This is a genomic window from Saliphagus infecundisoli, assembly GCF_020177375.1.
Lineage (GTDB): Archaea > Halobacteriota > Halobacteria > Halobacteriales > Natrialbaceae > Saliphagus > Saliphagus infecundisoli.
Genome location: NZ_JAIWHV010000002.1, coordinates 53864 through 110595 on the forward strand (window position 1 = coordinate 53864; position 56732 = coordinate 110595).

At 66.5% G+C, this 56732-nt stretch carries 52 protein-coding genes, 1 tRNA gene and 2 pseudogenes (2 of these 55 running past the window's edge); 19 read left to right on the plus strand and 36 right to left on the minus strand.

Annotated features, from left to right (window positions below; all coding sequences use genetic code 11):
• Window positions 1-299 (plus strand): annotated as a pseudogene (locus tag LCF40_RS05050) (RNA-guided endonuclease InsQ/TnpB family protein); its annotated part reaches 313 nt to the left of the window's first position; the annotation flags it as partial.
• A gap of 71 nt (window positions 300-370) precedes the next feature.
• On the opposite strand, the gene LCF40_RS05055 reads toward LCF40_RS05050, so the two are convergent.
• The 8 genes from LCF40_RS05055 to LCF40_RS05090 form a co-directional block, all read right to left on the minus strand.
• Window positions 371-880 carry a metal-dependent hydrolase gene (locus tag LCF40_RS05055; RefSeq protein WP_224827627.1) on the minus strand — a complete coding sequence of 170 codons (510 nt, stop codon included), beginning with the start codon at window positions 878-880 and terminating at the stop codon, window positions 371-373.
• The gene (locus LCF40_RS05060) at window positions 873-1379 is read right to left on the minus strand and encodes an OB-like fold-containing membrane protein (protein WP_114578905.1); all 507 of its coding nucleotides are present in this window, start codon (window positions 1377-1379) and stop codon (window positions 873-875) included. The genes LCF40_RS05055 and LCF40_RS05060 overlap by 8 nt, the downstream gene beginning before the upstream one ends.
• Window positions 1380-1452: 73 nt before the next feature.
• On the minus strand, window positions 1453-1839 hold the full coding sequence (locus LCF40_RS05065) for a DUF7522 family protein (protein ID WP_114578906.1): 387 nt from the start codon (window positions 1837-1839) through the stop codon (window positions 1453-1455).
• A 67-nt stretch (window positions 1840-1906) separates the two neighbouring features.
• Window positions 1907-2575 (minus strand): hypothetical protein, encoded by a 669-nt coding sequence (locus tag LCF40_RS05070; protein WP_224827628.1) that lies wholly within the window; start codon window positions 2573-2575, stop codon window positions 1907-1909.
• A 51-nt stretch (window positions 2576-2626) separates the two neighbouring features.
• Window positions 2627-3103, minus strand: a complete 477-nt coding sequence (rimI, locus tag LCF40_RS05075; protein ID WP_114578908.1) for a ribosomal protein S18-alanine N-acetyltransferase — start codon at window positions 3101-3103, stop codon at window positions 2627-2629.
• Window positions 3104-3173: 70 nt separating this feature from the next.
• Window positions 3174-3665 (minus strand): ferritin-like domain-containing protein, encoded by a 492-nt coding sequence (locus tag LCF40_RS05080; RefSeq protein WP_224827629.1) that lies wholly within the window; start codon window positions 3663-3665, stop codon window positions 3174-3176.
• Between the two features lie 87 nt (window positions 3666-3752).
• Window positions 3753-4025: a DUF6360 family protein gene (locus LCF40_RS05085; protein WP_224827630.1), complete on the minus strand. Its 273-nt coding sequence runs from the start codon at window positions 4023-4025 to the stop codon at window positions 3753-3755.
• 69 nt (window positions 4026-4094) lie between these two features.
• Window positions 4095-4715 carry a TetR/AcrR family transcriptional regulator gene (locus LCF40_RS05090; RefSeq protein WP_224827631.1) on the minus strand — a complete coding sequence of 207 codons (621 nt, stop codon included), beginning with the start codon at window positions 4713-4715 and terminating at the stop codon, window positions 4095-4097.
• A 444-nt stretch (window positions 4716-5159) separates the two neighbouring features.
• Between LCF40_RS05090 and LCF40_RS05095 the strand changes: the two genes are divergently transcribed.
• The 3 genes from LCF40_RS05095 to LCF40_RS05105 all read left to right on the plus strand — a co-directional run bounded on the left by LCF40_RS05095 (window position 5160) and on the right by LCF40_RS05105 (window position 6281).
• Complete coding sequence (locus tag LCF40_RS05095) at window positions 5160-5312, plus strand: hypothetical protein (RefSeq protein WP_198668002.1); 153 nt, start codon at window positions 5160-5162, stop codon at window positions 5310-5312.
• Between the two features lie 119 nt (window positions 5313-5431).
• Window positions 5432-6160, plus strand: coding sequence for a DUF7119 family protein (locus LCF40_RS05100; protein WP_224827632.1), 729 nt, complete (start codon window positions 5432-5434; stop codon window positions 6158-6160).
• Between the two features lie 47 nt (window positions 6161-6207).
• Window positions 6208-6281, plus strand: a tRNA-Lys gene (locus LCF40_RS05105).
• Between the two features lie 426 nt (window positions 6282-6707).
• Here the strand turns inward: LCF40_RS05105 and LCF40_RS05110 are convergent.
• The gene (locus tag LCF40_RS05110; protein WP_224827633.1) at window positions 6708-7703 is read right to left on the minus strand and encodes a hypothetical protein; all 996 of its coding nucleotides are present in this window, start codon (window positions 7701-7703) and stop codon (window positions 6708-6710) included.
• Between the two features lie 74 nt (window positions 7704-7777).
• Window positions 7778-8716, minus strand: a complete 939-nt coding sequence (locus LCF40_RS05115) for a carbohydrate kinase family protein (protein ID WP_224827634.1) — start codon at window positions 8714-8716, stop codon at window positions 7778-7780.
• 157 nt (window positions 8717-8873) lie between these two features.
• Between LCF40_RS05115 and LCF40_RS05120 the strand changes: the two genes are divergently transcribed.
• A complete protein-coding gene (locus LCF40_RS05120) occupies window positions 8874-9806 on the plus strand; it encodes a twin-arginine translocation signal domain-containing protein (protein ID WP_224827635.1) in 933 nt (310 codons plus the stop codon).
• Between the two features lie 69 nt (window positions 9807-9875).
• On the opposite strand, the gene fer is transcribed toward LCF40_RS05120, so the two are convergent.
• Entirely contained in the window at window positions 9876-10265 is a 390-nt protein-coding gene (gene fer, locus LCF40_RS05125; protein ID WP_114578006.1) for a ferredoxin Fer, read from the minus strand.
• Window positions 10266-10385: 120 nt separating this feature from the next.
• Window positions 10386-11567 carry an inorganic phosphate transporter gene (locus LCF40_RS05130; protein ID WP_198667930.1) on the minus strand — a complete coding sequence of 394 codons (1182 nt, stop codon included), beginning with the start codon at window positions 11565-11567 and terminating at the stop codon, window positions 10386-10388.
• Between the two features lie 130 nt (window positions 11568-11697).
• Here LCF40_RS05130 and larE point away from each other — a divergent pair, with 130 nt between their 5' ends.
• Complete coding sequence (larE, locus tag LCF40_RS05135; protein ID WP_224827636.1) at window positions 11698-12579, plus strand: ATP-dependent sacrificial sulfur transferase LarE; 882 nt, start codon at window positions 11698-11700, stop codon at window positions 12577-12579.
• Window positions 12580-12758: 179 nt separating this feature from the next.
• Complete coding sequence (locus tag LCF40_RS05140; RefSeq protein WP_224827637.1) at window positions 12759-13169, plus strand: hypothetical protein; 411 nt, start codon at window positions 12759-12761, stop codon at window positions 13167-13169.
• Here the strand turns inward: LCF40_RS05140 and LCF40_RS05145 are convergent.
• From LCF40_RS05145 to tatC, 4 genes are all read right to left on the minus strand, one after another.
• Window positions 13166-14929 carry a nitrite/sulfite reductase gene (locus LCF40_RS05145; RefSeq protein ID WP_224827638.1) on the minus strand — a complete coding sequence of 588 codons (1764 nt, stop codon included), beginning with the start codon at window positions 14927-14929 and terminating at the stop codon, window positions 13166-13168. The two genes, LCF40_RS05140 and LCF40_RS05145, sit on opposite strands and share 4 nt — an antisense overlap.
• Before the next feature lie 232 nt (window positions 14930-15161).
• Window positions 15162-15830: a molybdenum cofactor guanylyltransferase gene (gene mobA / locus LCF40_RS05150; protein WP_224827639.1), complete on the minus strand. Its 669-nt coding sequence runs from the start codon at window positions 15828-15830 to the stop codon at window positions 15162-15164.
• Window positions 15831-15832: 2 nt separating this feature from the next.
• The gene (gene nasA, locus LCF40_RS05155; protein WP_224827914.1) at window positions 15833-17863 is read right to left on the minus strand and encodes an assimilatory nitrate reductase NasA; all 2031 of its coding nucleotides are present in this window, start codon (window positions 17861-17863) and stop codon (window positions 15833-15835) included.
• Window positions 17864-18115: 252 nt separating this feature from the next.
• Window positions 18116-18991 (minus strand): twin-arginine translocase subunit TatC, encoded by an 876-nt coding sequence (gene tatC, locus LCF40_RS05160; protein WP_232833765.1) that lies wholly within the window; start codon window positions 18989-18991, stop codon window positions 18116-18118.
• A 907-nt stretch (window positions 18992-19898) separates the two neighbouring features.
• On the opposite strand from tatC, the gene LCF40_RS05165 reads away from it, so the two are divergent.
• Window positions 19899-22262, plus strand: a complete 2364-nt coding sequence (locus tag LCF40_RS05165; RefSeq protein WP_224827640.1) for a twin-arginine translocase subunit TatC — start codon at window positions 19899-19901, stop codon at window positions 22260-22262.
• Between the two features lie 59 nt (window positions 22263-22321).
• Window positions 22322-22498 carry a ribbon-helix-helix domain-containing protein gene (locus LCF40_RS05170; protein WP_114578001.1) on the plus strand — a complete coding sequence of 59 codons (177 nt, stop codon included), beginning with the start codon at window positions 22322-22324 and terminating at the stop codon, window positions 22496-22498.
• A gap of 15 nt (window positions 22499-22513) precedes the next feature.
• On the opposite strand, the gene LCF40_RS05175 is transcribed toward LCF40_RS05170, so the two are convergent.
• On the minus strand, window positions 22514-23281 hold the full coding sequence (locus LCF40_RS05175; protein ID WP_224827641.1) for a 23S rRNA (uridine(2552)-2'-O)-methyltransferase: 768 nt from the start codon (window positions 23279-23281) through the stop codon (window positions 22514-22516).
• A gap of 430 nt (window positions 23282-23711) precedes the next feature.
• Between LCF40_RS05175 and LCF40_RS05180 the strand changes: the two genes are divergently transcribed.
• The gene (locus LCF40_RS05180) at window positions 23712-24677 is read left to right on the plus strand and encodes an aldo/keto reductase (RefSeq protein WP_224827642.1); all 966 of its coding nucleotides are present in this window, start codon (window positions 23712-23714) and stop codon (window positions 24675-24677) included.
• A gap of 72 nt (window positions 24678-24749) precedes the next feature.
• Entirely contained in the window at window positions 24750-25424 is a 675-nt protein-coding gene (locus LCF40_RS05185; protein ID WP_224827643.1) for a ThuA domain-containing protein, read from the plus strand.
• A gap of 6 nt (window positions 25425-25430) precedes the next feature.
• Here LCF40_RS05185 and LCF40_RS05190 read toward each other — a convergent pair whose 3' ends face one another.
• The 5 genes from LCF40_RS05190 to LCF40_RS05210 form a co-directional block, all read right to left on the minus strand.
• Complete coding sequence (locus LCF40_RS05190) at window positions 25431-26477, minus strand: Gfo/Idh/MocA family protein (RefSeq protein WP_224827644.1); 1047 nt, start codon at window positions 26475-26477, stop codon at window positions 25431-25433.
• A gap of 55 nt (window positions 26478-26532) precedes the next feature.
• On the minus strand, window positions 26533-27393 hold the full coding sequence (locus LCF40_RS05195; protein WP_224827645.1) for a carbohydrate ABC transporter permease: 861 nt from the start codon (window positions 27391-27393) through the stop codon (window positions 26533-26535).
• A gap of 1 nt (window position 27394) precedes the next feature.
• A complete protein-coding gene (locus LCF40_RS05200; RefSeq protein ID WP_224827646.1) occupies window positions 27395-28342 on the minus strand; it encodes a carbohydrate ABC transporter permease in 948 nt (315 codons plus the stop codon).
• Between the two features lie 16 nt (window positions 28343-28358).
• The gene (locus LCF40_RS05205) at window positions 28359-29870 is read right to left on the minus strand and encodes an extracellular solute-binding protein (protein ID WP_224827647.1); all 1512 of its coding nucleotides are present in this window, start codon (window positions 29868-29870) and stop codon (window positions 28359-28361) included.
• 105 nt (window positions 29871-29975) lie between these two features.
• Window positions 29976-31103, minus strand: a complete 1128-nt coding sequence (locus tag LCF40_RS05210; protein WP_224827648.1) for an ABC transporter ATP-binding protein — start codon at window positions 31101-31103, stop codon at window positions 29976-29978.
• Window positions 31104-31945: 842 nt separating this feature from the next.
• Between LCF40_RS05210 and LCF40_RS05215 the strand changes: the two genes are divergently transcribed.
• Window positions 31946-33028: a TrmB family transcriptional regulator gene (locus LCF40_RS05215; protein ID WP_224827649.1), complete on the plus strand. Its 1083-nt coding sequence runs from the start codon at window positions 31946-31948 to the stop codon at window positions 33026-33028.
• Window positions 33029-33197: 169 nt separating this feature from the next.
• Window positions 33198-33941: a DNA polymerase sliding clamp gene (locus tag LCF40_RS05220; RefSeq protein ID WP_224827650.1), complete on the plus strand. Its 744-nt coding sequence runs from the start codon at window positions 33198-33200 to the stop codon at window positions 33939-33941.
• 1 nt (window position 33942) lies between these two features.
• Here LCF40_RS05220 and LCF40_RS05225 read toward each other — a convergent pair whose 3' ends face one another.
• From LCF40_RS05225 to LCF40_RS05260, 8 genes are all read right to left on the minus strand, one after another.
• A complete protein-coding gene (locus LCF40_RS05225) occupies window positions 33943-35190 on the minus strand; it encodes an RNA-guided endonuclease InsQ/TnpB family protein (RefSeq protein WP_224827651.1) in 1248 nt (415 codons plus the stop codon).
• Between the two features lie 338 nt (window positions 35191-35528).
• Window positions 35529-36176: a 3-isopropylmalate dehydratase small subunit gene (leuD, locus tag LCF40_RS05230; protein WP_114577999.1), complete on the minus strand. Its 648-nt coding sequence runs from the start codon at window positions 36174-36176 to the stop codon at window positions 35529-35531.
• Window positions 36173-37594 carry a 3-isopropylmalate dehydratase large subunit gene (gene leuC / locus LCF40_RS05235; RefSeq protein WP_114577998.1) on the minus strand — a complete coding sequence of 474 codons (1422 nt, stop codon included), beginning with the start codon at window positions 37592-37594 and terminating at the stop codon, window positions 36173-36175. The genes leuD and leuC overlap by 4 nt, the downstream gene beginning before the upstream one ends.
• Complete coding sequence (locus tag LCF40_RS05240) at window positions 37591-37854, minus strand: DUF7989 family protein (protein WP_224827652.1); 264 nt, start codon at window positions 37852-37854, stop codon at window positions 37591-37593. Before LCF40_RS05240 ends, leuC begins: the two co-directional genes overlap by 4 nt.
• A 5-nt stretch (window positions 37855-37859) precedes the next feature.
• A complete protein-coding gene (gene ilvC / locus LCF40_RS05245) occupies window positions 37860-38900 on the minus strand; it encodes a ketol-acid reductoisomerase (protein ID WP_114577996.1) in 1041 nt (346 codons plus the stop codon).
• Window positions 38893-39561, minus strand: a complete 669-nt coding sequence (gene ilvN / locus LCF40_RS05250) for an acetolactate synthase small subunit (protein ID WP_114577995.1) — start codon at window positions 39559-39561, stop codon at window positions 38893-38895. Before ilvN ends, ilvC begins: the two co-directional genes overlap by 8 nt.
• Window positions 39558-41342 carry a biosynthetic-type acetolactate synthase large subunit gene (ilvB, locus tag LCF40_RS05255; protein ID WP_224827653.1) on the minus strand — a complete coding sequence of 595 codons (1785 nt, stop codon included), beginning with the start codon at window positions 41340-41342 and terminating at the stop codon, window positions 39558-39560. The genes ilvN and ilvB overlap by 4 nt, the downstream gene beginning before the upstream one ends.
• A 341-nt stretch (window positions 41343-41683) precedes the next feature.
• Window positions 41684-42934 carry a LeuA family protein gene (locus LCF40_RS05260; protein WP_380683943.1) on the minus strand — a complete coding sequence of 417 codons (1251 nt, stop codon included), beginning with the start codon at window positions 42932-42934 and terminating at the stop codon, window positions 41684-41686.
• 273 nt (window positions 42935-43207) lie between these two features.
• On the opposite strand from LCF40_RS05260, the gene LCF40_RS05265 reads away from it, so the two are divergent.
• Window positions 43208-43510 (plus strand): DUF5779 family protein, encoded by a 303-nt coding sequence (locus LCF40_RS05265; RefSeq protein ID WP_114577993.1) that lies wholly within the window; start codon window positions 43208-43210, stop codon window positions 43508-43510.
• Window positions 43511-43528: 18 nt separating this feature from the next.
• On the opposite strand, the gene LCF40_RS05270 is transcribed toward LCF40_RS05265, so the two are convergent.
• Window positions 43529-44215 carry a VOC family protein gene (locus tag LCF40_RS05270; protein WP_224827655.1) on the minus strand — a complete coding sequence of 229 codons (687 nt, stop codon included), beginning with the start codon at window positions 44213-44215 and terminating at the stop codon, window positions 43529-43531.
• A gap of 90 nt (window positions 44216-44305) precedes the next feature.
• Between LCF40_RS05270 and hisB the strand changes: the two genes are divergently transcribed.
• The 3 genes from hisB to LCF40_RS05285 all read left to right on the plus strand — a co-directional run bounded on the left by hisB (window position 44306) and on the right by LCF40_RS05285 (window position 46107).
• Window positions 44306-44899, plus strand: coding sequence for an imidazoleglycerol-phosphate dehydratase HisB (gene hisB / locus LCF40_RS05275; RefSeq protein ID WP_224827656.1), 594 nt, complete (start codon window positions 44306-44308; stop codon window positions 44897-44899).
• A gap of 67 nt (window positions 44900-44966) precedes the next feature.
• The gene (gene trpY, locus LCF40_RS05280) at window positions 44967-45470 is read left to right on the plus strand and encodes a TrpY family transcription regulator (protein WP_224827657.1); all 504 of its coding nucleotides are present in this window, start codon (window positions 44967-44969) and stop codon (window positions 45468-45470) included.
• Window positions 45471-45486: 16 nt separating this feature from the next.
• Entirely contained in the window at window positions 45487-46107 is a 621-nt protein-coding gene (locus LCF40_RS05285; protein WP_224827658.1) for an IMPACT family protein, read from the plus strand.
• A gap of 6 nt (window positions 46108-46113) precedes the next feature.
• Here LCF40_RS05285 and LCF40_RS05290 read toward each other — a convergent pair whose 3' ends face one another.
• Genes LCF40_RS05290 through LCF40_RS05300 form a run of 3 tightly spaced genes read right to left on the minus strand, consistent with a single transcriptional unit; the run spans window position 46114 to window position 50586 of the window.
• A complete protein-coding gene (locus LCF40_RS05290; RefSeq protein WP_224827659.1) occupies window positions 46114-48813 on the minus strand; it encodes a TRAP transporter permease in 2700 nt (899 codons plus the stop codon).
• Window positions 48810-49361 carry a DUF1850 domain-containing protein gene (locus tag LCF40_RS05295; protein WP_224827660.1) on the minus strand — a complete coding sequence of 184 codons (552 nt, stop codon included), beginning with the start codon at window positions 49359-49361 and terminating at the stop codon, window positions 48810-48812. Before LCF40_RS05295 ends, LCF40_RS05290 begins: the two co-directional genes overlap by 4 nt.
• A 13-nt stretch (window positions 49362-49374) precedes the next feature.
• Window positions 49375-50586 (minus strand): TAXI family TRAP transporter solute-binding subunit, encoded by a 1212-nt coding sequence (locus LCF40_RS05300; protein WP_224827661.1) that lies wholly within the window; start codon window positions 50584-50586, stop codon window positions 49375-49377.
• Between the two features lie 127 nt (window positions 50587-50713).
• On the opposite strand from LCF40_RS05300, the gene LCF40_RS05305 reads away from it, so the two are divergent.
• On the plus strand, window positions 50714-52792 hold the full coding sequence (locus LCF40_RS05305) for a S9 family peptidase (protein WP_224827662.1): 2079 nt from the start codon (window positions 50714-50716) through the stop codon (window positions 52790-52792).
• A 232-nt stretch (window positions 52793-53024) separates the two neighbouring features.
• Window positions 53025-54325 (plus strand): annotated as a pseudogene (locus LCF40_RS05310) (RNA-guided endonuclease InsQ/TnpB family protein).
• A 76-nt stretch (window positions 54326-54401) separates the two neighbouring features.
• On the opposite strand, the gene LCF40_RS05315 reads toward LCF40_RS05310, so the two are convergent.
• Together LCF40_RS05315 and LCF40_RS05320 are read right to left on the minus strand one after the other, a co-directional pair.
• A complete protein-coding gene (locus LCF40_RS05315; RefSeq protein WP_224827663.1) occupies window positions 54402-55874 on the minus strand; it encodes a V-type ATP synthase subunit B in 1473 nt (490 codons plus the stop codon).
• Window position 55875: 1 nt separating this feature from the next.
• Window positions 55876-56732 carry the end of an ATP synthase subunit A gene (locus tag LCF40_RS05320; RefSeq protein WP_224827664.1) on the minus strand. It continues 907 nt past the right edge of the window, so 857 of the gene's 1764 nt are visible here — the last part of the coding sequence; the start codon falls outside the window, past its right edge — the gene reads right to left on this strand; its stop codon occupies window positions 55876-55878.

Here is a 56732-nt window from a genome sequence, read left to right on the forward strand (position 1 = left end):
GCGAAGGGACGCACTTTGTCGCTGTCGATCCACGGGGAACGACCAAAGAGCGTGCGGCCTGCGGCGTCGAAACCAAGAAACCGTTGTGGGTCCGCGAACATTCCTGTCCGTCATGCGGCTTTTCTGCCGACAGGGACTGGAAGGCGGCCTACAACATCTTGGTACGCGGTCTGAAGCACGTAGGGACGGGCTGTCCCGGATCAACGCCTGTGGAGACTGCGCTCCCTACGGGAACCGATTCGGTTCCTGCAAAGCGCGTTCGCCAGACTCCGTCTGGCGGGCTGTCAGACCCAGTCTGACAACGTCGTGGAAACAGGAAGCCCCACCCGCAAGCGCGAGCCGAAAGGCGAGCGGTAGGGCGGGGTGGAAGTCACTGGCCCCTCGAGTCGCGGCCCTCGAGCCACCGATACCGGAGGACCCAGGTGGCCGCCGCGAGAGCGCCCGCGACGAGCGCCGGCCAGGCGTCGCTGCTCAGGTAGAGCCCGCCCGAGGGCGGCTGGACGGCGGTGAGCGGCCAGAAGACCGCGTAGGCGTGGCCCGTGACCGTCAGCAGGGAGACGTCGAGGACGTGGTGGGTCAGGGCGCCGGCGGCGAGCAGGGAGAAGGCCCGACGGCGCTCCCCGGGGGAGACACACAGCGTTCCGAGGAGGAGGACGAGCAGGTTCCCACCCAGCGTGTGAACCGGGTCCCACGAGAAAGGGGCCCCGACGAGGGCGGCGACCAGCCCGTCCGGAAAAAGCAGGTAGATCTTCACGAAGTCGGGCGAGAGCGCACCGATCATCACCAGCGTGACGTGGGCCGGGCGCAGCCACGCGTAGCGAACCGAGAGGACGGTCCCCAGAACGTAGCCCACGAGGACGTGGGTGAGGACGTCAGCCATCCCCACCCCGCGGGACGAACGAAAGCGTGGCGAGGTCGAAGCGCCACCCCCACAGGAACCGGCCGGCGACCCAGAGTCCGCCGACCGCGGAGACGACGAACATGTAGGCCTGGGACCGGGCCGTCCCGGTGACGAGCCGTTCGGTCTCGATGGTCGACTCGTCGGTTATCGTGCCGAAGGCGGTGACGCGGTCGCCCGTTTCCAGGGAGTCGACGTTCCCCTCGGCCGCCATGGCGCCCTCGAGCGTGAACCGGCTGGGCCCCGAGTAGCCGCTCTCGATGACGACCGGATCGGTCCCGACGACGTAGCCGCCGACGGAGGCCCGTTCGCCGACGTGGGAGCCAGGGTTCGGCATGACGTCTTCCTCCTCCGGATACCGGTTTGCCGCCGGATCCGGCGAGAGGGTTCCCGACCAGACGAGGAGGGCGGCGAGGGCGACGAGGAGGAGGGCGGCGGCGAGCAGCCGGCCGGCCTGGCCGGCGGGTTCACGCGCGGACATTCGAGAGAGGTGTTCGCCGCCCGTCCCATAGTGGTTCCCGTTTCCCGATCGAGAAAAGGAATCGTCCCGGCCGTCAGCGGGCGACCGATTCCGTGAGCACCGAGCCGAGCGCCGACGCCAGTTCCTCGAAGCGCTCGACCGAGAGCGTGTCGGTCGTCACCCAGACGCCGACGCCCTCGACGACGACCCGTGTCAGGTAGCCGTGTTCGAACATTCGGATCGTCGCCCGGTAATCGCCGAGCTGGGTACCCTCGTATAGCGACTGGGACTGGAAGCCGTAGCGTTCGTGTTCGGCAAACCCGACGAGGTCAGCGCTTCGCTCCAGGTCGTCCCGGAGGTAGAGCTGGTCGACCTCCTCCTCGGTGAAGCGGGTGATGCTTCGCAGTTCGTCGCCGACCGTCGTCCGGCAGGCCCCGATCAGCTCCTCCTCCAGCGTGGCTCCCGTGTCGTCGTCTCCCATACACCCCCCTTCGGCTCCAGCAGTGTATCGTTTGTGCCGGCGGAGAGGCGTGAGGGCCACGCAGTCATTAGTCGAAGTCCCGTATCGAGAACGACGACGTTCGGTCGGCGACGGCGTACCCCTGGGCGGCGAGCGCGTCGGCGTAGTAGCGGCCGGCGACGAGCCCCTGGGGCAGTCGTCGGAGCCCGAACCGACGGCTCGAAACGACCGCCATCTCGACGACCGAGCCCTCCCCGGAGTCCCAAACGGAGACCGCGTATCGCGCCCAGGGCATCCCGCCTGCGGAGACCTCTAGCTCGAGAGCTTCGTCGGCGTCGCCGTCCGGGTCCCGCGATCGCACCTCGACCGTCATCGAGACCGACCGGAGCCCGAACAGATACGAGAACTCGTAGGTCGCGACCCCACCCGTCGAGCGGATCTCGTCGGCGACCCCCCACTGGAAGACAAGGGGCGGCGGGGTCGGTCCCGCGAACTCGGCCGCGACGGCGGCCGGGTCGGCGTCCGTCGTCAGCCGAGCGGTACCCCGACGTCGAACGACCGGAAACCGGAGCGCCGCCAGGACGACCGCCGCGACGAGGACTCCGGGCCCGAGCGGGAGCGCGAGGATCGCGACGACGGCGACGACCGCGGCGCCGATCGCGAGCGCCCAACCGGAGGCGCGTTCGAGACGGCGATATCGCCGGACGACCGGTCCGACGGCCGGCGAGACCTCGCGGCGGTCGTCGGTCGGCGACATGGCCGACCCATTACCTGTCCGGAAAGTAATCGTTTCGGTCCGCCAGCACGATCAGATCGGGTCCCGGACCATCACGAGCGCGTCCTCGCCGTCGTCGTAGTAGCGAGGGACTCGCCGGGTCGCCTCGAACCCCGACTCGGCGTAGAGGCGTCTTGCCCCCTCGTTCGACGCCCTGACCTCGAGTTTCACCGAGGTCGCCCCGCGGGCCTCGAGGACGCCGATCGACCGGGCGAGCAGCGCCGAGCCGATCCCCCGGTCCCGGCGGTCGGGGTGGACGGCGATGTCCTTGACGTGGCCGATCCCCCGGCCGTGGTTGGGCGTCACGTCGGAGACGACGTAGCCCGCGACGCCGCCCCCGGCGGTCGCGACCAGAAATCCCGGCCGGCCGAGAAAGCCCTCGAAGGCGTGGTAGGGCCAGGGCTGGGGAAAGGAGAGGTCCTCGATCTCGACGACAGCGAGGAGGTCCGCGCGATCGGCCCGCCGGATCGAGAGCTCCCCGTCGCCGGCCGTCGGCCCGGTGATCGTCATCGAACGGATCGTGGTCGCCGACGGACAAAAACGTATTCACCCGCCGACCGCGACTGCGGCGAATCCGGTCTCAGGCCGGGATCGCGCCGGTGTCGAACTCCTCGGTGAGTTCCGTGAGCTTCTCGAGGGCCTCCTGTTCCTCCCGGAGGTTCTCCTCTAGGAGGTCCGCGGCGTCGTCGAGGCCGAGTTCGTCGGCGAGGGGAATCAGGTTGCCGTAGGCGGCGATCTCGTAGTGTTCGGTCTTCTCGGCGGCCGCCATGTTGTGGTAGTCCATGACGTCCTGGTCGGGATCCTCGTCGACGAACCCCTCGTACTCCTCGAGCAGGCCCTTGACGCCGTCACAGGGCTCTTTCTCGGGAGGCTCGCCGAACGCGTCGAAGACCTCCTCCAAGCGCTCGATCTGGCCCTCGGTCTCCTCGCGGTGGTCGGCGAAAGCCTGGGCGATCTCCTCGCGCTCGGTGTTTTCCTCCAAGTCCTCCAAGGCGTCGAGCAGCTCGTGTTCGGCGTGGTAGATGTCCTCGATGCCGTGCTCGAACAGGTCCTGCAGACTGTCGATTGCCATGGTGAATCCGTTCGGACGGTCGCCCGAGAGGGAGAAAAGCCGCCGCCCTGCGACGGCAGGTGCTCGCTCGGGATCGTCGGGGCGAGCTCAGTCACCACCCTCGACGCGGTCGGCGTGCTCGATCAGATCGGCCGCGAGCGCGCGGGCCTGGTCGGGCGTCAAGCGAAGCTCCTCCATGTGGTCGGGCAGCTCTCCGGGATCGTCGAGTTCCACCTGAAGGCGTACGCAGTCGGGGTCGGTCCGGTCGGCGGTCGCGTCGACGACGGCGACCGACTCGGCCTCGAGGCCGTGGCCGCGCGCGACCGCGTCGGCGTGGTCGACGCTCGTGTGGGCGGTGACGCTCATCAGCCGGCGGGACATGGTGGCGTATGGGCCGGACACGCACTTAGCCTGCCCCCTCGACCCAGAACTCGCCGCAATCCCGACGGGCTACACGAGCAGGTCGGAAACGACGTGCTCGCGGACCGACTCGTGGGTCCCGAGGGGCGCATCGTCCGTGCCGAGCGTAGCCTGGCGGGTCCGGGCGCCCTCCAGGGCGTCGAGGATCAGGTCGGCGGTCGCGCGCGAATCGACCTCCCGGAAGGCGCCGTCGTCGATCCCCTCGGCGATGATCTCCGTCAGGGCCTCCCGGATCGCCTCGTTGTTCGCCTCGAGTTGGTCGCGGAACTCCTCGTCGTGGGCGGCCCGGAGCCGGAGCTCGAGGAGCGCACGCCAGAACGACTGGCGCTCGTCCTCGTCGGGGTCGACGACGAACCGATCGAGGAAGGCGACGAGGCGGGCCTCGTGGTCGTCGGTCTCGGCCTGGATCTCGGCGAGGAACTTGTCGAGACGGTCGATGAACCGATCGAGGAAGGCGAGCAACAGGTCGTCTTTCGTGTCGTAGTGGTAGTGGATCAGCGACTTGCTCGTCCCGGCCTCGGTCGCGATCGCACGCATCGTTAGCCCGGCGTACCCCTCCGCACAGAGGATGTGGTAGGTCGCCCGCATGATCTCCTCGCGGGCGTCCGGCTGCTCGGAACCCTCGGCTGGGTCCGTCGACGACCCGTTCATGCCCGATCATTCGCCCCCGGGGACGTAACCCTAGCGGAAGCCCCGAATCGACGGTCGCTCGCGCGACGCTCGTCTATTCCGGCCGTTCTTGCCAGTAGTTTCCGGCAATCGCCGCTCGCCTCGAGGGCGGCAGGGCCGACGGTCGCGCTCCGGTCCCGACGGCCGGCGGGGAGCGGACGGGAAAGCGGCGACGGCGTGCCCGTCCGGCGCTCCGGCGCTCGAACCGGGGGTCCGACTCCCCGCACGACGGGTCACGGACCGATCGGTCGGGATCGTCCTCGTCCCTCGAGACCGAGATAGCGGTGACCGTTTCCGGTAGACGAAAGCCCGGGTATCGCTTGCTCCCGAGGCGGTCCTTATAGGTCTCTCCGCCCAACGGGGTTCCATGAACCGATACGTGCGCATCGACGGCCGATCGACGACGATCCCGACGGAGAACCCCCGATGAGCGACGTTACCTGCCGCCCGGAGGGTCCCGAGGGGCGCGAGGACGACGCGAGAGACGAGGAGCGCGACGACGCCCACCTCGACGGCGTCGAGGTCGGCGCCGGCTGTACGGAGATCTGGGAGCACCTCGCCGACGAGCGCGAGGAGTAGAGCGATACCGTTCTCGACATCGTGGGAGTAGTTCGATCGCGGAGCGGACGACCCGCCCGCCGGGGAGTTCGTGGGCCGGGTGGAACCCTTTTTGAGCGCCAGGTTCCAACGGTACGGACATGAGCGAGGACCCGCCCGACCAGTCGCGGCCGGAGGCGACGGCCCGGTCCGACCGGGCGGAGAGGCGGACAGGGCCGATCCCGACCGACCGCGAGTCGCCCGTCGGCGCGCCGGTGATCCGGGGCGACGAGTCGGTGACCGGCGAGCACGCCCGCCGAGCAGTCCAGTTCGATCCCGACGACCCCGAGAGCGTCGCGGAGGCCGCCGAGACCGTCCGCCGGTTCGCCGACGGCACCGAGGCCAGCGAGGACAACCTCGTCATGCTCCGGGGCGCGGCGGCCTGTGCCGCCCTCGTCCGGGGGGAGGGGTCGTACAAGGCCGCCGCCGCCCGCGCGGGCGAGGGCTCGGAGAACACCTCCGTCGCGTTCATCCGCAAGTGGGCCCGCGTCCACGACCTCCCCCAGTCGGTCCGCCGCCAGGTCGCACTGGGCACCATCGCCCCGACCGCGGCCAAACACATCGCCCGCGTCGCCGGCGAGGCCCGCCTCCTGCTCGCCTGGGCGACCCTCGACGGCGACCTCACGGTCCGGGAGGTCCGGACCGTCGCCAGCGCCGTCAACGACGGCACCCCGATCGAGGCGGCCCTGGCCGACCACGGAATCGACCTCGGGCGTCTCGAGATCCGCCTCCCCGTCGAGACCTACCGGGACCTCCGCCGGCAGGCCTCCAACGAGGGCCGCGAGCCCGACGACCTCGTCGCCGAGGCCCTCGAGGCGTACCTCGAGTAGGCGACGGAGAGAAACGTTTAACCACGGCTCGCCGGAAAGGGGAGACAGGGCCGGTAGCTCAGTCCGGCAGAGCGTCTGGCTTTTAACCAGACGGTCGCGTGTTCAAATCGCGCCCGGCCCGCTATTCCGCTGCGAACGAACTCGTGAGCAGCAGGTCGCGGATCCGGCGGGATCTAAAATCCGATTATGACGAAGACGATAATATAGGCGATTGATCCCAATGAGAGCAGTAAGAAGCATCCAGAAGCCGATGAAGATGGCTGCTTGTCGACCGGTCAGTTCGTCACCGTCCAGAACGGCGCCAGCCCCATCCACCATCTCTCTGAAGCCCATATATAAACAACAGACGGAGTGATGTTAACAAGCTTTGGTGACTTTTCCTCACCGTCTGAGGCGTACGCAGGCGCGCGATGCAACACGAGATTCAGCCTACGAGTAGCGCTTCGAGGAGCGACCGGACGATCCTCGAAAGGTGTGATTGTTGGGCGGCACGCCCGGAACGATCGGAGAACGGGAGAATCGACGGAGCCGAGCAGCGATCCGACGATCAGCCCCGGACGGGCATGAACGCCAGCCCGGCGGTCACGACCATCGCCAGGATCGAGAGGACGACGACCCACCAGAGACCGCTGATCCGCTGGTTGAACTCGTCGACGGCGGTCTGCTGGCTCTCCAAGCCCTCGACGTTGCTCGAGAGGATCGCCGTCTCGCCGTCGAAGTAGACGGCGAACTCCTGGCCGTTCAGGGTGACGGTGTCGGCGTGGGCGAGTTCGTTCTCGGTGACCTCCTCACCCTCGTACTCGACGGTGACGGCCTCTTCGGAGACGCTCGTCACTTGTCCCTCGACGACCTGTCCGCTCTCCTCCTCGTAGAACGAGATGGAGTCGTTGACCTCGTAGCGTTCGCTGTCTATCTCCTCGAACTCCTCCAAGGGAACGGCCGTCCGCTCGCCGCCCTCGCCGGTGATCACGTACGGTCGGTCGTCCTCCTCGGAGAACTCCTCGATCTGGTATTCGTCCTCGTCGTACTCGCCGATCAGCGAGAACGCCTGGGGCCCGCTTTCGCCGCCAGCACTCGCATTGCCGCCACTCTCGTTGCCGGCGCTTTCATTGCCGGCGCTTTCATTGCCGCCGGCGCTCTCGTTACCCGCTCCGCCCGCGGTTTCGTTACCGGCGCTCGCATTTCCGCCGCTTTCGTTGCCGGCGCTCGCGTTACCTGCTCCGTCCCCCCCGGAGGGGGAGATCATTACCTCGTACTCCTGGCCGCCCTCCTCCGTGAGGACGGTGTCCCCGTTGGACCACTCGACTTCGAGGATCGCGGACTCGTTTACGTACTCGACGGTCCCCGACCCCTCGCTGAGCGTGGAGACGTTGAACGTCTGGCCGTCGACCTCGAGGTCCTGACCTTCCTCCTCTAAGGTGTAGTCGGCCTCGACGTCGTCGGCCGTCACCGACGGCGACGATGCGGTCGCGATGACGCCGTAGGCACCCGCGGCGACCACCACGAAGAGAACGGCGTAGAGGATCCCTGCTCGGAACTGCATGTCTAAGCCGTAGCCCGCCCCTCGTATAACGGTTACTAACTCCCGAGGCGCCCCCGCCGGAAGCGAGAACCGGCTCAGCTCCGCTCGGCCAGAAACGTCCGGATCCGGTCGTCGTCGACCATCCCGCCGCGGGCGCTTTGCTCGGTGCAGTTGAACGCGCCCGCCGCGGCCCCAAAACGGCCGGCCTCGGCGGCAGATTCGCCGGCCAGCAGCCACTCGTGGATCAGCCCGCAGACGAACGCGTCGCCCGCGCCCGTCGTGTCGACGACGTCGACGTCGAAGGCGGACACCTCGACGACTCCTTCGGCGTCCCACAGCAGGGCGCCCTCCTCGCCGCTCGTGAGCGCCCCGCGGGAGACCCCTCGCTTTCTGAGCGCCTCGATGGCTTCCTCGCCGCGAACCCCTAGGTAGGAGTCGATCGAGACCTCGTTGGCGACGAACAGCGCGAGATGGGGGAGGAGGTCGTCGATCGTCTCGCGTTCGGTCGCCCGGTCGGCGAGTTCGTCCAACGTGCTCGCGAGGTCGAAGACGAGCCGGATCTCCCCGTCGGCGGCGAGCTCGGCGAGTCGACGGCTCACCCGGTCGGGACAGAAGCCGTTGGCGAAGACGACCTCGGCCGACCGGAGGGCCGCCTCGTCCGCCTCGGTGAGTTCGAGGTTCTTCGCGGCGCCGCCGCCGGTGACGATGGTTCGCTCGCCGTCGGGATCGCGAAACACCATGCAGTACGTCGAGCGCTCCTCGTCGTCGTAGCGGACTCTCGCCGTCGAGACGCCCTCCTCGCGGAGGTTCGCCTCGACCAGGTCGGCGTTGTCGTCGTTGCCCAGTTGGACGACGACGCCCGTGTCGTGACCGAGCCGGGAGAGCCCGACCGCGCCGTTTGCGGCGACCCCGCCGAAGCCGACCGACTCCTCGTGGACGTAGGCGCCCGCGTCGGGCTCGGGCAGGTTCGAGACCAGGTACTCCTCGTCTACTAACGCGCTGCCGACCGAGACGACCTCGAGGGGCTCCTCCATACCGACACTGGGGACGTCGGGAACGTAAGTGTGGCCGGTTTCGGATCGGGGACACGGGTGAGGCTCCGCGACGAGCCGCGCCGATCAGCGCGGTCAATGGCGGAAATTCCGCGTGTCAGGCCCCAACACTTTTGTGACCGCTGCCTAGTCACTACACATGGACCGACGAGACCTGTTACGGGGCGGCGCAGCCGTGGCCGCGATGGCGGTCGCCGGCTGCTCGGAGAGTGGAAACGGCAACGGGAACGGCGGCAACGGTAATGGTAACGGCGGTAACGGCGGCAACGGTGGGGACGAAACGGACGACGGCGAAAACGCGACCGACGACGGAAACGAGACGACCGACGACGAAACCGACGAGTCCGGCGGCGCTGACGACAACGAGACCAGAGACGGCAACGAAACCGGGGGCGAGGATACGACCGACAACGAAACCAACGGGTCCGACGGCGCGATGGACGGCGGGGAGAACGAAACCGACGACTCCGCCAACGACACCACGGACGAGGAGGAAACCGAGTCCGACGGCACGGACGGCAACGAGAGCGGGGGCGACAGCGCGCTGTTCGCGGACACCGTCGAGGCCGAGAGCTCCTACGCGTTCGAAACCGAGGGCGGCGAGGGGGCCGAAGCGGCCGTCTCGAGCGGCCGGGTCGACGGGGAGAACATGTACGTGACGATCGAGGAGAGTGGCGAGACCGTCGAGATGTACGTCGTCGACGGTGAGACGTACTTCGTCGAGGGCGAGCAGTGTATGACCCTCCCTGGGATGGGCGAGCAGGAGTTCGATCAGGAAGCAGTCGAGGATCCGGAGGCCGAGGCGGAGGCCCAGCCGGAGCTAGAGGCCAGCGGCCGGGACACCATCGACGGCGAGGAGGTCCGGGTCTTCGAACTCAGCGGCGACGAAGCGGCCGAATACGACCAGGACGTGACCTACTACGTCAGCGTCGAGACCGGCTACGTCCGCCGGATCGAGACCGGCGAGTCGGTCACCGACTTCCACTCGTGGGGCGACGTCGACCCCGTCGAAGCCCCCGAAATGGAGTGTATGGACATGGGAGAGTTCAACGAAAGCGACGTTCCGATGTAGCCACGAGAACGCGACGCTCCCGGGTCGTCGAAAATTCGGAGACCGGGGCCGAAAAAACGGAGTCGCCGATCAGATGACGCGGTTCTGGAGGTAGTCGAGGTGTTTGGCGTTGTAGACGATCCGGACCTCCTCGGCGGCGGGCGAGCCGATGCAGGTCAGGCGGACGTTTTTCTCCTCGACTTCCTCGTCGGAGAGGATCTGTTGCATGTCCATGTCGATCTCGCCCTCCCGGACGATGGCGGCGCAGTTCGCACACGCGCCGGCCCGACACGAAAAGGGCCAGTCGTAGCCCTGGGCCTCGGCGGCCTCGAGGATGTACTCGCCCTCGTTGACGTCCAGGCTGCCGTAGTCTTCCTCGTCGAAGCCGGCGTCGGCGGCCTTCTCGAAGAGGTCGTCGTCGTCCATTTCCCAGCCCTGGTCGTCCAGTACTTCGTAGTTCAGGTATTCTACCGTGGGCATCACCCGCCGGTTCGAGACCCGGACTGGTATAGCTTGCTGTTGCGGCCCCGGGCGTCTCTCACTAGCATACGGCACGCCCGGACGGGAGTCGGTGGACGATCGGTCGGAAACCGCGGGCGATCAGAACCCGAAGATCGGGAGAAATCGGAACGTCAGGAAGGCGCCGACCGTCGAGATGATCGGGACGACGTTCTGCATGAGGATCACCCGGGCGGTCGTCGAGGGGTTGAAGAGGTCCGAGGCGCTCGGGATGTCGTCGGTCTCCTCCTCGCCGATCTCGGGGGCGGGTTCGCCCTCCTCCTCCGCGGTGAGGGCGCCGACGGACACCGCAGTCTCCTCGCCCCGGCGGGCGTCGGTCAGCGTCGTCGTCCGGGTCGCCCGGCCCCAGCCCAGGCCGATGATGCTCATCGTCGCGACGACGACGAAACTCGCGGGGATCCCGATCGCCGACAGGACGATGACGATCGAGGAGGCGACGACGGCGACGACGATCGCCGCCGTCAGCGGGAGGTTCGTGATGTCGTTGCCCAGCGTATCGAGCGTGCGCCGGGCGATCGTGAAACAGCCGACCGCGACCGCGGCCGAGCCGATCAGGATCAGCGGGATCATCCCGACGTCGCCGGTCGCGTAGATCGGTGCGATCGCGTTCGCGATGTTGCTCGTCCCCGAGGAAAAGGCCATCAGGCAGCCGATGACGACGACGACCGCCGCGCCGGCGGTCCCGCGGCGGTCGAGACCGTCCGGCGTCCGGACCGTCGGAACGACCCCCTCCAGGGAGACCGACAGCATCGGCTCCTCGCCCTCGCCGTCCTCGATCGCGACCCAGGCGTTGATCGCCGGATAGAAGTACCGGCCGATCACGCCCGAGACCCAGAAGCCGATGATCGGCGCGACGACCCACCAGATGACGATCTCGCCGAGGACGGCCCAGTCGAGTTCGCCGGTCGCGAGCCCGAGGGCGGCGATCGCCCCCACGGCAGTCATCGACGTCGAGGCCGGCACGCCCGCACGATTTCCCAGGAACAGGGCGCCGCCGATGAAAAAGAGCACGGCGACGTTGGCCTCGAGGGTGAAGACGCTCGTGTCGGTGACGAGTTCCTCGCCGAGAGTCGTGACGACCGCCGGCCCGATCGTGATCGCGCCGAGAAAGAAGAAGATCGACATGAGCGCCGCCGCCGCGAGCTTCGTGATGACGTTCGCGCCGACGGCGGGGCCGAACGCCGGGCCGGTCGTCGCGCCGCCGATGTTGTAACCGACGAAGACGGCGACCAGGAGACCGACGACCAGGAGTACCTCGCTCACACCGGATAGTCGAACGCGGCGGTTAAAAACACCCGTATCGGCGCGGGGGAGCCGACCGGAGGCCGGCGCGCCCAGTGGGGATGGCGGCCGGGGACAACGCGCTTTTGGCCTCCCGGCCCGAACCCGGCCCATGACCACGCAGGCCAAACGCGAGGCCGTCCGCGCGGACCTCGCCGACCGCGATGGCGCCCTCGTCGCCTTCTCCGGGGGCGTCGACTCGAGCGTCGTCGCCGCACTCGCCCACGACGCCATCGGCGACGACGCCGTCGCCTGCACCGCCAAAAGCGAGACCCTCCCCGAGGCCGAGCTCTCGGAGGCAAAGCGGGTCGCCGATGAGATCGGGATCCGCCACGAGGTCGTGGAGTTCTCGGAACTCGACAGCGACGCGTTCGTCGAGAACGACGAGGACCGGTGCTATCACTGCCGGACGATGCGGCTCGGACGGATGTTCGAGAAGGCCCGCGAGCTCGGAATCGGAACCGTCTGTGACGGCACCAACGCCGACGACCCCGGCGCCGGCCACCGCCCCGGACTGCGCGCCGTCGAGGAACTCGACGTCGTCTCGCCGCTGCTTTCCCACGGGATCACCAAAGAGGAGGTCCGCGAGATCGCCGACGACTACGGGCTCTCGGTCGCGGACAAGCCCGCGATGGCGTGTCTCTCCTCGCGGATCCCCACCGGCCTCTCGGTGACCGAAGAGCGCCTGAGCCGGATCGAACGCGCCGAGGCCGTCCTCCGCGAGCGGGGCTTCTCGGGGTTTCGGGTCAGGGACCACGACGGCCTCGCGCGCATCGAGATCGATCCCGAGGAACTCCCCGAGGCGCTCGATCAAACCTTCGCCGAGGAGGTCAACGCGGCGCTTTCGGAACTGGGATTCGACCACGTCACCCTCGACCTCCAGGGGTATCGGACGGGAAGCGTCAGTCCCGGGGGCGAGGAGACCGACGACTCCGACGACGAGCCCCTCGTCGAGAACGTCTTCGACGTCCAGTACCCGACCGACGGTCCCTAAGCCGAGGCGACGCCGGGACCGGACGAACCGTCCCGTGAGCGCCGATCCGTTTGACGATCGCCGTATTATCTCCCTTGGATTCCCTAAGTAACTCGCCAAACGCTGTAGAATACGAATTGGATGGTGAAATATTGCGCTATACCATACGTTCGTCGTCCCCCACCGGATAGAGATGGACGATGGCCGAGGACCTCCCCGCGGCGTGGCGCCGGGACCAGCGACGGACGTACACCCCCGCCGACGGCGACGACGAACTCGAGTACGCGACCTACCTCCACGAGTCGGGCGACCTCCGGCTCCGGATCGCGCCCGCCTCCCTCGACGGCTACGAGACCCCCGGGTACACCCTCCAGGCGACGACGTACCCGGGGCTCGACTTCTCGGAAACGTTCCGGATCCGACAGGTGCTCACGTTCGGCCGCTGTCGGGCGATCGCGGTCCGGTTCATGGAGCTCTTTGCGGCCGCCTACGACGGTCCCGCCGACCTGGAGGCGGCCCTCGAGTACGGGTTCGACCGGACGAAAGCCTCGGGAGTCACGGATGGCCCCCTCGACCTCGGTACGGACGGGATCGACGAACGCCGGAACTAATCGTCGCTCGGAGCGGGGTTCGGAGAGGCGGCGGCCGGTTTCTCTCCGTCGGCGTAGGGGTACCACGCCTGCTTGCCGTCGTGCATGTACGGCGCCTCGAAGTCGGTCTCGGCGGGTTCACACAGCTCGACGATCGGCTCGGTCCCCGTCTCCTCGACCCACTCGCGGAAGGACTGGCCCTCCGTGCGGTGGGCGGCGAACGCCTCCAGAATCGACTTGATCGCGGCGGGGGCCTCGTCGGCGGGCACCCGCTGGGCGACCCACTCGACGAACGAGGGCTCGGCGCCGATCCCGCCGCCGACGCCGATGTCGAACGCCTCGACCATCTCGCCGTCCTTGCGGGCGCGCATCCCCTGGAGACCGATGTCTGCGGTCAGCGCCTGGCCGCAGTCGGCGGTACACCCCGAGTAGTGCATCTTGATCCCTCCGGCGTCGTCGGGGAGGTCGACGTTCGCCTCGAGCCACCTGAGCATCCGGCTCATTCGCACCTTCGTCTCGGTCAGCGCGAGCGAACAGAACTCGGTGCCGGTACAGGCCATCGCGCCCCGATCGAAGATCGAGGGGGTCGGCGAGTAGGTCGAAAGCAGGGGTTCGGCGAGCAGCGCGTCGAGGTCGTCGTCGGCGACGTCGACGATCACGGGGTTCTGGCGGCGGGTGAGCCGGACTTCGCCCGACCCGTAGGAATCGGCGAGGTCGGCGAGGGCGATGGCGTCTCCGGCGGGCATCCGGCCGACGGGGACCGAGAGCCCGACGTAGTTGCGGCCGTCGCGCTGGTCGCCGACGCCGACGTGGTCGTGGGGGCCGTCTTCGGGCGATCTCCCGGCGTTGTACGTGTACTCCTCGCGAAAGTCCTCGCCCGCAGTGTGGAGATCGAAATCGACGTAGCCCGCCTGGAGGGTCTCGCGGATCTTTTCCATGCCCCAGTCGTCCGCGAAGAAGCGCGAGCGGTTCTTCGAGCGGTTCTGGCGGCCGCCGTGGTCGTGGTAGAGCTCGACGAACCCGCGGCCGACCTCGTAGGCGTTCTCCGGGCGGACGAAGACATCGAGCGGGGTCGCCGCCCGGGGCTGGCGCCCGCCGAGGCCGCCGCCGACCCGGACGTTGAACCCCCGGACCTCCTCGCCGTCGATCTCCTTGCGGGCGGGCTCGAAGCCGACGTCGTTGATCGAGTCCTGGGCACAGCCCACTTTGCAGCCCGTTGCGCTGATGTTGAACTTCCGGGGCATGTTCGCGAGCGCGTCGTCCCCGCGAAGCTCGGTCTGGAACCGCTTCAGGAGGTCGCCGGTCTCGACGTACTCCTCGGCTTTCCCGTGGAGGGGACACCCCGAGATGTTGCGCATCGTGTCCCCGCCCGCAGACCGAGAGGAGACGCCCACTTCCTCCAACTTCTCCCAGATTTCGGGAACGTCCTCGAGTTCGATCCAGTGGAGCTGAACCGATTGTCGGGTCGTGAGGTCGATCCAGCCGTTGCCGAACTCGGGGTTCTCGGCGGGGCCGGTCGCGTACTCGCGGGCGACTTCGGCGATCGCTCGAAGCTGTCCCGGCGAGAGGATCCCGCTGGCGTTCGTCAGCCGCATCATGAAATAGGACTCCTGGCCCGAGCGCTGGTGGAAGACTCCCCAGAACTTGAAACGAGTGAACCACTCGTCGCGTTCGTCCTCGGGGATCGCCTCGAAGCCGCCGTTTTCGGCGAACTCGACGATGTGCTCGCGGACCTCGTCGCCGTAACAGTCGGCCTTGTACTCCTCCTTTTTGTGGACCACTCAGACCACCCCAGATGGACGTTCGTCGCTATTCTTCTCTGAACGGTCTCGTTTCGTGGTGGACATCATGGATAGTGGCCATGTTGTGAACAGATATAGTAGTAATCATTGACAAACAACGTATTTTCTCCCCCCCATCCGTCGGAATCGACCGATCTCGAAGGACATATGATCAGTACTAGGACGTTCCCCACGAACCGCGGACGCCGGTTCGCCGGCGGTTTCTGGACGGTTATCGACCGGGACCGGACGGCCCCGGTCGGACGTCCGCGGGCCCGCCCCGCTCGCGGGTTTCGAGCCGACGCCGGACCCGCGCCAGGTCCGCCGGCGTATTGACCGCCCGGAGACGGTCGGGATCGGCCCACTCCCGGAGGTCCGCTTCGGGAACCCGAACCGTCTCGAGCCCCGAGACGGCAGCGACCAGGCGGCGCTCGTCGGCCCGGAGGGCGGCCTCGCAGGCCCGGCGCGCTCGCCGAGAGTCGTAGACGGCCGCGAGCGGCTGGGGGTACTCCTCGAGGACGGGGGCGGTCGCGTCGCACCCACTGCGCTCGTGGGTCTCGAACAGCCGGGCGACGACCTTTGTTTCGAGCAGCGGGAGGTCACAGGCGAGGGCGATGGTCCGGTCGCCGTCGGCGACACGGAGCCCGCGGGCGAGCCCCGCGACGGGGCCGGCGTCGCACTCGTCGTCGCGGTCGAGCGCGAATCGCGTTTCGGGAGGAAGGACCGCCTCGAACGCCCCGCGCTGGTCGGGCCGGCAGTTGACGACGACCTCCCCGACCTCGGGAGCAACCGCCCGGACGACCCGGGCGATCATCGGCTCGCCCGCGACGCGCTCGAGGGCCTTCTCGCGGTCGCCGAACCGTTCGGAGAAGCCGCCGGCGACGACGACCGCCGAGCGCACGGTCAGTCCCCCAACGACTCGAGGCGGACCGCACACTGCTTGAAGTTCGGCTCCTTCGAGCGGGAATCGACCTCGGGGAGCGTGAGATCGTTGGCCGCAGGGTGGTGGATCGGCAGCCAGACCATCCCCTCGGGGATCGCCTCGTCGGGCTCGAGCCGAACGCGGACCGATCCCCGCCGGGAGGAAAGCCGGGCGTGGCGGTCGTCGCCGGCGGTCGCCGGCGCGACGCGGGCGGTCGGCGGCCCGGCCTCGCGGGTCCTGACGCCCGTGTTGTAGCCGTCGTCCTCCCGGGCCGTCGTCAGCGTCAGCGGATATCCGGAAGACGGGGGTTCGGGGTCGTCACCCGAGACGGCCGACGAGAACCGCGCACGCCCGGACGGCGTTGGAAACTCCCAGCCCTCGCTTCCTCCGTCGGCGCCCTTCCGGTAGTAGCGATACCCCCCTTCGGCGGTCGGCGTCGGCGCCGGCCACCGCACGGCGAGTTCGGCCTCGAGGCGTTCGTAGCCGATCCCCGAACAGTCCGCGGGGGTCCCCTCGGTGAGCGCGAGGAACTCCTCGTAGATCGGTTTGGGCTCCGGCGGCTCCTCGAACAGTCCGGGGACGACCCGGTCGGCGATCTCGCCGATCAGCGCGAGGTCCGTCCGGATTCCCGACGGAGTCTCCGTCGCCGCCCGGACCCGCGAGATCGTCCGCTCCATGTTCATCACCGTTCCCTCCGATTCGCCCCAGGTCGCCGCCGGAAGGACGACGTCGGCGAGTTCGACCGTCTCGCTCCGGAAGGCGTCCTGGACGACCAGAAAGGTGTCCTCGAGACGGTCGCGGGCCGCGGCCGCATCCGGAAGACCTGCAGCGGGGTTCGTCGCGACGGCGTAGACCGCCTCCACGTCGCCGTCGATCGCCTCGCAGATCCCCACGGGACCCGGCCCCGGATCGTCGGGGAGCCGCGACTCGGGGATGCCCCAGGCGTCGGCGACCGCGCGGCGGTGGTCGGGGTCGTCGAACGGCCGGTGGCCCGGCCAGGTCCCCTTCGAGGAACAGACTCGAGTGCCCATCGAGTTCGCCTGGCCCGTCAGCGAGAACGGACCCGACCCCGGCCGGAGGTTCCCGCTCGCGAGACAGCAGTCGATCAGCGCGCCCGCCGTCGCGGTTCCGTCGACGCTCTGATTTACCCCCATCCCCCAGTAGACGAGCGTCGGCGCCTCGAACGCCGCCGCGAGCCGATCGATCGTCGCCACGGAAACCCCCGCCTCGCTGGCGCTCTCCGCGGCGGGCGGCAGGGTCGCGAGCAACTCGTCGAACCCCTCGGTCCGGGTCTCGACGAACTCGCGGTCTACCCCGTCGCGGTCGGCGATCCGGGCGAGTATGGCCCGCGCGAGCGCGAGGTCGCCGCCGGGGTCGACCGCGACGTGGTCGTCGGCCACCTCGGCGGTCTCGCTCCTGACTGGGTCGACGACGATCAGTTCCGAGCCCTCCTCGCTCGCGCTTTGGCTGATCCACCGGAACATGACCGGGTGCGCGACCGAGGGATTGGCCCCCCAGACGAGGTGGGTCCTGGCGTCGGGGATGTCGTCGTACGTCGGCGGCGGCGCGTCGCTGCCGAAGGCGTCGTAGTAGGCGGTGACCGCCGACGCCATACAGAGCGTCGTGTTCGCGTCGTAGTAGCGCGTGCCCAGGCCGCCGCGGGCGAGCTTTCCGAGCGCGTAGGCCGCCTCGTTGGTCTGCTGGCCGCTTCCCAGGACGGCGACCTCGCCCGATTCAGTAGCAGCGGAGAGCCCGCTCGAGGCGGCCGCGAGCGCGTTCTCGATCGTCGTCGGGACGAGATCGCCCTCGCGCCGGACGAGCGGGCGGGCGAGCCACTCGCCGTCGGGGTCGGCGGTCTCGCGGACCCCGCGCTGGCAGGCCAGCCCGTTGTTCACGGGGTGTTCGGGGTTTCCCCGGACCGAGTCGAGTCCGTAGCCGCTGTCGACGCCGCGCTGGACGTGGCCACAGCCGACCGCACACCGCAGACAGGTCGTCGGCACGAACTCGCTCACGCGGATCGCCCTCCCGCCGTCCGCCGACCGACGCCGGCGGATCGACGAACGATCGGCGAACACCGAGTCGAACTCGTTGACGGGCGCATATTCACGGGAAAACCGTGGGTTGTGCGGAAGTAAAACGCTACCCGTTTAACAAACGGGTGTTTTTCCGCCCTGCGATCGGATCCCGACAGTCTTGGGACGGATGGGAGGAATACTAGGACGTTTGTACCGAACGAACCGGGGCCGCGATTCGACGTCCGTCGATCACTCCTGGCCGGTCCAGCGAAGCAGGAGCAGGGTCCCCTCGAAGAGCGCGATCATGAGGATCCCGACGATGATCGGCGCCATCAGCGTCGGGTCGATCGTGAACATAAAGGAGAGGCCGAAGAAGCCCGCCCAGAAGTACAGCCGCTTGTCGGCGAGCCACCGGCGGGTGGTCACCCCCATCATGATCGCGAGCATGATGAAAAGCGGGATCTGGAAGACGATCGCGAGAAAGCCCGTCAGCGTGATGATGAGATTGAACGTCTCGCCCAGCGCGTAGGCGATGCCGGCGCTGCCCTCCGAGTAGTAGGTGAAGTACCGAAAGAGGATCGGCAGGACGAGCACGAACGAGATACCCATCCCGACGACCGCGAGCACGAGGCTCATCGGCACCGCCGAGAGGTAGTACTTGCGCTCGTTGGGGTACAGTCCCGGCCGCATGAACAGGTAACACTGGTAGACGAACATCGGCAGGCCCACCAGGATGCCAAGCAGGGCGGCGACCTTGATCCGGGTCAGCCAGAGCTCGAGGGGGTGGTAGACGTGTGGGGGCGCCTCGAGGGTCGCCGGCAGGACGTTCTGCCAGATATAGTCGATCGCCGGCGAGGCTCCCAGCAGCCCGATCGCGGTGCCCGCGGCGCCAAAGAGGAAGACGACCGCGAGCCGGAGAATCATCTCCTCGATATGGTCGGCCAGGGGCATCTCCTCGTCGTCGGGCGGGGTGGAGATCCCCCCCAGGTTCTCGTCATGTCCCCCGCCTCCGGGCTGGTCGCGGACGTATCCCTCGCCGTCGGTCTGGGCCTCCGGCAGGTCCGTTCCCGTCACGTCCGCCTCGCTCGCGTTCGCTCCGTCCGCGTCGCCGTCATCGCTTTCGATCGCCGTGTCGTCGGTCGATCCGTCCCGGCTCTCGTCGGACTCGGCGCTCGCGTCGTCGTCCGCAGATTCGTCCGCGTCTCCGGGTGCAGCGAGGTCGTCGGCGCCCTCGCTCGCGGACTCGTCGCTCCCCGTGTCGCTCTCGCCCGCGGCGTCCGCGAGGCCATCGTCCGCGTCGTCCTCGTGGTCATCGTCCGCGCCGGAGTCCGAGCCTCCGTCCGCGTCCGAAGCCTCGAGATCGACCGGATCGGGCGTTACCGACGGCCAGCCCTCGAGGGTATCGACCGTCGGACCGTCGTCGGTGTCGTCGGAATCGCCGGCGTCGGCCCTCCCCACCTCGTCGCTATCGGTATCGTCGCTCGCGGCCTCGCCGCTTTCCTGGTCATCCGCCGTGTCGCCCGCGTCGGCCGGATCGGTCGATCCGGCCGCATCAACATCGGAATCGGCGATCCCGGCGTCCGTGTCCGTGGTATCGGGGTCGTCGCTTACGGCCTCGTCGCCAGTCGCGTCGTCGGCCGCCGCCCCGTTTATTTCGCCATCGTCGGCTCCGCCGGCTTCGCTGCGTCCGTCCGTATCGTCGGTTCCAGCGCCGTCCGCGTCCTCCGTCGCGTCCTCACTGGATCCGTCGTCGATCGCGTCCGATCGCGTCTCGAGGTCGGACGGGTCGATCGGCGACCCCCGGTCGGAGGCCTCGGAGGAGTCCCGTGGCTCCTCGGAGCCGTCGATGGGGTCTCCCTCCTCCGACTCGTCCGACTCGTCGGGCATCTACGGGACATAGATCGGCCGCCGGTTATAGGCCTTTTTCTTACGATCACTCCGGGACGACGGGTCTTCCGGGGAAAGACAGGGTGGTCCCGAGCCCCCGACACGAAAGGTTGATAACTGGATATAAGCACGGTACGTGTACGCGATGAGCTCCGCCGTCGACGAAGACACCCTCCGGGCGATCGACAGCGGCAGGCAGACGATCGCCGAGGTGCTCTCGGTCGCACAGAACCATCTCCAGAAGATATTCATCGTCTTCGTCATCGGCTTCATCGGCTCGTTTTACGCCCTCCGGATCTACGTCTGGGAGTTCCTCAAGGCGACGGCCGAAGCCGAGATGTCGAGCCAGCTCGCCGGCCAGACCGACGTCATCACCCGAACGCCGTTCGAGGTGATCCTGCTGCAGGCGAAGATCGGGATGATCGTCGGCGCGATCGTCTCGATCCCCGCCGTCCTCTACTTCGCGCGGAAACCGATCAGGGAACGGGGCTACGAGTCGGCGATCCCGATCTCGACGGCGTCGATCGTCGGCTTCGTCGTGAGCGCTCTGGGGCTGTTCTGTCTCGGGATCGTCTACGCCTACGTCGTCTTCTTTCCCTTTGCCTTCGAGTTCCTCGCGGGCAACGCCGACAGCGCGGGTGTCAACCCCAACTTCGGGATCACCGAGTTCACCAACTTCATGGCGTTGCTCACCATCTCCTTCGGACTCGCCGCCCAGCTTCCCCTCTTCATGGGCGCGCTCGCCTACACCGAGATCGTCCCCTACGAGACCTTCCGGGACAAGTGGCGCCACTCGATCGTCGCCATCGCCGTCTTCGGCGCCCTGTTCTCGCCGCCGGACCCCTTCACGCTGGTCATGTGGATGATCCCGCTGACCGCCCTCTACGCGTTCAGCCTCGGGCTCGCGAAGTTGCTGACCAACACCCGCAGGCGGGGCGCCGCCGAGGCGATCGGCGGCACCAGCCTGCTCCGAAAGCGGGCGCTCCAGGCCGGCGGAATCCTGGGCGTGGTCTGGCTCGCCGTCGCCGGCTTCGTCGAATTCGGCGGCTTCGACGTCTTAGAGGACGAACTCTACCCCTTCCTGCCCGAACTGATCCGGCCGGGCGGGCCGACCGCCCTCGAGACCCTCGGCGCCGAGTACGGTACCGTGGGCGCGTTCCTGGCGGGCCTGCTCGTCGCGGCCGTCATCGGCTTCCTCGCGCTGTTCGTCTACACGATCAAGGTGCTCCAGGAGCCGGTCCACCCCCGGATCGACCAGATCCGGACGGGCGAACCCGAGGAGATCGACATCGACGTCCTCGACGCCGACGCCATCGACGCCGTCCCGCCACAGGCGTTCCTCGAGATGGACGAGGACGAGGCGATGGACCACGCCCGCCAGGCGATGTTCGACGACGACCGCGAGAAGGCCCAGGCGATCCTCGATCGGTTCGACACCCTCCACGCAGAGGACGAGGGACCGACCGCCGAGGGGGAGGGCGGCGCTGCGGGCGCGGTCGCCGGCGACGCCGCGACCGCGGGCGAGACCGCTGGCGGCGGGAGCGAGGGCCCACCGGCCCCCGAAGAGGAGGAGGGCAACGTCTTCTCGAGTACCGCCGCCGACATCCTGAACTCCTTTACCGAAGAGGAGACGACCGAGGAGGACATCGGCGGCTACGCCTACGACATCGCCTTCATCTTCCAGAGCCTCACCTCGCGGATGTTCCGCATCGTCGGCCTGTTCATGGTCGTGATGGGCGGGGTGTTCATGGGGCTTTACTCCGGCGGGCTCGGATGGGTCCTCGAGACGTTCGTCTCGAACGTTCCCCGCGAGTTGCTCGTCTCGCTCGCGGAGCTCCGGGGGACGAACGTCTCGCCGGACGCCGACACCCAGACGCTGATCCAGGAGGGCGACTTCGTCATCGCCCTCCACCCGGTCGAGGTGCTTATCTTCGAGGTGAAGGTGAGCGTCATCGCGGGGATCATCGCCGTTCTCCCGCTGATCCTCTACTACGCCTGGCCGGCGCTGAAAGAGCGCGGGCTCGCCCGGGGCGACCGTCGGGTGTTCGTCCTCTGGGGCGGGGGCCTGATCGCCGGCTTCGCCGTCGGGACCTTCCTCGGCTTTTTCTGGATCGCACCCTCGGTGATCTCCTATCTGATCTCCGATTCGATCGACGCCGGGATGGTGATCTCCTACCGGATCAAACACTTCATCTGGATGGTGATCTTCACGACCATCGGCATCGGCTTCCTGCTCAACATCGTCGTCACGATGGCGCTGTTCCACGTCGGCGGGCTCGTCCCCTACCGGACGATGCTGCGGGGCTGGCGGGTCGTCATCGTCGCGATCTTTACCGTTGCGGCCTTCGCCACTCCCTCGGGGATCCTGACGATGCTCCTGTTCGCGTTCCCCATCGCCTTCACCTACCTCCTCGGCCTCGGGATCCTCTACGTGCTCACCGCCGGCGGCCGGTTCTTCGGGGGCAAACGGAAGGGGCCGACACTCGATACCGGCCTTCTGAACCGCTGATCGCCGGGCGACGGGCCGGTCGGCGGATCAGTTAAACCATCCGCGTCCGAAGACGCTCCATGCCCAAAATCAGCGTCGAAATCCCCCGGGAGCTCCTCGAGGATTTGGACGACCACGTCGGCGACGACGGCAAGTTCGTCAATCGAAGCGACGCGATCCGAGCCTCGGTCCGGAAGACCCTCGATATCCTGGACGAGATCGACCAGCGCCACGACCGACTCGACGAGGACTCCTGATCGTCTCGCGATGGCCTAATTGATTCGCTCGGCGAACCCGAACCGGGGTTTGACGTCCTCGACCCGGACCCGAACCGTCTCCCCGTCCTCGGCGTCGGGAACGAACAGGCGAAAGCCCGAGACGCTGGCGATTCCGTCGCCCTCCTCCCCGACGTCGACGATTTCGACCTCGAGTTCGTCGCCCTCCCGGACGGGCGCGGTCAGGCGTTCCTTCCCGATTAGGTAGAGCTCGGAGGACTCCTTCCGGGAGGCCTCGGGCGTCGTCGCCCGGACGTACCGGAACTCCTCTTCGACCTCCGCACGGAAGTCGGAGACGTCGGGACCGTCGAACACCTTCACGACGAAATCGCCGCCGCTTCCCAACAGCTCGCAGGCAGTCTCGAAGGCCTGCCGGGCGAGGTGGAGCGACCGGGCTTGATCCAGCGAGTACTCCCCGGTCATGTTCGGCGCCATGTCTGAGACGACGGTATCGACCTCCCCTCCGGCGGCGTCACGGACCCGCTCGCGGGTTCGTTCCTCAGTCATGTCCCCACGGATCGTCTCGACTTGGTCGTGCTCCAGATCGTCGATCCGCTGGAGGTCGACCCCGATCACTCGCCCCTCCTCCCCGACGCCTTCGGCGGCGACCTGGAGCCACCCGCCGGGTGCGGCACCGAGGTCGACGACGGTATCTCCCGACGAGAGGACGTTTTCGAGGTCGTCCAGCTGTTTGAGCTTGTAGGCCGACCGCGACCGGTAGCCCTGCTGTTTGGCCCGGTTGTAGTAGTCGTCCCGACCGGTCATGGGCCGATCACCACGACCTTCCCAGCCCTCGTCTGAACCGACGGCAAATTCGCGTTCATGCCCCGAGAGACGGCGCCGACCCGGAAAGGCACGTCGGATACTGTCGGCCGAGCCAACCGACTGCCGACCGCACAATCATCCAATATATTATGTGTGAATGATGCTGTCAATAGTGCGGCGACCCACAGGCAGTGAGTTTTCTATTCCGGTATTCTGTTCCATTTTTATCCATGATGAGCGAGAATGGGGTCGGAAAAGAACTGTCTTGTACTCTCTCTCTCTCCGAGAGGGTGAAGCCGACTACCCTCGAGAGTAGTAAATGTATTTGGTATATTAGAGCTAATAAGAATTTATTGATGTGATTCGAGCCGTCCTCGGTCCGGGTTGCCCGCATCCACAACGTATTGAACCGATGGCACCATATGCGGATATGGAGTACACCACGCTCGGATCGACGGGGATGGAAGTCAGTCGGCTCTGTCTCGGCTGTATGAGCTTCGGGAGCGGCGCCGAGTGGATGCTCGACCGCGAGGAGGGCCGGGAACTGGTCGAGCGCGCGATCGATCTCGGGATCAACTTCTTCGACACCGCAAACGTCTACTCCCGGGGGGAAAGCGAAGAGATCCTCGGGGAGGTCCTCACGGAGTACGACCGGGACCGCCAGGTCGTCGCGACCAAGGTCTACGGCGAGATGGGGGAGGGACCGAACGAGAGCGGCCTCTCCCGGAAGGCGATCGAACAGGAGCTATCGGCGAGCCTCGATCGCCTGGGCATGGACGCCGTGGATCTCTACCAGATCCACCGCTGGGACTACGACACCCCGATCGAGACGACGTTGCGGGCGCTGGACGACGCCGTCTCCCGGGGCCAGGTCCGTCATCTGGGAGCCTCCTCGATGTGGGCCCACCAGTTCACGGAGGCGCTACAGACGAGCGACCGCGAGGGACTGGCGCGCTTCGAGACGATGCAGAACCTCTACAACCTCGCCTACCGCGAGGAGGAACGCGAGATGCTCCCCGTCTGCGCCCGCGAGAACGTCGGCGTCATCCCCTGGAGCCCGATGGCCGCGGGCTATCTGGCCCGGCCCTACGAGGACGACGACGCGACCACTCGCGGGGAACACGAGGTCGAACAGGGCAGGCCGTACCGCGAGGGTGGCGGCGAGGCGATAAACGAACGCGTCGCGGAACTCGCCGACGATCACGGCGTCTCGATGGCCCAGATCGCGCTAGCATGGGTCCTCCACAAGGACGTCGTCACCGCGCCCATCGTCGGCACCTCCAGTATCGAACATCTGGAGGAGGCCGTCGAAGCCCTCGAGCTCTCGCTGTCGGATTCCGACGTCGAGTACCTGGAGGAACCGTACGAGGCGGTCCGAGTCTCCGGCCACGAGTGAGCGTTCGGAGCCACCACGACCCGAGCGGTATGGGAACGCCTAACTACCGCCCCGACGAACACCTATCGAGCAATGAAGGTAGCCGACGATCCCGTCCACGTCCTCGTCTGGTCCGAAGCCACGGCCCCCGAGGACGTCTACCCGAACGACGTGAACGCGACGATCGCCGAAGGGCTGAACGATTCCACCGAAGTCGTCGCCCGCGCGGCCGACATCGATGACCCCGACCAGGGCGTCTCCGAGGACCGCCTGGCGTGGGCCAACGCGATCTGCTGGTGGGGCCACCTCCGCCACGACGAGGTCGAAGACGCTACCGTCGATCGGGTCGAGCGGGCCGTCCGCGAGGACGGCGTCGGCTTCGTCGGCCTCCACTCGGGCCACTACGCCCGGCCCTTCACTCGACTGCTCGGCACCTCGGGCGACCTCGGCGAAGTTCGGGTGAGCGAGGGCGAGTCCGAGGAGATCACCGTCGAGGCCCCCGACCACCCGATCGCCGACGGTGTCGAGGACTTCACCCTTCCCCACGTCGAGATGTTCGGCGAACCCTTCGATATCCCCGATCCCGAAACCGTGGTCCTCCACAGCACGTTCTCGGAGGGCGGCGAGTTCCGCTCGGGCGTGACGTTTCAGTTCGGAGAGGGGCGAGGCTTCTACCTGCGTCCGGGACACGAGGAGTTTCGCACCTATCACCACCCGTCGGTCCGGCAGGTCTTGGCGAACGCGGTCCGCTGGGTCGCCGACCGGTAGCCCTCTCTACTCGGTTTCTGGCGTCTCGACTTCGACCTCGACGTCGACCGCCACGTCGCCGTGGGGAAGCGTCGCGGCGTCGACCGACTCGCCGCGCTCGCTCGCGAGGAAGGCGGCCTCGGTGAGCCGGGTGACCCGGAGACCGAACTCGCCGGGGATCGGCGACTCGGTGCCCTCCCGGACGGCCTCGGCGAACGCGCCGAGTTTGTCCCCGGTGAGTTCGAGGTAGTCGGGCTCCTCGAACTCGCTTACGTACTTCCGGCCGTTCTCCGCGACCGTGAGCCGACCATCCTCGTAGGCGAGACGGCCCTCGGTGCCCCAGATCGCGATGTGCTCTTCGAAAGCGTCGCCGTCGCCCGAGACGCCGATGCTCGCCGTGACCGTCCCGTCGGGGCCGTCGAGCAACACGGAGAGCGCGCTGTTGACGTCGACGGCCTGATCCCAGTCGTCGGTGACGGCGGCGACCGTCCGGGGTTCGGCGTCGGTCGCCCAGAGGAGGACGTCGAGAAGGTGTGAGCCCGAGTCGATGAGCTGTCCGCCGCCCGAGAGGTCGGGGTCCGTCCGCCAGGTCCCCCGCTGGATCTCGATCCAGTCCTGAGCGAGATAACACGCGACCATGTGGACGTCGCCGAGGCGGTCGGCCTCGACCAGGCGCTTGATCTCGCGATAGGCGGGATGGAAGTGGCGCTGGTAGCCGATCTGGAGAACCAGGTCCCGGTCGCGAGCGGCCTCAATCAACTCCAGGGCGTCGGCGGTCGTCGTCACCATCGGCTTCTCGAGGTGGACATGGAGGCCGGCCTCGAGACAGGCCATCGTCTGTTCGAAATGCAGCGTGTGCGGAGTCATGATGGTGACCGCATCGAGGGCGTGGTCGTCGATCATCGTTCGGTAGTCCTCGTAGGCGGGACACCCGAACTCCGACTCGAACCGATCGCGACCCTCGCTGGCGATGTCGGCACCGGCGACGAGTTCGATTCCGTCCAGGTCGCGACAGGCCTGGCTCTGGACGCGGCCCAGCCCACCCAATCCGATCACTGCGAGTCGTAACGCCATGACTATGCGTATCAGATCAGGTATAAAATCATTTCGGCCGGGTGTTGGGAGGACGTCAACCCTTCACTGCTCCCTCGGTGAGCCCGCGGATGAAGTACCGCTGGAGCACGATGAACATGATGATGAGCGGAAGGATCGCGAGGACGCTCACGGCGGCGATGAGCGTCCACGCCGCCGTGTACTGGCCGTCGAACGCGAAGACGCCGACCGAGATGGTAAAGAGATCACTGCTCCGGAGGATGGTAAACGCCATCACGAACTCCGACCACGAGAAGACGAAGTTGAAGATGACGACCACCGCGACCCCGGGTAACATCGACGGCATCAACACGTGCCAGAGCGTCTGGAGTCGGTTGCAGCCGTCGACGCGAGCGGCGTCGTCGAGTTGGTCGGGAATCGTATCGAAGTAACTCTTCAGAAGCCACGTCGAGAACGGCACCTGGAGGCCGACGTACAGCAGTATCAGGCCCAGATGGGTGTCCATCAGCCCGAGCGTGCTCATCACGCTGTACATAGGGATCACGATGACGACCGGAGAGATCATTTGGAACAGCAGGATACCGAAGAGGATGTGCTGTCGGCCCCGGAACTCGAAGCGCGAGAACGCGTACGCCGCCGGGACACAGACCAGCAGGATGCCGACGGCTTGAAGCGCGGCGACCTTCGTGGAGTTCCAGAGCCACGTCCGTGATTGGCCGATCACCTGTCTGTAGGCCTCGAGAGTGAGGTCCTCGGGAATGAATTGCACTGGATAGGTGAGGACGTCCCCCTCGGGGCGGAGACTCATCGAGATGACCCAGAGGATCGGGAAGACGAAGAAGACGATCGCTACCGCGTAGACGACGTACGTGGCGGCGTCGTACCGGTTGAGGTCGATCCCGTCGAGTCGCCCGTCCGTTTCGGATCTCGTGGCCATCTCAGAACTCCTCCTCCCCGAGCAGGTACTTGATGTAGATCACCGTCATCACGACGTTGACGAGCAACATGACGACCGCGATCGCCGCGGCAGTGCCGAGGTTGAACCGGTTGAACGCCTCGAAGTACATGAACAGAGCCAGCACTTCGGTCGCCCGGCCGGGACCCCCGCCGGTCAGCGCGAGGACCATGTCGAACGTGTTCACCGTGTAGATCGTGATCAACACGAGGTTGATGAAGAGAACAGGCATCAACAGCGGGATCGTGATGTGGCGGAACCGCTGCAGCGGGGAGGCGCCGTCGATCCTGGCTGCGTCCTGGAGGTACTCGGGAACCTGCTGGAGCCCCGCGTACAGCATGATCATCGAGAACGCCGTGCCACGCCAGGTGTTGGCCATGATCGTCGAGAGCAGCGCCATCTGACCGTCCGAGAGGAAGGAGACGACGTCCCCCCCGAGTCGAACGATGATGTAATTGATGACGCCGTACCGGGTTTCGATCAGCATGATCTTCCAGAGGATCCCGATAACGATCCCCGGGATAACCCAGGCCGACAGCACCGAGATCCGAGTCACGATGCTCCCGTAGAGCCCGCGTCTGACGCCGTAATCGATCGCGAGCGCGAGGATCATGCCGAGTCCGATCTGGAGCACGACGCTCACGCCGACGAAGATCACGGTGATTCGAGTCATCGACCAGAAATCGGAGGAGTTGAACACGCGGGAGAAGGTATCTAGGCCCACGTATGAGTAGTCAGGTTCGATGAGCGACATGTTCGTGAAGCTCATCCGGAACGCCTCGACGAGGGGATACAGCAGGAAGACGCAGAGGAAGATCGCTGCCGGCAGAAGCCAGGTCAACGGATGTTCCTGAACGGCCGATCCCAGGCGCGAGACGCGGCTCCGGGCAACCGTAGCGTAGTGGCGTGTTCGGCTGGTTTCGGTCGCCATGAATAGTAGAGGGAGGTTATCCGTCGTATTCCGCGTTGATGTTATCGATCATGTTGTCGATCGCCTCCTGTGGAGCCATCTCCCCGGTGATGACGCGACCGGCCGCGACCTGCCACTCCGCGGAGATCGTCCGGTAGATGGGAAATCCCGGTCGGGCGACCCCGCTCTCCAACAGATCCGACCAGATCTGCATGTAGTAGTCCTCGGCGAAGTAGTCGCTTTCCTCGTACACCGAGGGCTTCGTCGGGAGCTGACCCAGCTGCTCACAGTAGTGGGCCATGATCTCCGGGTCCGTCCAGACGCCGGCGAAGTTCATCGCTGGCTCGACGAGGTCGTCGTCGTCCGTAAAGACCCCGTAGGTCCAGCCGCCGGTTCCGGTCGCGGCCATGTCGGATTCGGGCATCGGGATCGGGGCGACGTCCCACAGCTCGTCGGCCTCGTCGCCGAGTTCCGCTCGGAGGTTCGTGTTGATCTGCCAACTTCCCCCGAGGAACATCGCGAGGTCGTCGTTCAACGCCTCCTCGGCCAGGAGGTCGTAGTCGTCGATGTTGGCGACTCGTCCGGGCGTGATCCCGGTTTCGATCGTTTCCGCGAAGAACTCGAAGACGTTCAGGAGGTAGTCGTAGTTGTCGCCCTCGCCGAGGATCGGCGCGCCCTCGCTGTCGACGAGTTCTCCTCCCTGACCCCAGAAGTACGCGAGGTTGTCGAACGTCGTCGCCTCCCAGCGGCCCCCGTTGTACATGAACGCCGCCATGTCCTCGCCGTCCGCGATGGCCTGTCCGACCTCGATCAGTTCGTCCCAGGTCGCGGGCGCCTCACCGTCGGCGTACTCGTCGATGACGTCCGTCCGGTAGTAGAGCCCGCGACAATCGGTGTTGCGCCAGACCGCGAGCCACTCGTCTTCGGGCTGAACGATGTCCCTAACGAACGGGTACCAGTCCTCTTCGTCCTCGATGACGTCAGTCACCGGTCGAAGGTTGTTCCAGTGGTTTGGGATCCAGAACGAATCCACCTCCGAAACGTCCGGGGCGTCGCCGGTCGCCGCGGTTTGGAGCAACAGCGTCTGCATCTGTTCCAAATCGGTCTGGTACTCGACGTTGATCCGGTAGTCGGGGTTCTCTTCGACCCACTGTTCGTAGGCAGGCCGGAACCCCTCGGCGTTGACCTCCGAGCCCGGCTGTTCGTTCGGGTCCGGTGTCGATCCGGGCTGGGCCCAGAACGTAAGCGGCGTCCCGTCATCGGGGCCGAACTGCTCGTGGGTCACCAGGTCCGACGCGCCGCCGTTGCCATTGCCGTTTCCACTGTCGTTCCCGTTTCCGCCGTTCCCGTTTCCACTGTCATTCCCGTTTCCGTTACCTCCGTTGCCGTTTCCACCGTTCCCGTTGCCATTTCCACCGTTCCCGCCATTTCCGTTCCCACCGTTTCCGTTTCCATTGCCGTCGTCCCCGAGACAACCGGCCGTTCCCAGTAACCCTGCGGCTGCCAGAGCCTTGACTACGCTACGTCGCTGCACGCGGTCCAGTGCCATACCTCCCCAATGGATAGAACATTATATATAACTTTCGTAAGTACCACTTTTGATAGAAGGGGGCAGCCGCTTCCGACCCTGGGAGCGGACGCCTTCGTCGTCCGGCTACAGCGCCATCTCCGAGCCGGTCAAGGAAGCCTCGCGGTTTTTCACCGCAACGCCGCTTTCGGCATCGAAGAGGTGGATCCGGTCCTCGGGGAACGTGAGCCACAGCTCCTCGCCGGGAGAGACGATGACGTCGCCGTCGACGGTCGCCGTACACTGCTGGTCGCCGATCGAAAGGGAGACGTGAGTGCTGTCTCCCATCGGTTCGGTGACGTCGACCGTCGCTCGGAACGCGTTCGGCTCCTCGCCGTCGACGAGTTCGATGTCCTCGGGGCGGATGCCGAGGACCAACTCCGTCGTCTCCGAGTCGATTCGCTCGGCCGTCGCCTCGGAGAGTCGGTAGCTGAACTCGGCGTGATCCAGACGGGTTCCCTCCCGGGTCACCTCGAGGAAGTTCATGCTCGGCGCGCCGATGAAGCCGGCGACGAACTGGTTCGTCGGCTGATGATAGCATTCGAGTGGCGTCCCGATCTGCTGGAGTTTTCCCCCGTTCAGGATGGCGATCCGATCGCCCATCGTCATCGCCTCGGTCTGGTCGTGGGTCACGTACACCGTCGTCGTTTCGAGTTTCTGCTGGAGGTTCTGGAGTTCCGTCCGCATCGTCGTCCGCAGTTTCGCGTCGAGGTTCGACAGCGGCTCGTCCATCAGGAACACGGCAGGGTCCCGAACGATCGCCCGTCCGAGCGCGACCCGTTGTTGCTGGCCTCCCGAGAGCTCGCGGGGTTTCTTCTCAAGGAGATCCTCGATTCCCATCATCCGGGCAGTGTCCTCGACGATCTCTTCGATCTCGCCCTTCGAGAGATCCGACGTCATCTTCAACCCGAACGACATGTTCTCCCGGGCGGTCATGTGCGGGTAGAGCGCGTAGTTCTGAAACACCATCGCGATGTCCCGGTCCATCGGCTTCCGGCCGACGATCGACTCGCCGTCCAGACGGATATCCCCCTCGGTCACCTCCTCGAGCCCGGCGATACACCGGAGCGTCGTCGACTTTCCACACCCCGATGGGCCCACGAGCACGAGGAAGTCGCCGTCGTCGATCGAGACGTCTACGTCGTCGACGGCCACGATCTCGTCGCCGCCCGTCCCGAATCGCTTTACGAGTCCATCGATGTCCAGGGCCGCCATGGTGTGTCACCAGTCCCCTCTGATAAATAAGTATTATCGTTACGATCCTACATACTCGAGTCCATCCGGGGCATCGCGTAACCGATCGCTTACTTCGTCTCCTCGGACGGTCGCTCGAACGCCCGCCCTACATATCCGAAAAAAGAAACGTCGGCGTTCTGTTAGCGATCTATGGATGTGGATGACCGCCCCTGGGTTCGTGTGCGGATGGATGCTTCGGCCTACACTCCGGTCGAGCGGTTACCGGCCGGTTCCCCCGGAAAGCCGGAACGGGTCGGTTTCCGCAGGTTCCACCGGCCACTCGCGGATCACTCATTACAACTATACAGCTGTAATCTTTTCGTGAATCACTGCTCGGCAAGCCATAGGAGGGGCAGTTCTACCTGTTTGAGATGATAGTAAATTATTTTAGTTGAATCATGAAGAAGATCGATATCGGAGAACAGTAACCGACGATTACCGATCAATTCAATAGCCATCGTGAACGGCTCTCTCCCAGCCACATCTCCGACGATACGTGCCTATCGGTGTCTATCGACCGATTTTGTGCGGCTTTTCCGTCGTCGCTCGTCGGTTGTTCGAGGGGACTCCGATCGCCACTTATCCGTGGAGAGGGCGATCATATACTCCAGATGTAATCACAAATAGTTAGATAATACTGGGTAGTAATCCGAGAATAATCACTATCGCACCCCCCGAATCGTCAAATCGTCCTCTGCGTTTCCGATTGTCGTAGTAATATATAAATGTTTTGCGTCTCTTGGTACTCTAGTAGTAAATCACTGAAACCACTCCGACGATGGTAATTCATTTGCCTCCCGGGCGGCTACGAACCGGTGTCGATGGACCTCGACCGGATCCGCGAGACGCTCGAGGACGCAGGATTCACCCAGTACGAGGCCGAGGTCTACCTCGCGCTCGTCCGGAACGGGAAGCTCTCGGCGACGGGGATCGCCGAGGCGACCGACGTTCCGAAGTCACGGGTGTACGACGTCCTGCGAACCCTCGAGGGTCGCGACCTCATCGAACTCTACCAGCAAGACAGGCTCCGCGGGCGGGCACTCGACCCCGGCTCCCTCGTCGAGCGCCTCCGGGGTCGAGCGGCGTCGTTCGAGGCCAGCGCCGGCGACCTCTCGGAACTCTGGGAAGAACCCGACCTGGGCGAACAGGAGGTGACCCTGGTCACGCGCCTCGAGACGGTGGTAGACCGGGCGAAACGGGCGATCAGGGACGCGGAAAACGAGGTCCAGATCGCGGCGACGATCGAACAGTTCGACCGGTTGCGTCCGGTGCTCCGGGAGGCGTTCGCTCGCGACGTCTTCGTCAAGCTCACGATCACCCCCGCGGAGTACGGCGGCGTTCCGGACGTGGGCGACCGTGAGTTCGACGGCGTCGTCTCGGAGGCTTCCCGGAGCGACCTCCCCGGGCCCTTCCTCGTCATTGTGGATCGATCCCGTATCTGTTTTACTCCCCAGCCCGGCACCGCACACAACTTCGGCATCGTCGCGAACAACGTCCCCCTCGCCGACGTCTTCCACTGGTACTTCCAGACGTCGCTGTGGGAGGCCTGGGACCTCGTCTATACGACGCGAAACGCCGAGCCCCCGATCACCTACGTCGACATCCGTCAGTGCGTCGTCGACGTCGCCCCGCTGCTCCACGAGGACGCGACGATAGAGGTCACAGCCACCGGCATCGATCCCGAAACCGGCGACGCCCGAACCGTCTCCGGGACGGTCGTCGACCTCTACTACACCGGCTCGAGCGCCGGCAACCATTACCCGACGCTCCCGGAGGTTTCGGGCAAGGTGACGATGTTCGTCGACGACGGCGAGGAGGTCGTGAGCATCGGCGGCTGGTACGCCCACGTCGAGGACCTCGAACTCCGTCGGCTCACGGTCCAGTCCGTCTCGGAAAGCGGCTGAGCCGGCGAACACGAACGTTCGGTTGCCCGCAGTTACGAGAGACGGCGAGGAGTCCCGGGGAAACGACGGTGGGATCCGTCCCCGTCCGGGACGACGACCGTCGGGAACCGTTTCACTTCCACCCACCAAAGGGTGGCTTTTTGTACCGACCGTTCGTATTCGCCTCCATATGTTCAAGGCCATCGTGAGCGCGGCAACGCTCTCCAGTACGCTCGATTCGGTGAGCGTGCTGGTCGAGGAGTGCAAGATCCATCTTGACGAGGACGGCCTCCAGATCCGCGCCGTCGACCCCGCGAACGTCGGGATGGTCGACCTCTCGCTCTCGGCCGATGCCTTCGAATCCTACGAGGCAGACGGCGGCCTCATCGGCATCGACCTCTCCCGGCTCGAGGACATCGCGGGCATGGCCGAGACCGGCCAGCTCGTCCAGCTCGAACTCGACGAGGAGACCCGCAAGCTCCAGATTCAGATCGACGGTCTCGAGTACACGCTGGCGCTGATCGACCCCGACTCGATCCGCCAGGAGCCCGACATCCCCGACTTAGACCTCCCCGCAGAGGTCGTCCTCGAGGGCAGAGACATCAACCGGTCGGTGACGGCCGCCGACATGGTCTCCGACCACATCACCCTCGGCGTGGACGACGGCGAGGAGTACTTCTACGTCGATGCCGAGGGCGACACCGACGACGTCCACCTCGAACTGACCGAGGAGGACCTCATCGATCTCCAGACCGGCCCGGCCCACTCGCTGTTCAGCCTCGACTACTTGAAGGACATGAACAAGGCGATCCCGACCGACGCCGAGGTCACCTTAGAACTCGGCGAGGAGTTCCCGATCAAGCTCCACTACGGCTTCGCCGAGGGCGATGGCCAGGTCACGTACATGCTCGCGCCGCGGATCCAGAGCGAGTGAACTACCCCGCCCTACTCAGCCGCGAAGCGGCTTCCTTGAGGGCGGGGCTTCCTGCTTCCAAGACGCCCTTTGCAGACACAACGATGTCCACAGGGAGCGCAGTCTCCACAGGCGTTGATTCGGAGTGATCCACTCCTACGTGATCGAGTCCGCGGGAACGGATGTTTAGTGCCGCGTTCGCGTCTCTGTCCGCCGTGAAGCCGCACGAGGGACACGAGTGTTCGCGGACCCACAGCGGCTTGCTGGTTTCGATACCGCAGGCCGCACACGCTTTGGTCGTTCCGGCCGGATCGACGGCGACGAAGTGCGTTCCTTCGCGTTCGCACTTGTACTCGAGCAGTCGGAGGAACGTTCCCCACGCCGCTCCGGCACGGTTGCGGCTGTTCGACGGGAGTTCCATCAACCCCTTCGTGTCGAGGTCCTCGACGGCTACGAGGTCGTATTCCCGAGCGTAATAGTCCGAAAGCTTGTGCAGGAACTCCCGGCGCTTGCGCTTGAGGTCGGCGTGACGTTCGGCAACGACCTTCTGTTGTGTGCGATAGCTGTTCGACCCGTGTTCCTTCCGCGAGAGTTTCCGTTGCTCTCGTTCCAACCGCTCGCGTTCGTCCGAGAGGTCGACCGATTCGATGGCGTGGCCATCAGTATCGTGAGCGTACGTGAGAATCCCCACGTCGATGCCGACGCATCGATCGGGATTCTCAGGCCTCGTCGGCGGTTCATGGTCGAGTTCGACGCCGAATGTAGCGAACCACTTGCCGGTCGGTTCCTTCTTGAGCGTGACCTGCTTGAGTGCAGCATCATCGGGAATCTCTCGGTGGAGTCGGATTGGAATGTCCGCGAGTTTCGAGAGGCACAGGACGGTCCGACCGCCCTTCTTGTCGAGCTTAAAGCCGGATTGACTGTACGTGAAACTGCGGAACTCCCGTGGAGACTTCCACTTGAGCATCCCGACGCCGTAGCCGTTCTGTTTGAGTTTCCCGAGAGACTTGATGTTCTGTTCAATCCGCATGACCGCTGTTTGCAGGACTGTTGAATACACGTCCGTGAGGCCATCCCACCAGTCTTTCAGAGACGGAATTTCGTCACGGATGGACCGAACACGCTGAGTAAGCGTGCCGGCACTCTCGGGGATTTGGTCGAACCGGTAGAGCGCGTGATTGTACAGTTGCCTACAAATGTCCCGGTGACGGTCCAACTCCTCGCGATGGACGTCGGACGGCTCAAGGCGATACTTGTAGGCGTAGTACATCAGCTCTCGCGCTCCTCAATCAGTTCGTCCAATTTGCTTTGAACGAACGACGAGAGATTGAGGTGTTGGTCCTCTATCCACTCGTGTTGGTCTTCGCGGATGGTGATGGTCTTGCGTTTCACCGTGGTCATACTATACGCACAATGCACATAACACTACCGATGACGTGGGCCTGTGGGCCGGCAGTATCGCACGAAAACAAAACGATGAGCCGCTGTATCCCCTCCCGACTCGCTCGTGCTTTCGACACGCTGTCGGAAGCCCTCCCCTCGTTGAGGAAGGGGGATTAGCGCTTATATGAAGCTAACAGCGCCGTTTTTTTCGAACTCGGAAAACGATCAGTCCGCCGCGTCGGGGATCTGGCCGTCCTCGACGTACGGCAACTCCCTCGCTTTCTCCCGAACGGCATCCGCGTTGGACTTCATCAGCGCCGTCGTGTCCCAAACCCCCTCCGTGAGAGCCGTGCGCTGGGCCGTATCGACGGCCGCGTCGATCGCGTGGTCCTCGCCGTCGGCACCGTAGGTGACGAGTTCCCGGTCGACGTCGATGGCGATCTCGGCGTCGGGGTGTTCCTCTACGTAGGCCTGGAGCGCCCCGACCTCCTCGGTGCTCGCCGTGATCGTCGGGATCCCGAGCGCGAGACAGTTGCCCGCGAAGATCTCGGCGAAGCTCTCGCCGATCAGGGCGTCGATCCCCCAGCGCTTGAGCGCCTGGGGGGCGTGTTCTCTCGAGGAGCCACAGCCGAAGTTGGCGTTGACGACCATGACGTTTGCCCCCTGGAACCGCTCTTCGTTCATCGGGTGGTCTTTCTGGTCGTCGTCGTCCCCGAACCGCTGGTCGAAGAAGGCGAACTCCCCTAGCCCGTCGAAGGTGACGACCTTCATGAACCGCGCGGGGATGATCTGGTCGGTGTCGATGTCGTTTCCCCGGATCGGGACGCCGGTGCCGGAGACCGAATCGACCTCCGGAATTTCGACGTCGCTCATGCGCGAGTCACCTCCTTCAACTCGCGAACGTCGGTGACCTCCCCGGCGATCGCCGCCGCGGCGACCATCCGCGGGTTCATCAGGACCGTCCGGCCGTCCTTGCTCCCCTGGCGGCCCACGAAGTTCCGGTTCGACGAGGAGGCACACGCCTCGTCGCCCTCCAACTGATCCTCGTTCATCCCGAGACACATCGAGCAGCCGGCGTTTCGCCAGTCGAAGCCCGCGGCCTCGAAGACGTCCTTGAGTCCCTCCTCCTCTGCGGCGCGCTGGACGCGCTGGCTGCCGGGGACGACCATCGCGCGGACGTCCTCGTGGACCTCGCGGCCGGAGACGATCCCGGCCGCCCGGCGGAGGTCGGGCAGTCGAGCGTTCGTACACGATCCCAGGAAGGCGACGTCTACCGGATAGCCCGCCATCGTCTCGCCCGGTGTAACGCGCATGTGCTCCTGGGCGCGCCGGGCCGTGTCCCGTTTGTCCTCCGGGAGGTCGTCGGGATGGGGAATCGGCTGGGTGATGCCGACGCCCTGGCCCGGTGTCGTCCCCCACGTCACGACGGGCTCGAGCGAGGAGCCGTCGATGGTGACGACGTCGTCGTACTCGGCGTCCTCGTCCGAACGGATCGACTCCCAGTAGGGTTTGAGCTCGTCGAATCGGTCGGGGTCGTCGGCGAAGGCGTCGGTCTCGGCGAGCCACTCGTAGGTGGTCTCGTCGGGGTTGACGTAGCCCGCACGCGCCCCGCCCTCGATCGACATGTTACAGATGCTCATTCGACCCTCCATCCCCAGGCTCTCGATGGCCTCGCCGGCGTACTCGTAGACGTAGCCGACGCCGCCCTCGGTACCGAGCCGGCGGATGATCTCGAGGATCACGTCCTTGGCCTCGACGCCCGCACCGAGTTCGCCCGTGACCTCGATCTTCCGGACCTTCTGTTTCTCCATCGCGATCGTCCCGGTCGCGAGCACGTCCCGGATCTGGGAGGTGCCGATGCCGAAGGCGAGCGCGCCGAAGGCGCCGTGGGTCGAGGTATGGCTGTCGCCACAGACGATCGTCTTCCCCGGCTGGGTCAGCCCCTGCTCGGGACCGATGACGTGGACGATCCCCTGGTCACCGCTGTCGGGATGCGAAAACTCGATGCCGGCCTCCCGGACGTTCGCCTCGAGTTCGCTCATCATCTCCTCTGCGGCGTCCTCTGCGTACGGTCTGGACTGATCGGCCGTCGGAACGATGTGATCGACCGTCGCGTGTGTGAGTTTCGGGTAGGCGACCTCCAGATCGCGCTCTCTGAGCATCCCGAACGCCTGCGGGCTCGTGACCTCGTGGATGAGGTGGAGCCCGACGAACAGCTGGTCCTGGCCGGTGGGGAGCTCCGTTACCTTGTGGCGCTCCCAAACCCGATCGTAGAGCGTGCGCTCGCTCATTCCTCGGTATCCTCGCCGGCCTCGCCCCGCTCAAACACCCGGTTTACGTCGTCGGCGTCGTGGGGCGGGGTGTGGCTGACGTCCTTCATCGTCGCCGGCTCCTCGTCGGCGTCCCTGCCCTCGTCGCGGCCGCCGTCGGCCACGACGGTCCGCCCGCGGGCGAACAGGTTGCCCGCCGACTTCCCGGTGTAGGGGCTGGTGTGGCTCACGTCCCGCATTCGCGTTCCGTCGTCGGTGTCTGTGTCGTTCGTGTCGGTCATTGGTCTCAGTCGTCGGCCGGCGCTTCGGCCGGCTTCTCTTCTTGCTCGTCGGCCCAGGCGAACAGCCCCCGCAGGCGCTCGCCGACCTCCTCGATCTCGTGGTCCTTCTCGGCCTGGCGGATCTGGGTGTACTTCGGTCGCCCGACCTGGTTCTCGGCGATCCACTCGCCGGCGAACTCGCCGCTCTGGACTTCCTCTAAGATTTCCTCCATGTTCTCGCGGGCGTTGTCGTCGATCACGCGATCGCCCCGGGTGAGCCCGCCGTACTCCGCCGTATCGCTCACCGAATCCCACATCTCCGAGAGCCCGCCCTCGTACATCAGGTCGACGATGAGCTTCAGCTCGTTCATGCACTCGAAGTACGCCGCCTCGGGGCTGTAGCCGGCGTCGACGAGCGTCTCGTAGCCCGCTTTCACCAGCGAGGTGACGCCGCCACAGAGAACGACCTGTTCGCCGAAGAGGTCGGTCTCGACTTCCTCCTGGAAGGTGGTCTCCAGGACGCCCGCCCGCGCACAGCCGATGGCCTTCGCGTACGCCAGGCCGCGCTCGGTCGCCTCGCCCGTGGTGTCCTGGTAGACCGCAAGCAGACCGGGGGTTCCCTGGTCGTTCTCGTAGTTCCGGCGGACGAGGTGGCCCGGGCTCTTCGGGGCGACCATCGTCACGTCGACGTGTTCGGGGGGCTGGATCTGGTTGTAGTGGATGTTCAGCCCGTGGGCGAACTGGAGGGTGTCGCCGTCCTCCAGGTGCGGTTCGATCTCCTCGTAAACCGCCGACTGGACCGTGTCGGGAACCAGTACGGAGATGACCTCCGCAACCTGTGCGACTTCGGCCGGGGTCCCGACCTCTAAGCCCTCCTCCTCGGCGGCCGCCCTGGACGAGGAGTCCTCGCGGAGGCCGACGCGGACGTCGATCCCGCTCTCTTGCATGTTCAGCGCGTGAGCGTGACCCTGACTGCCGTAGCCGAGTACGGCGACCGTGGTGTCCTCGAGGTACGATTCGTCGACGTCGTCTTCGTAGTAGACCTGGGTGGTGAATTCGTCAGTCATCGTCGGAGTGTGTCGTCTGTGGGGTCGTCGGTGTTCCGTCCGCCTCGTATTCGACAGGCGATTCCTCTCGTGCGGCCGTCCGGTCGTCGCCCCGGGCCAGTGCGGTCGTCCCGGTCCGGGAGATTTCGCGGATCCCGAACTGGGAGAAGGCCTCGACCGCGGCCTCGACCTTCTGGCGGCTGCCCGTGACCTGGATCGTCGCCGTCTCGGGGGTCGCGTCGACCGTCTTTCCGTCGTACATCTCGGTGACTGCGGCGACCCGGTCGGGCCGGGTCGCGCTCACCTTGATGAGCATGAGTTCCCGGCGCATCGCGTCGGGCTCGAGTTCGCGCACCGAGATGACCGGCACGAGCTTTCGCAGTTGCTTTTTGGCCTGTTCGATCCCCGGCTCGTGTTCCTCGATGACGAGGGTGATCCGGGCGCGCTCTTCGTCCTCCGTGGGGCCGACGGTGAGGCTCTCGATGTTGAACTGGCGTCTCGAGAACAGCCCGGAGACGTCCGAGAGCACCCCCGGCTCGTGGGTCACGAGCGCCGAGATGACCGTCCGACGGACCGCGGGTTCAGCCTCGACTTCGGGGTCGATCCGGATTCCCTGGGCGTTTCGCCGGCCCTCCGGACGCGGGCGTTCCTCGGGTCGGGGCCCCTCCAGACCCTGCGTCATAGCTGGTCCTCCGTCAGCGCGAACTGACCGTTGTCGCCGCCGCTCGGGACCATCGGGTAGACGTTCGCTTGCGGATCGACGTGGGCATCGATCACCGAGGGGCCATCGTAGTCGAGAGCGGCTTCGACGGTGTCGGCGACCTCGTCGTAGTCGTCGATCCGGAAGCCACGCGCGCCGAAGGCCTCCGCGAGCTTGTCGAACTCGGGACACCAGCCGTACTCCGAGGCCGAGTGTCGCCCTTCGAAGAAGGCGTCCTGCCACTGGCGGACCATCCCGATGTACTCGTTGTTGAGAACGACGACCGTGATATCGAGGTTCTCCCGGACCGCGACGGCGAGTTCCTGCATCGTCATCAGGAACGAGCCGTCGCCCTCGACACAGATGACCTCCTGGTCGTCCTCGGCGGCCAGCCGCGCGCCGATCGCCGCGGGGAAGCCATAGCCCATCGTTCCGAGGCCGTGACTCGAGACCCACGTCCGGGGCTCGGTGTAGGTCCAGTACTGGCAGGCCCACATCTGGTGTTGGCCGACGCCGGTGGTGACGATCGCCCGGTCGCTGGTCGCCTCGTCGACCGCCTCGACGACGAACTGGGGTTTGACCGGTTCGTCCTCGGGCGTGTCGTAGGCCATCGGGTACTCCGACTTCCACTGCTGGCACTGGGCACGCCACTTCTTTGCTCGAGGCGATTCCTCGACTTCCGCCGACAGTTGGTCGACGACCGTCGCGGCGTCGCCGACCAACGGATACTCCGCGTGGATGTTCTTGCTGATCTCGGCGGGGTCGATGTCGACGTGGATCACCTCGGCGTCGGGCGCGAACGTCTCGATTCCACCGGTGAGGCGGTCGTCGAAGCGGGTGCCGACGGCGATCAACGTATCGCAGTGGGTGATCGCCATGTTGGCGTAGCCGGTGCCGTGCATCCCCGCCATCTCCATCGAGAGCTCGTGGTCCTCGGGGAAGGCACCGATCGCGGGCATCGTCGTCGCGACCGGGATCTCGTGGTCGGTCGCGAACTCTCGACACTCCGCGCTCGCGTCGCCCTTGATGACTCCGCCGCCGAGCAAGAAGAGGGGTCGGTCGGCGCTCTCGATCCGGCGGGCCGCGGCGCGGACGACCTCGGGGTCGGCTCGCTCCTGGACGTCGTAGGTGTCGGGAACGCGGGCCTCGCCGGGTTCGTGCTCGGTGTCATCCAGGGTGACGTCCTTCGGGAGGTCCACGAGCGTCGGTCCCGGCCGGCCGGTGTTCGCGAGCGCGAACGCCTCGCCGACGTCGTCGCCGACGGTGTCCGGATCGCTCGAGAACGTGTTGGCCTTCGTGATCGGCGTCGTCACCCCGGTGGTGTCGGTCTCCTGGAAGGCGTCGTTGCCGACCATTTCCGTGGGGACCTGGCCGGTCAGCGCAACCACGGGATCGGAGTCCATGTCGGCGTCGGCGAGCCCCGTAACGAGGTTCGTCGCACCCGGACCCGACGTCGCGAGGCAGATCCCGGGCTCGCCGCTGACGATCCCGTAGGCGTCGGCGGCGTGGGAGGCCCCTTGCTCGTGGGCCATCGTGACGTGCCTGATGTCGGAATCGTAGAGGGCGTCGTAGACGGGCATGATCGCCCCGCCCTGGACGCCGAAGGCGTACTCGACGCCGACGTTCTCTAAGGCGCGGATCACCGACTGGGCGCCCGTGGTGACGGGTTCGGCGGTGGGTTCCGCGTCGGGTTCCGGGTCGTCCGATCGCTCCTGTGCTCGTTCCTGTTCGGGAGTCGCGACCGACGGGGCGGGCTCGCTCATCGGGCTCCCCCCGTTCGTGTCGGTCGCATCCGTCGGTTCGGTCGGTGTCGTGTCATCTGGTGTGGCTGTCGGCGGCAGGCGTCGCTCGGAAAACGGTACGGGTTCGGGGTCGGGAGAAGGGGTGGTGTGGGGGCTAGGCGGCCCCTACAATAGCGAGCGACGCGACGCTGTCGGCGCCGAGTTCCGGCTCGAGTGCGCGTCGCGTCATCACTACCCTGGTAGGGGACCCCATCCATATAACCGTTGCGTGGCCGGCATCGTTTGCGTCCCGAGCCCGCGACGCGAGCCCGCGAGCCCTCCAGCCGGCGCTGGCCACCCGTGAAAGCCGCTGATCGGGGCATTCAGGCCCGCACCCCCTCTCGCTTCCTGATCCCCTCGTCGTCGGCAAAGCGCTCCAGGTCGGCGACGGTGACCTGGCGCTTCTCGGCGCCGAAGTCCTTGACCCGCCGGGTGACCGCCCGGACCTCCTCGTCGGTGGGGTCGTACCCCTGCTCGCGCAGGCGTTCGCGCACCGAGTGGGTGCCCGTGTGTTTGCCGAGGACGAGCCGGCGCTCGGCGCCGACCATCTCGGGGGTCATCACGCCGGGTTCGAACGTGTCGGCGTTCTCGATGACGCCCGCTGCGTGGATCCCGCTCTCGTGGGAGAAGGCGTTCGAGCCGACGACCGGCTTGTTCGAGGGGGTCGCGACCCCGCTCTTCTCGGCGACCATCTCCGAGAGTTCGGTGATCCGGGTCGTGTCGATCCCCGTGTCCGTCTGGTAGAGCGACTCGACGGCCATCACGTACTCCTCGTAGGCGGCGTTACCCGCGCGCTCGCCGATCGAGTTCACCGAGACCTGGGCCTGCTCGGCCCCGGCCTCGATCCCCGAGAGCGCGTTCGCGGTCGCCAGCCCGAAGTCGTCGTGGGTGTGGACGTCGATCCGTGCGTCGGTGTGGGCGACGATCTTCTCGATCAGGTCATAGAACCGCCGCGGGGTGGCGACGCCACACGTGTCCGGAACGTTGATCCAGTCGGTTCCCGCCTCGGTGACCGCCTCGACGGTCTCGAGTAAGAACGCCTCGTCGGTCCGGGTCGCGTCCATCGGCGAGAACATACACTCCGCGCCCGCCTCTTTGACGCGTTCGACCGACTCGACTGCGCGCTGTACTACCTCCTCTCGGGTCGAGTGCATCGAGTCCTCGATCTGGACGTCGCTGGTGCTGGCGAAGACGTGGACCAGTTCGACGCCCGAATCCAGCGCCGCCTCGACGTCTCCCTCGACGACGCGGGCCAACCCGCAGGTCGTCGTCTGTGTCGAGGAGGCGATGTCGCGGACCGCCTCGAACTCCGCGTCGGAGTTGACGGGGAACCCGGCCTCGATGACGTGGGTTCCCATCTCGTCCAGTAGTGAGGCTATCTCGCGTTTGTCGTCGTAGGAAAACGACGTTCCCGGGGACTGCTCGCCGTCCCGCAGGGTCGTATCGAACACTCGAGCCGTCTCGATCTCCTCAGTGGAGTCTAACGTGCCCTGGAAGAACTCGACCGCCCTGAGGGGTCTCAGAGCCGGTGTCTGGTGTAGACATCGTGTCCCATCCGAGGAGCGACGACGTATATAAACCTGACGCCAGGGCGGAGCTCGGAGGGCGGCCTCACGCCGACCCGCCCGCGCGCTGGCCGAAAACCGCACGAGGTAAACGCCCTTCCACACTGGGTATGTCCTTATACTGTGCGTCACAGCGAGGCCGCGTGGCGACCCGGCCCGTGAAAATATCGGCTTCGATCCGGTGAATCGAACAGTTCGGGCCCTCGCGCGCGGCCGCCGAGTGGACGTTCGTCCGCCTCGCCGGAGCCGAACGCTTTTCTCGGCGCCAGTCGATCCACGCCCATGAGCGGGTTCGACCTCGACCTCGAACGGGTCGAAGACGAGATCGATTCGGCGACCGACCGCGAGGACGACGGCGACGCGAACGTCGTCCTCGGCGTCCTCGACGGCACCACGCCCGACGAGGAGTGGCTCGAGACCGTCACCGAGGGTGCCGTCCTCGTCCTCGCCGTCGACGGCGACGTCAACGAACTGGCCGCGGGCTTCGCCCGCACGGTCAAGGAATCGGGCGGGGAGCTGGTCCACTTCCGGGGCTTCCTGATCGTCTCCCCGCCCGGCGTCGACGTCGACACGAGCCGGCTCTGATCGGCCCCACGCCGCCGATCACGCCCGGACGGTGAGGTGGTGGCCGTCGGGGTCCCGGACGACCAGCCGATCCTCGCCCCGGTCCGTACGGACGCAGCCGTCGGTGGCCGAAACCGCGCGTTCGACCGCCGCGAGGTCCGTGGTATCGAACCCGAGTTCGACGTGGACGCCCCCGCGGGCGTCGGCGATTCCTAGCTGGGGCTCCCAGAGTTCGAGCGCCATCGGCCCCGCCAGACGGACCCGCCGTCGCTCGCTCCCGCGATCGACCGGGTCGAACCCCAGCGCGGTGTAGAACGTCTCCGCACGTTCGAGCGATTCGACCTCGAGAACGACCTCGAAGATCCCGTCGATTCCGGGCCCGGAGACGTCACGCTCGCCGAGTTCGACGCAGTTGCCGTCGGGGTCGTAGCAGTAAAGCGACCGTGCAGACCCGAAGCGCTCCTCGTGGAGAGCGAACCGAGCGGAGAGGCGATCCCACCAGCCGTCGTACTCCGTGCGAGGAACGGAGAACGCGAAGTGGGTGTGGAGTCCCCCACGAGGGACCCCATCGGGTCGGCGGACGACGACCTCGGTGGGCCCCGCATCGAACCGAAGCGCCCGGTCGGTCGCCTCCCCCAGCGGGAGGTCCAGAGCGTCCGCGTAGAAGCTGCGAGCCGGATCGAGGGACTTCGCCTCGAGGCCGAGCCGGGCGAGGTCGGTGAGCATTTCGCGGGGGTACTCCCTCCGCGATAATAAGGATGGGCAGCGCCCTCCCCCGAGCGCAACCGCCTTGTACCGCCCGCACACACTCCCGCTATGAGCGAGCGTACGGCGACGGTGACCCGCGAAACAGCCGAGACGACGATCGACTGCCGGCTCGCGATCGACGGCGAGGGCGAGGCCGAGATCGACACCGGGATCGGCTTTCTCGACCACATGCTCACGTCCTTTGTGACCCACGGCCTCTTCGACCTCGAGCTCTCCTGTGAGGGCGACCTCGCGATCGACGACCACCACACCGTCGAGGACTGTGCAATCGTTCTCGGAACTGCCATCGACGAGGCCCTCGACGACCGGGCAGGGATCGTTCGCTTCGCCGACCGGCGGGTCCCCCTCGACGAGGCGGTCGCGAGCGTCGTCGTCGACGTGGGCGGGCGGCCCCGGTTTTACTTCGAGGGCGAGTTCTCCCAGGACGCCGTCGGCGAGATGGCAAGCGACATGGCCAGACACTTCGCCGAGTCGTTCGCGATGAACGCCGGAATCACGCTCCACGCCGAGGTCGACGGCGAGAACGCCCACCACGAGATCGAGGCGCTGTTCAAGGCCATAGCCCGGACGGCCGACGACGCCACTCGGATCGACGACCGCCGGGAGGAGGCCCCGAGCACGAAGGGGACGCTCACGGAATAAGGCGGCGAGCGTCGATCACCGGCGACCACCGTCAATTATACCGCGGCGGCCGTATAGCCGCCCAGGAATGTTCGACGAGATCATGGAGAAGTTCGAGGGGTCCCCGAGCCAGCAGGCGGTCATCCGTCTGTTGCTCGAGCGGGGCTTCTCGGTCAACGACGAGGGCCGGGTGGTCTCGGGTGGGATCGAGATCCCCAACACCGGGATCGCCCGCGAGATCGACGTCGACCGGCGGGTCGTGGACTCGACGACCGACGTCATCCTCGCCGACCCCGAACTGCGCCGGATCTTCCAGAACATCTCGCAGGTGCCCAGCCTGATGGATCTCGCGCCCGTCCTCGATCTGACGGTGCTCTCGATCGAGGTCGCCGACGCGGAGGCGAAGGGACTCGTCGCCTCCGTGACCGGGACGCTCGCCAACCACGGCGTCTCGATCCGCCAGACGATCAGCGAGGACCCCGAGTTCACCGACGAACCCCGCCTCTATCTGGTCACCGACCAGGAGATCCCCGGCGAGCTGATCACCGCGCTTCGGGACCTCGAGTTCGTCCGGAAGATCGAGCTCCAGTGAGCGGTCGGTGGCTCCGATGAGCGAGCCCTACAGAACCGTCGCGGACGAAGCGACGACGAGGTTCGTCGTCTCGGGTTCGGAGTTCGTCGGACACGTCCGGCCCGTCGGATCCGTCGATGCCGCCGAGACGTTCGTCGCGACGGTTCGAGAGGAGTACGACGACGCGACCCACAACGTGCCCGCCTACCGGGTTCGGGAAGGAGGTGCGGACGGCGGGATCTTCTTGCGGGAGTATTCGAACGACGACGGCGAGCCCTCGACGTCGGCGGGCAAACCCGCACTCTCCGTCCTCGAAAAGCGCGGCCTCGAGAACGTCGCCGTCGTCGTCACCCGCTACTACGGCGGGACGAACCTGGGCGTCGGCGGACTCGTCCGGGCGTACTCGCGGGCGGCCAGCGAGGCCGTCGAGAGCGCGGGCGTCCGCGAACGGTGGCCCCACGACCGACTGGTGGTCACGACGACGTACGACGATTCGGGGACCGTCCGGGGGGTGATCGAGAGCGAGGGCTACGACTTCGACGCGGAGTATGCCGAGGAGGTAGGGTTCGAGGTCCGCGTCCCGGTGGCGGAGCGGGAGGCGTTCTGCGATCGCCTCCGGAGCGCGACGGGCGGGCGCGTGGAGATCACGCGGGGCTGACGACGGTCAGCCGTCGACCGGCGCCGCCGGCTCGGGAGCCGAATCGGGCTCGCGGCGGCGGTTGGCGACCGAGAGGCCGACGAGGGTCACGAGCCCGACCGCCCGAAGCGAGACGGTGATCGAGAAGATCGTCAGCAGCGACGGGATCCCGAATAGCCCCAGGACGGCCTCGGCGACCAGCAGCGGGATCTCCGGCACCATGAGCGCGATCGAGGCGGCCGCGTAGCCCGCCCGCTCGAACCCCGTCGCCGGGGCGTACTGGTAGCCGATAATCGTCACGCCCAGCGCGTAGACCCCGAGGAAGGTGCCGGCGATCGGAACGACGACCTCGGGGAGGAAGTAGCCGACTTCGGCCACCGACTCCCAGCCGATGACGCCCCACTCGCCCTCGCGCTGGCGGAGGAACATGATCCCCGGCGAGAAGACGAACGCAAACGGGACGAGCACCTTGTTCAAGGAGAGCAGGAACGCCGTCACTGCCGTCTTCATCTCGTCGGCCTTCGCGACGCCCGCGCCGGCGAAGGCGGCGACGGCGACCGGCGGGGTCACGTCGGCCATCAGCCCGAAGTAGAGGATGAAGAGGTGGCCCGCGAGGATCGCGATCCCGGCGTCCCTGATCGGCGCGCCGAGCATCGCGACGAGGATGATGTACATCGCCGTCGTCGGCATCCCCATTCCGAAGATGATCGATGCGACCCCGGTCAGGACGAGCAAGAGGAGCATCGACCCACCGCTGACGGCGTCGATCAGCGCGGCCAGGTTCGGCCCCAGCCCCGTGACGCTGATGATCCCGGGGACGACCCCCGCGGCGGCGACGGCGACAACGACCGTCGTCGCGGTCCTGGCGCCCGACTCCATCGACTTCAACACGAAGGTCCCGAAGCGGTAGGCCATGTTTCCGGCGAGGGCCGGCCGACCGATGGCCGCAGCCGAGTGTTCGGCCGCCGACTCGACGCTGTCGTCGAACTCGAGCAACGGGCCCGGTGAGCGGGGGCGAGCGAGCAGGAAGGCCAGAGAGACGAGGACCGCGATCGTACCGAGGTCGCCCGCGGCGGCGGTCGCCGCCTCGCCGACCGGAAAGCTCTCGCCTGCAGCCTCGAGGCCGGCGCCGACCCGGATCGCGGTGATGATCCCGCCACCGACGGTCACGAGGGTGGCGACGGTAGCGGCGTAGAGGGTGACGATCGTTCCCACGAGCGGGACCCGCGTCCGGTCGTCGTAGGCGGCGACGACCGCGAGCAGCGCGACGATCGAGACGATCGTGTACCAGCCCGAGCGGTTGATCGAGTACCGCGCGATCACCAGGAAGTAAACCAGGAGCACGAGCGGGATCAGGTAGAACCAGCCCGTCCGGAGCGCCGAGCGGACCGCCGGCAGCTCCTCGCGTGGGAGCCCGCCGATCCCCCCACGGACGGCCTCGAAGTGGACCATCACCCACATCCCGAAGAAGAAGGCGATCGCGGGCACCGTCGCCGCGACGATCACGTCGGGGTAGGGGGTCCCCGTGATCTCGACGATCAGGAACGCGGCGGCGCCCATCACCGGCGGCAGCATCTGACCGCCCGACGACGACGAGGACTCGACGGCCCCCGAGAACTCCGGCGTGTAGCCCGACCGCTTCATCAGCGGGATCGTAAACGCCCCCGTCGTCACCGTGTTGGCGATCGACGACCCCGACAGCATCCCCATGAAGCCACTCGAGACGACGCTGGCCTTCGCCGGCCCGCCCTTGCGGGTCCCCGTCGCCGAGTACGCGAGGTCGATGAACCACTTTCCGGCGCCGCTCATCTCGAGGAACGCCCCGAAGAGGATGAAAACGTAGATAAAGCGGACGCTGACCGTTACGGGCGTCGAGAAGACGCCGGCCTCGACGTTGTACCAGAGGTTGAAGACGATGTTCGCCCACGTGTCGGGCTGGATCGCGAGCGGGCCGACGACGGAGTCCCGTGGGATGTAATGGCCCACCTTGGCGTAGACGATGAAGGAGGCCACGAGCGCCATCAGGAGCGGGCCGAGGGTTCGCCGCGTCGCTTCCAGCACGAGCAGGACCCCCAACACCCCGAGGGCGAACGCCCACGAGGCCTCGCCGAGCGGGATTCCGACCGCCTCAAACGCCGAGACCAGCGGCGAGAGCACGGGGTACATCTCGCCGACGCTCTGGGTGTCCCCGAACCGACGAACGGCGATCTGGCGGATCTCGTCGAACTGGGTCGTCATGTAGTGTGCCGGAAGGACCGCGAGGACGATCAAGACGAGATCGACCGGCGCGACCCGGTTCATGTCGGGATCGAGCACCGCCCACCGGACGAACGCCCCGGCGCGGGCGACCGCCCGCGTCACGGGGTGGCCCTCGCCCAGGCGTTCCCGGGCGGAGGGCTCGACGCGACCGAGCCGCCGGACGAGAGTCCCCTTGCCCCGGCTCGCCGGAAACAGCAGGAAGGCGAGGACCAGTGCGAAGCTGACGTGGATCGCGTTGACCTGGAGCTGCTGGAGGGCGACCAGCCGGACCTCCCCGAGCAGGGGCAGGGTTGCCTCGAAGGTCGTCCCCCGGGCGGCGATCCACAGCTGAAAGGCCGAAAAGGCGATCCCGACGGCGGCAACCGCGACGAGCGCCGGTCCCCGCAGCGTCCGTCGGCGGGTGACCTCCGAGAGAACCTCCTCGCGTTCCTCCTCGGAGAGCCCCTCGTCGGCCGGATCGGTGCTCACGGCCCCCCACTCCCCGCTCGATCGGTGGCGGACGAACTCATACCGGCTCCGAGGGACGCCCCCGACAAGAAGGAACCGGCTTCGACGGTGATCGCGACCGATCCCTCCGCATCGGTGAGGTCGTGGCGCTCGCCGTCGACGACTAGCTCGTGGCCGGCGACGTCGCTGGGAGCGACCGTAAGCTCGGTGAAACGTTCGTCGCTATCAACCGCGTAGCCGTCCTCGATCCGGTAGACGCCGTCGGTCGGCAGGCCAGCGCCAAACGAGGAGAACTCGGTGCGCTCCATCCGGAGGGCCTCCCCCTCGACGACGTAGACGTCCCGGACCGGCGTCTTCTCGACGCTGTGGGTGTACGCGAGGACGACGCCGTCACCCTCGGAGACGGCGAGTTCGAGAAAGGGGTCGCCGCTCGCGAGGTCGGTTACGACGAGGTGGTACTCGTCGCCCGCGACGGCGACGGCGGTCGCTCCCGCGGCCACGACCGCCCCGCCCGCGAGGAGGTGCCGGCGGGTGAGCCGGCTCCCCTCACCGTCGTTCGACTCGCTCACGTCCGTCGAGTGACTACTCGAAGTAGGCTTCGGCGCCGGGATGGAGGTCAATCGGCATCCCGTCCTGGGCGCTGTCGGCCGAGATGTTGTCGGACTCGATCGTGAGGTCGCCGGTGTTCTCGAAGATCGCCTCGGTGACCGCCTCGACGATTCCCTCGTCGACTCCCTCGTGGGTCGCGATCATCGCTTGGACCGAGACGGTCTCGACGTCGTCGTCGATCCCGTCGTAGGTGCCCCCGGAGACGGTGTCGTCGGCCATCCACTGGGCGTCCTCCTTGATCGTCTCCCGGACGTCCCCGCTTACCTCGACTAAGCCGATCTCGTCGGTCGTCGCGAGCTCCTCGACGGCCCCGACGGGCGCGCCGCCGACGACGAACGCCGCGTCGACATCGCCGTCGCGGATCTGGTCGGCCGCCGTCGCGAAGTCGGCGTTCTCCTCGTCGAAGTCTCCCTCCCCGATGCCTGCCGACTCGAGGATCTGGAGGGCGTTGACCTGGGTTCCGCTGCCCAGATCGCCGGTGTTGATCGTCCGGCCCTCCAAGTCCTCGAGGGACTCGACGTCCGAATCGCCGGGCGTGATGACGTGGATCGTCTCGGGGTACAGCGTCGCGACCCCCCGGATGGTCTCGATGGCCGCACCCTCGAACTCCTCTAACCCCGTCCCCTCAAAGGCGAAGTAGGCGACGTCGTTCTGGATCAGCGCGAAGTCGGCCTCCTCGCGTTCGAGAGCGCCGACGTTCGCGACGCTCGCGCCCGTCGACTGGACCTGGAGTGCGTGGGGGGTGTTCGCCTCGACGATCGACTTGAACTCGCCCGACAGCGGGAAGTAGGTGCCGCCGGTGCCGCCGGCGTGCCAGGAGAGGACCTCGCCCCCCTCCTCGGCTTCCGCGTCCTGAAACTCGTCCTCGGAGAGTTCCTCTTCTTCTCCGTCGCTTTCGTTGCCGTCCTCGGACTCGTTTCCGTCCTCGCTTTCGTTGCCGTCTCCGGTCCCGTTCCCGCTTCCGGTCTCGTTGTCGTCTGCAGTCTCGTTGCCGTCCGCTTCTTCCTCGGTCTCCTCTTCGGTTTCCTCGTCCTCCGTGGCGTTCCCATTGCCGTTTCCGTTTCCATTGCCATTGCCGTTTCCGTTGCCGTCGGTCGCGTCCTCGCCGATACAGCCGGCGAACGCCGCGAATCCCGTCGTTCCCGTCGCCGCGATGAAGTGTCTCCGGTCTATCTTTCGGACCATAGTCCCGGATAGTCCTCCAGGGTGATATAGCTTCCACGTCGATGAACGTTCGTGAGAAGCGGAATTCGACGACTGGCGCTTCCCGGCCGACCGGAACCGATAGGTGGACCGCGCTGCGAGCCCGCCCATGAACAGGATCGAGGCGAGCCACTACCGCGACCTCGCCGGCGCCGAGGAGCCACGTCTCTCCCCCGACGACGAGCGGGTGGCGTTCGTCCGCACGGAACCCGAGGACGACAAGACCGTCGCGGCGACGATCCACCTCGCGGAGCTCGCGGGCGACGGCGCCCGCCAGTTCACCGCCAGCGACGGGAGCGACTCCCAACCCCGGTGGCATCCCGACGGCGATGCCCTCGCCTTCTCGAGCACCCGCGGCGAGGGCGAGCGCCCCCAGGTGTGGCTGCTGCCGACCGACGGCGGCGAGGCTCGCCAGTTGACCCGGGTGGTCGGCGGCGTTTCGGACCTCGAGTGGAGCCCCGACGGCACCCGCCTCGCGTTCACCCAGCGGGTCACCCCCGAGGACCGCGAGGAGGGCCGCGACCTCGAGGTCGATCCCGACTACGAACGCGAGCCCCCGGACCCGCGGGTGATCGACCGGACGATCTACCGGGCCCACCGGGAGTACGCCGACGGCCGCCGCCGGCACGTCTACGTCGTCGACGTCGAGGCCGCACTCAACGACGACCGCAAGGAGGCGATCGGCCGGATCACCGGCGGCGACCGCGACTACGCGGCGCCGACGTGGGGTGGCCCGGAGACCCTCTATTATGCGAGCAAACACCGCGACGCCGACGATCCCGACGACTCGATCCGCCACGAGATCTACGACCACGACCTCGGCGGGGAGCCCTCGATTCTAACGGAAACCACGGGCTGGGAGGTCGGCCTCGAGGCCACCACCGACGGTCGGGTCGCCTACACCTACACCCCCAAGAAGCGCGCGACGATGCGCCAGACCGAGCTTCGGGTACACCATCCCGACGGCGAGGAGACCACCCCGACCGAGGCCGTCGATCGAACGCTTGCGGTCGGTTTCGAGTGGGGCCCAGAGGAGGAACGGCTCTACTTCGGGACCCCCGAGGAGGGCTCGGTCGTCCTCCGGTCGGTGCCGGGCGACGCGAGTGCCAAGCCCCGGACGGTGGTGGACGGAACGACCCTCGAATCGTTCTCGGTCGGGACGAACGCAGTCGCGACGGTCGAAAGCGAGTGGGACCACCCCGGCGACGTCTTCGTCTCGACGCCCGGGGGTGCCGAACGGCGCCGGCTGACCCGGATCAACCGGGAGTACCTCGACGGGCGGGCGGTCTCCGAGCCCGAGGAGGTGTGGGTCGAGGGCGAGGCCGGGCCGATCCAGGGCTGGGTGCTGACGCCCCCCGACTTCGACCCCGACCGCGAGTACCCGCTCGTCGTCGAGATCCACGGCGGCCCCCACGCCCAGTGGACGACGGGCGGGTCGACGTGGCACGAGTTCCAGACGCTGGCCGCCCGTGGCTACGTCGTCTTCTGGTCTAACCCGCGGGGCTCGACTGGGTACGGCGAGGACCACGCGATGGCGATCGACCGCGACTGGGGCGCGATCACGTTCGCGGACGTCATAGCGGGCACGGAGGAGATCGCGAGCCGGGAGTACGTCGACGAGGACGAACAGTACGTCACCGGGGGGAGCTTCGGCGGGTTCATGACCGCCTGGGCGGTGGGCCACACCGACCGGTTTCGCGCGGCGGTCGCCCAGCGCGGGGTCTACGACCTCACCGGGTTCTACGGCTCGACGGACGCGTTCAAACTCGTCGAGGGCGACTTCGATACGACCCCCTGGGAGGACCCCGAACTCCTTTGGACCCAGTCGCCGGTCGCGAACGCCGACGACGTCGAGACCCCCACGCTCCTGCTCCACTCCGATCGGGACTACCGCACGCCCGCGAACACGGCCGAGCTGTTCTATCTGGGCCTCAAGAAATCGGGGACCGACACCCGCCTCGTGCGCTACCCCCGCGAGGGCCACGAGCTCTCCCGGTCGGGCGAACCCGGACACGTCGTCGATCGGATCGAACGGATCGCCCGCTGGTTCGACGGCTACTCGGAGCGCCGGGAGGTCCCACCCGCACTCGAGCGCGACCCGGAGGCAGGGCTCTCGGGGGTCGGCGAGACGGGCTCCGACGACGAGGACGGAAACAGCAAAAACGACGAAAACGAAACCGACGAATAACCGACGGTCAGCTTAATTGCAAGGCGGAGCCCCCCTTCTGCTCACGGCTTCCCCGTTCGCATGGTCTGCGGGACGGAGTCCCGCGCTATCCTCAACGAGCGCCGGAAGTACGACGCTCTGTCGCACGGAGACGCGAGTAGGGAGGGGAGGAGCCGACAGCGGACTACCGAAACCACATGACAGTGGCAGGACGCTCCCGGACGTTTACGTACCTTTGGGTTTTATCTGAGGTATGGAAGTGCGTCGAACCGCCGTCGTGAAACTCGCCGTTTCCGACGAGCAGCGCGACGCACTCCACCGAACCACCAAACAGTATCTGTACTGTGCGAACCGAACCAGCGAGTTCTGTTGGTCGAATACCTCGTTCACCGAGTGCAAGACCAACAAACGGCAGGTTCGGGACGCATTGTACGCCGACCTCCGCGAGGAGACGGACTTGCAGGCACAACTCGTCCAAGCCGCCATTCGTCGCGGCGTCGAAGCCGTCAACGGCGTTGTCGAACGGTGGAAGAAGGGCCAACGCATCTCCCGTCCGACGTTCACCGCCGAGACGATGGACTACGACACGCGAAGCGCGACGTTCTCCCGCAACAAGGTGTCGCTGGCAACTGTTGAGGGCCGGGTCGAACTTCCGTTCGTGTTGCCGTCGGACAGCCCGACGCCGTACGAACGGTACGCGCTCTCCGAGGACTACGAGTTCCGCGAGAGTACACTCCGGTACGACTCGGTGACCGACGAGTTTTACCTGCACCTCTCGACTCGGCGGTACGAATCGGGCGACAACGATGTCGAGGTTTCGGCAGATACCGAGCACCAGACGGTCCTCGGTATCGACCTCGGCGTCAACAGCCTTGCGGTCGCTTCGACCGGCACGTTCTGGCAGGGCGACGACTACGATCACTGGTGTCGCGAGTTCGAGAAGCGGCGTGGTGAGATGCAACAGCGCGGGACGCAAGCCGCGCACAACACGCTGCTTCGCCTCGGCAAACGCGAAGAAGCGTGGCGAAAACAGACATCCACACAGTCGCCACCGAGATCGTCACCGAAGCCGTTGAGAACGGATGTGACATAATCGCGTTCGAGGACCTGGCGGACATCCGCGAGCGGCTTCCACAGGCGAAGTGGCACCACGTCTGGGCGTTCCGCCGCCTCTTCGAGTACGTCGAGTACAAGGCACCCGAACGCGGCGTCATGGCCAAGCAGGTTGCACCGAACCACACGTCTCAACGCTGTTCTCGGATGGACTGTGGGTTCACGAACGAAGCGAACCGCGACGGCGAACATTTTCACTGCCAGAAGTGCGACTACGAGGTCAACGCAGACTACAATGCGGCGAAGAATATCGGGCTCCGATACGCTCGGAAGCGAACACACAGACTCCGTTCCTCGCCCACGTCGGGGGGCGGAGACGTCTTGGAAAGCGGAGCTTTCCAATGGTCAGGAAATCTTCAATTCCCTTCGACACCAGTAGACGTGCGTGTGAATGGTGGGACAATGAACGGCGAGAGTTACCGGCCTATTGCCGGGGACTGATTGCCGGGAGTCCACATCAAAGCCCCACCCGCAGGGAGCGAGCGGGAAATCCCGCGAGCGAGCAGGGTGGGGTAGTTTACTCCGCGGTCGCCTCAACCTGCTCGCCGATGTCCTCGCGGTAGTGTTCGGCGATGAGCTCCTCGTCGATCCGGTTGAGTTGCTCCTTGGGCAGTGCCGAGAGCAGGTCCCAGCCGATCTCCAGGGTCTCGTCGATCGAGCGGTTCGAGTCGAAGCCCTGGTCGACGAACGTCTCCTCGAAGCGGTCGGCGAAGTCGAGGTACTTGTTGTCCGTCTCCGAAAGCGCCTCGCGGCCGACGATGTTCACCAGGTCCCGGAGGTCTTTCCCCTGGGCGTAGGCGGCGAACAGCTGGTCTTTGACGTCGGCGTGATCTCCACGAGTGAGTCCCTCGCCGATCCCGTCGTCCATCAGCCGCGAGAGGCTGGGCGAGACGTTGATCGGGGGCTTGAACCCTTGGGAGTTGAGCGCGGGGTCGACGTAGATCTGGCCCTCCGTGATGTAGCCCGTCAGGTCGGGGATCGGGTGGGTGTCGTCGTCGCCCGGCATCGTCAGGATCGGGATCTGGGTAACCGATCCCTCCCGGCCCTGAATCCGACCCGCCCGCTCGTAGAGCTGGGCCAGGTCGGTGTACATGTAGCCGGGATAGCCACGCCGACCAGGCACCTCCTCGCGGGCTGCGCCGATCTCCCGCAGTGCCTCACAGTAGTTGGTCATGTCCGTCAGGATGACCAGGACGTGATACCCCTCCTCGAAGGCGAGGTATTCGGCAGTGGTGAGCGCCATCCGCGGCGTCACCGTCCGCTCGACCGCGGGGTCGTCCGCGAGGTTCATGAAGACGACCGACCGTTCGAGGGCACCCGTGCGCTCGAAGTCGTCCATGAACTCGTTTGCCTCCTCGGCGGTGATGCCCATCGCGCCGAAGATGACCGCGAACTCCGAGCCCTCGTCGTCGGCTCCCTCGCCGAGTTCGCCGTCCTCGTCGCTGCCGGGCTCGTCGGTCGCCTCGTCCTCGGCCGCTTCTTCGGGCACAGTCGCCTGGCGAGCGATCTGCATCGCCAGCTCGTTGTGTGGTTGGCCCGAACTCGAGAAGATCGGGAGCTTCTGGCCCCGGACGAGGGTGTTCATCCCGTCGATGGCGGAGACGCCGGTCTGGATGAACTCCTCGGGGTACTCCCGGGAGTAGGGGTTGATCGCCGCGCCGACGATGTCCTCTCGCTTGTCCGGAACGATCTCGGGACCGCCGTCGATCGGGTTCCCCGAGCCGTCCAGGACTCGCCCCAGCAGGTCCTCGGTGACGGGCATCTTCATCGTCTCGCCCAGGAACCGAACCGAGGCGTTGCGGTCGATCCCGCCCGTTCCCTCGAAGACCTGGATCGAGACGAGCCCCTCGCTCGACTCGAGGACCTGGCCGCGCAGCGTCTCGCCTTGCTGGGTCTCGATCTCGACGATCTCATCGTATCCGACGGGCTCGTCGACCTCGGCGAACACCAGCGGACCGCTGACCTCCGTGATAGTCTGATACTCCTTCATGTTAGTACAGCTCCCTGAGTTGGCTCTCCATGTCGTCCTCCAGGTCGCCGATGAACTCCTCCCACTCCTCGGCGACGCCCATCCGGTTGAGCTGGGGTGCGGCATCGATGCTCGAGATCTCCTCGACGGGGACACCGGCATCGAGCGCCGAGAACGCCTCGTCGCTGAACGTCCGGATCGCCTGGAGCATCCGGTAGGTCTTCTCCGGTGAACAGAACGTGTCGGTGTCGTGGAACGCGTTCTGCTGGAGCCAGGCCTCCCGGAGATAGCGTGCGACCTCGAGGGTCAGCTGCTGGTCTTCGGGCAGGGCGTCCTTCCCGACGAGCTGGACGATCTCCTGGAGTTCGTCCTCCTCGTCCAAGACGTCGATGGCCCACTGACGGACCTCGGGGTAGTCCTCGGCGACGTTCTCCCGGTACCACGGGTCCAACTGGTCGCGATACAGCGAGTACGACTCGTTCCAGTTGATCGATGGGAAATGGCGTTTCTCCGCCAAGTCCGAATCGAGCGCCCAGAACGTCTTGACGATACGGAGCGTGTTCTGGGTCACCGGCTCCGAGAAGTCCCCACCGGGCGGCGAGACCGCGCCGATCACCGAGATCGATCCCTCGGTGCCGTTGATGTTCTCGAACTTGCCGGCACGCTCGTAGAACTCCGAGAGGGAGGCCGCCAGATAGGCGGGATACCCCTCCTCGCCGGGCATCTCCTCCAACCTCGAACTGATCTCGCGCATCGCCTCGGCCCACCGCGAGGTCGAGTCGGCCATCAGCGCGACGTCGTAGCCCATGTCACGGAAGTACTCCGCGAGCGTGATCCCCGTGTAGATACACGACTCGCGGGCCGCGACGGGCATGTTCG

Bases quoted from the DNA above. Each gene is read 5' to 3' on its own strand.
- LCF40_RS05170 (WP_114578001.1), top strand. From the start codon at position 22,322: ATGCCCAAAATCAGCGTCGAAATCCCCCGGGAGCTCCTCGAGGATTTG.
- larE (WP_224827636.1), top strand. From the start codon at position 11,698: ATGACCACGCAGGCCAAACGCGAGGCCGTCCGCGCGGACCTCGCCGAC.
- LCF40_RS05270 (WP_224827655.1), bottom strand. From the start codon at position 44,215: ATGCTCACCGACCTCGCCCGGCTCGGCCTCGAGGCGAAGTCCCTCGAT.
- LCF40_RS05190 (WP_224827644.1), bottom strand. From the start codon at position 26,477: ATGGCGTTACGACTCGCAGTGATCGGATTGGGTGGGCTGGGCCGCGTC.
- LCF40_RS05265 (WP_114577993.1), top strand. From the start codon at position 43,208: ATGAGCGGGTTCGACCTCGACCTCGAACGGGTCGAAGACGAGATCGAT.
- LCF40_RS05195 (WP_224827645.1), bottom strand. From the start codon at position 27,393: ATGGCCACGAGATCCGAAACGGACGGGCGACTCGACGGGATCGACCTC.
- LCF40_RS05225 (WP_224827651.1), bottom strand. From the start codon at position 35,190: ATGTACTACGCCTACAAGTATCGCCTTGAGCCGTCCGACGTCCATCGC.
- fer (WP_114578006.1), bottom strand. From the start codon at position 10,265: ATGCCCACGGTAGAATACCTGAACTACGAAGTACTGGACGACCAGGGC.
- LCF40_RS05315 (WP_224827663.1), bottom strand. From the start codon at position 55,874: ATGAAGGAGTATCAGACTATCACGGAGGTCAGCGGTCCGCTGGTGTTC.
- trpY (WP_224827657.1), top strand. From the start codon at position 44,967: ATGTTCGACGAGATCATGGAGAAGTTCGAGGGGTCCCCGAGCCAGCAG.
- LCF40_RS05065 (WP_114578906.1), bottom strand. From the start codon at position 1,839: ATGGGAGACGACGACACGGGAGCCACGCTGGAGGAGGAGCTGATCGGG.
- LCF40_RS05085 (WP_224827630.1), bottom strand. From the start codon at position 4,025: ATGTCCCGCCGGCTGATGAGCGTCACCGCCCACACGAGCGTCGACCAC.
- LCF40_RS05300 (WP_224827661.1), bottom strand. From the start codon at position 50,586: ATGGTCCGAAAGATAGACCGGAGACACTTCATCGCGGCGACGGGAACG.
- LCF40_RS05070 (WP_224827628.1), bottom strand. From the start codon at position 2,575: ATGTCGCCGACCGACGACCGCCGCGAGGTCTCGCCGGCCGTCGGACCG.
- ilvC (WP_114577996.1), bottom strand. From the start codon at position 38,900: ATGACTGACGAATTCACCACCCAGGTCTACTACGAAGACGACGTCGAC.
- LCF40_RS05210 (WP_224827648.1), bottom strand. From the start codon at position 31,103: ATGGCGGCCCTGGACATCGATGGACTCGTAAAGCGATTCGGGACGGGC.
- LCF40_RS05285 (WP_224827658.1), top strand. From the start codon at position 45,487: ATGAGCGAGCCCTACAGAACCGTCGCGGACGAAGCGACGACGAGGTTC.
- LCF40_RS05180 (WP_224827642.1), top strand. From the start codon at position 23,712: ATGGAGTACACCACGCTCGGATCGACGGGGATGGAAGTCAGTCGGCTC.
- LCF40_RS05205 (WP_224827647.1), bottom strand. From the start codon at position 29,870: ATGGCACTGGACCGCGTGCAGCGACGTAGCGTAGTCAAGGCTCTGGCA.
- leuD (WP_114577999.1), bottom strand. From the start codon at position 36,176: ATGAGCGACGTCGAAATTCCGGAGGTCGATTCGGTCTCCGGCACCGGC.
- LCF40_RS05095 (WP_198668002.1), top strand. From the start codon at position 5,160: ATGAGCGACGTTACCTGCCGCCCGGAGGGTCCCGAGGGGCGCGAGGAC.
- ilvN (WP_114577995.1), bottom strand. From the start codon at position 39,561: ATGACGCAGGGTCTGGAGGGGCCCCGACCCGAGGAACGCCCGCGTCCG.
- LCF40_RS05165 (WP_224827640.1), top strand. From the start codon at position 19,899: ATGAGCTCCGCCGTCGACGAAGACACCCTCCGGGCGATCGACAGCGGC.
- LCF40_RS05100 (WP_224827632.1), top strand. From the start codon at position 5,432: ATGAGCGAGGACCCGCCCGACCAGTCGCGGCCGGAGGCGACGGCCCGG.
- LCF40_RS05110 (WP_224827633.1), bottom strand. From the start codon at position 7,703: ATGCAGTTCCGAGCAGGGATCCTCTACGCCGTTCTCTTCGTGGTGGTC.
- hisB (WP_224827656.1), top strand. From the start codon at position 44,306: ATGAGCGAGCGTACGGCGACGGTGACCCGCGAAACAGCCGAGACGACG.
- LCF40_RS05305 (WP_224827662.1), top strand. From the start codon at position 50,714: ATGAACAGGATCGAGGCGAGCCACTACCGCGACCTCGCCGGCGCCGAG.
- LCF40_RS05055 (WP_224827627.1), bottom strand. From the start codon at position 880: ATGGCTGACGTCCTCACCCACGTCCTCGTGGGCTACGTTCTGGGGACC.
- LCF40_RS05060 (WP_114578905.1), bottom strand. From the start codon at position 1,379: ATGTCCGCGCGTGAACCCGCCGGCCAGGCCGGCCGGCTGCTCGCCGCC.
- LCF40_RS05215 (WP_224827649.1), top strand. From the start codon at position 31,946: ATGGACCTCGACCGGATCCGCGAGACGCTCGAGGACGCAGGATTCACC.
- LCF40_RS05140 (WP_224827637.1), top strand. From the start codon at position 12,759: ATGGCCGAGGACCTCCCCGCGGCGTGGCGCCGGGACCAGCGACGGACG.
- LCF40_RS05120 (WP_224827635.1), top strand. From the start codon at position 8,874: ATGGACCGACGAGACCTGTTACGGGGCGGCGCAGCCGTGGCCGCGATG.
- rimI (WP_114578908.1), bottom strand. From the start codon at position 3,103: ATGACGATCACCGGGCCGACGGCCGGCGACGGGGAGCTCTCGATCCGG.
- LCF40_RS05240 (WP_224827652.1), bottom strand. From the start codon at position 37,854: ATGACCGACACGAACGACACAGACACCGACGACGGAACGCGAATGCGG.
- LCF40_RS05175 (WP_224827641.1), bottom strand. From the start codon at position 23,281: ATGACCGGTCGGGACGACTACTACAACCGGGCCAAACAGCAGGGCTAC.
- leuC (WP_114577998.1), bottom strand. From the start codon at position 37,594: ATGAGCGAGCGCACGCTCTACGATCGGGTTTGGGAGCGCCACAAGGTA.
- LCF40_RS05200 (WP_224827646.1), bottom strand. From the start codon at position 28,342: ATGGCGACCGAAACCAGCCGAACACGCCACTACGCTACGGTTGCCCGG.
- LCF40_RS05220 (WP_224827650.1), top strand. From the start codon at position 33,198: ATGTTCAAGGCCATCGTGAGCGCGGCAACGCTCTCCAGTACGCTCGAT.
- LCF40_RS05090 (WP_224827631.1), bottom strand. From the start codon at position 4,715: ATGAACGGGTCGTCGACGGACCCAGCCGAGGGTTCCGAGCAGCCGGAC.
- LCF40_RS05115 (WP_224827634.1), bottom strand. From the start codon at position 8,716: ATGGAGGAGCCCCTCGAGGTCGTCTCGGTCGGCAGCGCGTTAGTAGAC.
- LCF40_RS05185 (WP_224827643.1), top strand. From the start codon at position 24,750: ATGAAGGTAGCCGACGATCCCGTCCACGTCCTCGTCTGGTCCGAAGCC.
- ilvB (WP_224827653.1), bottom strand. From the start codon at position 41,342: ATGAGCGAGCCCGCCCCGTCGGTCGCGACTCCCGAACAGGAACGAGCA.
- LCF40_RS05080 (WP_224827629.1), bottom strand. From the start codon at position 3,665: ATGGCAATCGACAGTCTGCAGGACCTGTTCGAGCACGGCATCGAGGAC.